Annotated in this window: 53 protein-coding genes and 1 riboswitch (1 of these 54 running past the window's edge); of the genes, 26 read left to right on the forward strand and 27 right to left on the reverse strand. The window is 51.1% G+C overall.

Annotated elements, in window-relative coordinates; genetic code table 11:
* Positions 1-488: 488 nt before the first annotated feature.
* Complete coding sequence (locus C7B82_RS06275; protein ID WP_245939761.1) at positions 489-1,580, reverse strand: hypothetical protein; 1,092 nt, start codon at positions 1,578-1,580, stop codon at positions 489-491.
* A gap of 575 nt (positions 1,581-2,155) precedes the next feature.
* Between C7B82_RS06275 and C7B82_RS06280 the strand changes: the two genes are divergently transcribed.
* Positions 2,156-2,929 (forward strand): helix-turn-helix transcriptional regulator, encoded by a 774-nt coding sequence (locus C7B82_RS06280; protein ID WP_106255454.1) that lies wholly within the window; start codon positions 2,156-2,158, stop codon positions 2,927-2,929.
* Positions 2,930-3,043: 114 nt separating this feature from the next.
* On the forward strand, positions 3,044-4,009 hold the full coding sequence (gene cofG, locus C7B82_RS06285) for a 7,8-didemethyl-8-hydroxy-5-deazariboflavin synthase subunit CofG (RefSeq protein ID WP_106255455.1): 966 nt from the start codon (positions 3,044-3,046) through the stop codon (positions 4,007-4,009).
* A gap of 124 nt (positions 4,010-4,133) precedes the next feature.
* Here cofG and C7B82_RS06290 read toward each other — a convergent pair whose 3' ends face one another.
* On the reverse strand, positions 4,134-6,950 hold the full coding sequence (locus tag C7B82_RS06290; RefSeq protein ID WP_106255456.1) for a sensor histidine kinase: 2,817 nt from the start codon (positions 6,948-6,950) through the stop codon (positions 4,134-4,136).
* Between the two features lie 305 nt (positions 6,951-7,255).
* A complete protein-coding gene (locus tag C7B82_RS31355) occupies positions 7,256-7,453 on the reverse strand; it encodes a hypothetical protein (protein WP_146141069.1) in 198 nt (65 codons plus the stop codon).
* Positions 7,454-7,465: 12 nt separating this feature from the next.
* On the opposite strand from C7B82_RS31355, the gene C7B82_RS06295 reads away from it, so the two are divergent.
* The 4 genes from C7B82_RS06295 to C7B82_RS06320 all read left to right on the forward strand — a co-directional run bounded on the left by C7B82_RS06295 (position 7,466) and on the right by C7B82_RS06320 (position 12,631).
* Positions 7,466-8,608, forward strand: coding sequence for a quinone-dependent dihydroorotate dehydrogenase (locus C7B82_RS06295; protein WP_106255457.1), 1,143 nt, complete (start codon positions 7,466-7,468; stop codon positions 8,606-8,608).
* Positions 8,609-8,765: 157 nt separating this feature from the next.
* Positions 8,766-9,077: a hypothetical protein gene (locus tag C7B82_RS06300; RefSeq protein WP_106255458.1), complete on the forward strand. Its 312-nt coding sequence runs from the start codon at positions 8,766-8,768 to the stop codon at positions 9,075-9,077.
* Positions 9,078-9,209: 132 nt separating this feature from the next.
* Complete coding sequence (locus C7B82_RS06305) at positions 9,210-10,499, forward strand: FGGY-family carbohydrate kinase (protein ID WP_106255459.1); 1,290 nt, start codon at positions 9,210-9,212, stop codon at positions 10,497-10,499.
* Between the two features lie 908 nt (positions 10,500-11,407).
* Positions 11,408-12,631: a PAS domain S-box protein gene (locus C7B82_RS06320; RefSeq protein WP_106255462.1), complete on the forward strand. Its 1,224-nt coding sequence runs from the start codon at positions 11,408-11,410 to the stop codon at positions 12,629-12,631.
* Between the two features lie 279 nt (positions 12,632-12,910).
* Here the strand turns inward: C7B82_RS06320 and C7B82_RS06325 are convergent, their stop codons facing one another.
* The 3 genes from C7B82_RS06325 to aptA form a co-directional block, all read right to left on the reverse strand.
* Positions 12,911-15,685, reverse strand: coding sequence for a GAF domain-containing protein (locus tag C7B82_RS06325; RefSeq protein WP_219904077.1), 2,775 nt, complete (start codon positions 15,683-15,685; stop codon positions 12,911-12,913).
* A 282-nt stretch (positions 15,686-15,967) separates the two neighbouring features.
* Positions 15,968-16,312: a hypothetical protein gene (locus C7B82_RS06330; protein WP_106255464.1), complete on the reverse strand. Its 345-nt coding sequence runs from the start codon at positions 16,310-16,312 to the stop codon at positions 15,968-15,970.
* Between the two features lie 1,156 nt (positions 16,313-17,468).
* Positions 17,469-18,803: an omega-aminotransferase AptA gene (aptA, locus tag C7B82_RS06335; RefSeq protein WP_106255465.1), complete on the reverse strand. Its 1,335-nt coding sequence runs from the start codon at positions 18,801-18,803 to the stop codon at positions 17,469-17,471.
* Between the two features lie 159 nt (positions 18,804-18,962).
* Here aptA and C7B82_RS06340 point away from each other — a divergent pair, with 159 nt between their 5' ends.
* Complete coding sequence (locus C7B82_RS06340) at positions 18,963-19,814, forward strand: DUF6885 family protein (protein ID WP_146141070.1); 852 nt, start codon at positions 18,963-18,965, stop codon at positions 19,812-19,814.
* Positions 19,815-19,919: 105 nt separating this feature from the next.
* Here C7B82_RS06340 and C7B82_RS06345 read toward each other — a convergent pair whose 3' ends face one another.
* The 4 genes from C7B82_RS06345 to C7B82_RS06360 all read right to left on the reverse strand — a co-directional run bounded on the left by C7B82_RS06345 (position 19,920) and on the right by C7B82_RS06360 (position 24,815).
* On the reverse strand, positions 19,920-21,299 hold the full coding sequence (locus C7B82_RS06345; protein WP_106255580.1) for a glutamine synthetase family protein: 1,380 nt from the start codon (positions 21,297-21,299) through the stop codon (positions 19,920-19,922).
* 145 nt (positions 21,300-21,444) lie between these two features.
* Complete coding sequence (locus C7B82_RS06350) at positions 21,445-22,923, reverse strand: APC family permease (RefSeq protein ID WP_106255467.1); 1,479 nt, start codon at positions 22,921-22,923, stop codon at positions 21,445-21,447.
* Positions 22,924-23,209: 286 nt separating this feature from the next.
* The gene (locus C7B82_RS06355) at positions 23,210-24,127 is read right to left on the reverse strand and encodes a histone deacetylase family protein (protein WP_106255468.1); all 918 of its coding nucleotides are present in this window, start codon (positions 24,125-24,127) and stop codon (positions 23,210-23,212) included.
* 187 nt (positions 24,128-24,314) lie between these two features.
* Positions 24,315-24,815, reverse strand: a complete 501-nt coding sequence (locus tag C7B82_RS06360) for an MEKHLA domain-containing protein (protein ID WP_106255469.1) — start codon at positions 24,813-24,815, stop codon at positions 24,315-24,317.
* 80 nt (positions 24,816-24,895) lie between these two features.
* Between C7B82_RS06360 and C7B82_RS06365 the strand changes: the two genes are divergently transcribed.
* Both C7B82_RS06365 and C7B82_RS06370 read left to right on the forward strand, forming a co-directional pair.
* A complete protein-coding gene (locus tag C7B82_RS06365; RefSeq protein ID WP_106255581.1) occupies positions 24,896-25,783 on the forward strand; it encodes an alpha/beta fold hydrolase in 888 nt (295 codons plus the stop codon).
* Positions 25,784-25,786: 3 nt separating this feature from the next.
* A complete protein-coding gene (locus C7B82_RS06370) occupies positions 25,787-26,515 on the forward strand; it encodes a 4'-phosphopantetheinyl transferase family protein (protein ID WP_106255470.1) in 729 nt (242 codons plus the stop codon).
* A gap of 44 nt (positions 26,516-26,559) precedes the next feature.
* Here C7B82_RS06370 and C7B82_RS06375 read toward each other — a convergent pair whose 3' ends face one another.
* Complete coding sequence (locus C7B82_RS06375; protein WP_106255471.1) at positions 26,560-27,855, reverse strand: glycosyltransferase family 4 protein; 1,296 nt, start codon at positions 27,853-27,855, stop codon at positions 26,560-26,562.
* Between the two features lie 1,043 nt (positions 27,856-28,898).
* Between C7B82_RS06375 and C7B82_RS06380 the strand changes: the two genes are divergently transcribed.
* Both C7B82_RS06380 and C7B82_RS06385 read left to right on the forward strand, forming a co-directional pair.
* Entirely contained in the window at positions 28,899-30,410 is a 1,512-nt protein-coding gene (locus C7B82_RS06380) for a UbiD family decarboxylase (protein ID WP_106255582.1), read from the forward strand.
* A gap of 151 nt (positions 30,411-30,561) precedes the next feature.
* Positions 30,562-31,344 (forward strand): pentapeptide repeat-containing protein, encoded by a 783-nt coding sequence (locus tag C7B82_RS06385; RefSeq protein ID WP_106255472.1) that lies wholly within the window; start codon positions 30,562-30,564, stop codon positions 31,342-31,344.
* Positions 31,345-31,425: 81 nt separating this feature from the next.
* On the opposite strand, the gene C7B82_RS06390 is transcribed toward C7B82_RS06385, so the two are convergent.
* Positions 31,426-31,680 carry a Precorrin-3B methylase gene (locus tag C7B82_RS06390; protein ID WP_106255473.1) on the reverse strand — a complete coding sequence of 85 codons (255 nt, stop codon included), beginning with the start codon at positions 31,678-31,680 and terminating at the stop codon, positions 31,426-31,428.
* A gap of 114 nt (positions 31,681-31,794) precedes the next feature.
* On the opposite strand from C7B82_RS06390, the gene arfB reads away from it, so the two are divergent.
* Complete coding sequence (gene arfB, locus C7B82_RS06395; RefSeq protein ID WP_281258934.1) at positions 31,795-32,268, forward strand: alternative ribosome rescue aminoacyl-tRNA hydrolase ArfB; 474 nt, start codon at positions 31,795-31,797, stop codon at positions 32,266-32,268.
* Positions 32,269-32,389: 121 nt separating this feature from the next.
* Here the strand turns inward: arfB and C7B82_RS06400 are convergent, their stop codons facing one another.
* Positions 32,390-32,638: a Ycf34 family protein gene (locus C7B82_RS06400; RefSeq protein WP_106255475.1), complete on the reverse strand. Its 249-nt coding sequence runs from the start codon at positions 32,636-32,638 to the stop codon at positions 32,390-32,392.
* A 277-nt stretch (positions 32,639-32,915) separates the two neighbouring features.
* On the opposite strand from C7B82_RS06400, the gene C7B82_RS06405 reads away from it, so the two are divergent.
* Together C7B82_RS06405 and C7B82_RS06410 are read left to right on the forward strand one after the other, a co-directional pair.
* Complete coding sequence (locus tag C7B82_RS06405; RefSeq protein ID WP_219904079.1) at positions 32,916-34,298, forward strand: tRNA nucleotidyltransferase/poly(A) polymerase-related protein; 1,383 nt, start codon at positions 32,916-32,918, stop codon at positions 34,296-34,298.
* A 224-nt stretch (positions 34,299-34,522) separates the two neighbouring features.
* Positions 34,523-34,708, forward strand: coding sequence for a hypothetical protein (locus tag C7B82_RS06410; protein WP_106255476.1), 186 nt, complete (start codon positions 34,523-34,525; stop codon positions 34,706-34,708).
* 167 nt (positions 34,709-34,875) lie between these two features.
* On the opposite strand, the gene C7B82_RS06415 is transcribed toward C7B82_RS06410, so the two are convergent.
* On the reverse strand, positions 34,876-35,970 hold the full coding sequence (locus C7B82_RS06415; protein ID WP_106255477.1) for an NAD(P)/FAD-dependent oxidoreductase: 1,095 nt from the start codon (positions 35,968-35,970) through the stop codon (positions 34,876-34,878).
* A 142-nt stretch (positions 35,971-36,112) separates the two neighbouring features.
* The gene (locus C7B82_RS06420) at positions 36,113-36,619 is read right to left on the reverse strand and encodes a hypothetical protein (RefSeq protein WP_106255478.1); all 507 of its coding nucleotides are present in this window, start codon (positions 36,617-36,619) and stop codon (positions 36,113-36,115) included.
* A 275-nt stretch (positions 36,620-36,894) separates the two neighbouring features.
* Here C7B82_RS06420 and C7B82_RS06425 point away from each other — a divergent pair, with 275 nt between their 5' ends.
* From C7B82_RS06425 to psaC, 5 genes are all read left to right on the forward strand, one after another.
* A complete protein-coding gene (locus C7B82_RS06425; RefSeq protein ID WP_106255479.1) occupies positions 36,895-37,737 on the forward strand; it encodes a YaaW family protein in 843 nt (280 codons plus the stop codon).
* Positions 37,738-37,912: 175 nt separating this feature from the next.
* Positions 37,913-39,307, forward strand: coding sequence for an O-antigen ligase family protein (locus tag C7B82_RS06430; protein ID WP_106255480.1), 1,395 nt, complete (start codon positions 37,913-37,915; stop codon positions 39,305-39,307).
* A gap of 194 nt (positions 39,308-39,501) precedes the next feature.
* Positions 39,502-40,206 carry a J domain-containing protein gene (locus C7B82_RS06435; RefSeq protein ID WP_106255481.1) on the forward strand — a complete coding sequence of 235 codons (705 nt, stop codon included), beginning with the start codon at positions 39,502-39,504 and terminating at the stop codon, positions 40,204-40,206.
* 58 nt (positions 40,207-40,264) lie between these two features.
* The gene (locus tag C7B82_RS06440; protein ID WP_106255482.1) at positions 40,265-40,537 is read left to right on the forward strand and encodes a DUF3143 domain-containing protein; all 273 of its coding nucleotides are present in this window, start codon (positions 40,265-40,267) and stop codon (positions 40,535-40,537) included.
* Positions 40,538-40,699: 162 nt separating this feature from the next.
* On the forward strand, positions 40,700-40,945 hold the full coding sequence (psaC, locus tag C7B82_RS06445) for a photosystem I iron-sulfur center protein PsaC (protein WP_106255483.1): 246 nt from the start codon (positions 40,700-40,702) through the stop codon (positions 40,943-40,945).
* A 321-nt stretch (positions 40,946-41,266) separates the two neighbouring features.
* Here the strand turns inward: psaC and hemJ are convergent, their stop codons facing one another.
* Together hemJ and C7B82_RS06455 are read right to left on the reverse strand one after the other, a co-directional pair.
* Positions 41,267-41,854, reverse strand: coding sequence for a protoporphyrinogen oxidase HemJ (hemJ, locus tag C7B82_RS06450; RefSeq protein WP_106255484.1), 588 nt, complete (start codon positions 41,852-41,854; stop codon positions 41,267-41,269).
* A 136-nt stretch (positions 41,855-41,990) separates the two neighbouring features.
* Positions 41,991-42,191, reverse strand: a complete 201-nt coding sequence (locus C7B82_RS06455; RefSeq protein WP_106255584.1) for a DUF2811 domain-containing protein — start codon at positions 42,189-42,191, stop codon at positions 41,991-41,993.
* 742 nt (positions 42,192-42,933) lie between these two features.
* Between C7B82_RS06455 and C7B82_RS06460 the strand changes: the two genes are divergently transcribed.
* Entirely contained in the window at positions 42,934-44,070 is a 1,137-nt protein-coding gene (locus C7B82_RS06460) for an ABC transporter permease (RefSeq protein ID WP_106255485.1), read from the forward strand.
* A gap of 35 nt (positions 44,071-44,105) precedes the next feature.
* Here C7B82_RS06460 and tsaB read toward each other — a convergent pair whose 3' ends face one another.
* The 3 genes from tsaB to C7B82_RS06475 form a co-directional block, all read right to left on the reverse strand.
* Entirely contained in the window at positions 44,106-44,750 is a 645-nt protein-coding gene (gene tsaB, locus C7B82_RS06465; protein WP_106255486.1) for a tRNA (adenosine(37)-N6)-threonylcarbamoyltransferase complex dimerization subunit type 1 TsaB, read from the reverse strand.
* Positions 44,751-44,915: 165 nt separating this feature from the next.
* Positions 44,916-45,596 (reverse strand): DUF3593 domain-containing protein, encoded by a 681-nt coding sequence (locus C7B82_RS35005; RefSeq protein WP_339375227.1) that lies wholly within the window; start codon positions 45,594-45,596, stop codon positions 44,916-44,918.
* Complete coding sequence (locus C7B82_RS06475; RefSeq protein ID WP_106255487.1) at positions 45,596-46,045, reverse strand: peroxiredoxin; 450 nt, start codon at positions 46,043-46,045, stop codon at positions 45,596-45,598. The genes C7B82_RS35005 and C7B82_RS06475 overlap by 1 nt, the downstream gene beginning before the upstream one ends.
* Before the next feature lie 259 nt (positions 46,046-46,304).
* Here C7B82_RS06475 and C7B82_RS06480 point away from each other — a divergent pair, with 259 nt between their 5' ends.
* Positions 46,305-46,595, forward strand: a complete 291-nt coding sequence (locus tag C7B82_RS06480) for a hypothetical protein (protein WP_106255488.1) — start codon at positions 46,305-46,307, stop codon at positions 46,593-46,595.
* A gap of 9 nt (positions 46,596-46,604) precedes the next feature.
* Here the strand turns inward: C7B82_RS06480 and C7B82_RS06485 are convergent, their stop codons facing one another.
* The 4 genes from C7B82_RS06485 to C7B82_RS06500 all read right to left on the reverse strand — a co-directional run bounded on the left by C7B82_RS06485 (position 46,605) and on the right by C7B82_RS06500 (position 50,192).
* Positions 46,605-47,048 (reverse strand): bis(5'-nucleosyl)-tetraphosphatase, encoded by a 444-nt coding sequence (locus tag C7B82_RS06485; protein WP_106255489.1) that lies wholly within the window; start codon positions 47,046-47,048, stop codon positions 46,605-46,607.
* A 190-nt stretch (positions 47,049-47,238) separates the two neighbouring features.
* Entirely contained in the window at positions 47,239-48,015 is a 777-nt protein-coding gene (locus C7B82_RS06490; RefSeq protein WP_106255490.1) for an ABC transporter ATP-binding protein, read from the reverse strand.
* Positions 48,016-48,188: 173 nt separating this feature from the next.
* Positions 48,189-49,043 (reverse strand): ABC transporter permease, encoded by an 855-nt coding sequence (locus C7B82_RS06495; protein WP_106255491.1) that lies wholly within the window; start codon positions 49,041-49,043, stop codon positions 48,189-48,191.
* A 99-nt stretch (positions 49,044-49,142) separates the two neighbouring features.
* Positions 49,143-50,192, reverse strand: a complete 1,050-nt coding sequence (locus tag C7B82_RS06500; RefSeq protein ID WP_106255492.1) for an aliphatic sulfonate ABC transporter substrate-binding protein — start codon at positions 50,190-50,192, stop codon at positions 49,143-49,145.
* Between the two features lie 77 nt (positions 50,193-50,269).
* Positions 50,270-50,407, reverse strand: a riboswitch (guanidine-I (ykkC/yxkD leader).
* Between the two features lie 373 nt (positions 50,408-50,780).
* Here C7B82_RS06500 and C7B82_RS06505 point away from each other — a divergent pair.
* The 3 genes from C7B82_RS06505 (at position 50,781) to C7B82_RS06515 (ending at position 53,466) form a co-directional block, all read left to right on the forward strand.
* Complete coding sequence (locus tag C7B82_RS06505) at positions 50,781-51,191, forward strand: Npun_F0494 family protein (protein ID WP_106255493.1); 411 nt, start codon at positions 50,781-50,783, stop codon at positions 51,189-51,191.
* A 165-nt stretch (positions 51,192-51,356) separates the two neighbouring features.
* Complete coding sequence (cobQ, locus tag C7B82_RS06510) at positions 51,357-52,832, forward strand: cobyric acid synthase CobQ (RefSeq protein WP_106255494.1); 1,476 nt, start codon at positions 51,357-51,359, stop codon at positions 52,830-52,832.
* Between the two features lie 394 nt (positions 52,833-53,226).
* Positions 53,227-53,466 carry a 2Fe-2S iron-sulfur cluster-binding protein gene (locus C7B82_RS06515; protein ID WP_106255495.1) on the forward strand — a complete coding sequence of 80 codons (240 nt, stop codon included), beginning with the start codon at positions 53,227-53,229 and terminating at the stop codon, positions 53,464-53,466.
* A 104-nt stretch (positions 53,467-53,570) separates the two neighbouring features.
* Here the strand turns inward: C7B82_RS06515 and C7B82_RS06520 are convergent, their stop codons facing one another.
* Both C7B82_RS06520 and C7B82_RS06525 read right to left on the reverse strand, forming a co-directional pair.
* Positions 53,571-54,302 (reverse strand): response regulator transcription factor, encoded by a 732-nt coding sequence (locus tag C7B82_RS06520; protein WP_106255496.1) that lies wholly within the window; start codon positions 54,300-54,302, stop codon positions 53,571-53,573.
* Between the two features lie 24 nt (positions 54,303-54,326).
* Positions 54,327-55,049 carry a response regulator transcription factor gene (locus C7B82_RS06525; RefSeq protein ID WP_106255497.1) on the reverse strand — a complete coding sequence of 241 codons (723 nt, stop codon included), beginning with the start codon at positions 55,047-55,049 and terminating at the stop codon, positions 54,327-54,329.
* A 444-nt stretch (positions 55,050-55,493) separates the two neighbouring features.
* On the opposite strand from C7B82_RS06525, the gene C7B82_RS06530 reads away from it, so the two are divergent.
* On the forward strand, positions 55,494-56,114 hold the full coding sequence (locus C7B82_RS06530; protein ID WP_106255586.1) for a CPP1-like family protein: 621 nt from the start codon (positions 55,494-55,496) through the stop codon (positions 56,112-56,114).
* Here the strand turns inward: C7B82_RS06530 and hppD are convergent.
* A complete protein-coding gene (hppD, locus tag C7B82_RS06535) occupies positions 56,111-57,265 on the reverse strand; it encodes a 4-hydroxyphenylpyruvate dioxygenase (protein WP_106255498.1) in 1,155 nt (384 codons plus the stop codon). The genes C7B82_RS06530 and hppD overlap by 4 nt on opposite strands.
* 305 nt (positions 57,266-57,570) lie before the next feature.
* Here hppD and C7B82_RS31980 point away from each other — a divergent pair, with 305 nt between their 5' ends.
* Positions 57,571-57,671: the 5' end (the start) of a RodZ domain-containing protein gene (locus C7B82_RS31980; RefSeq protein WP_181357371.1), read on the forward strand. Its footprint extends 820 nt past the window's final position; 101 of the gene's 921 nt are visible here — the first part of the coding sequence; it begins with the start codon at positions 57,571-57,573; its stop codon lies beyond the right edge, outside the window.

Below are 57,671 nucleotides of genomic sequence, written 5' to 3' on the forward strand. Positions count from 1 at the left end.
GGTCACCCAGTTGCAAAACTGGTCCCATACGTTGGCGCTTTCGCGTCTCTGTAAGGTTGTTGTCATGGTAATTATGAGTGCTTGATTTAACGTATTTAGCGGTGTTGCCCGCATGTTTAGTAGTATAAACCGAACATTGCTTTTTGTAAAGCAACCGTAACAAAGACTAGCTTGGTTTTGTCCCTTAATGGCCTGTAGAGTCTACGGGTAAAGAGGTTAGCTTTGTAAACACATTTTAAGGATTTGTTTACTTTTATGAGAATGCATCCCCACTACGCCTTGGGCTCTTTTGCAGAGCATGTCAAAGTCAAAAAAGAGGCTCACAGCATAGCGGCTCATGGTCAGCAGCCAATGAGACCTTCATCGCTGAGTGCTATGGCTTGTTTGCGCTTTGCAGTGGGTTGGTCGCTAAAGACTCGACAACTTTCAGCGATCGCGCTTCCGTTCAAAAAGGGGTGAGATGCTGCCTCAGAGGCTAACAAGCAGTTTTATCGAATGAGACTTTGCTTCATCGCACTCAACGCTTGCTTAATATCTAGCGCTACGAAGCGATCGAGCGCGAGGTAAACCCAGTGATAAGACCGCTGCGTATCCTGGAACGTTTTTTGAAAGCCCAACGCTAGACGCAAATCCTCGTAGAGGGGGTGCAGAATCAGGGAGTAAATATCGCAAAGGTTGGGAAAATCCTCCTGCATCTGTATCAGCGTCTTGCGGCTATCTTCAAGCAGAAGATAGATGTTCTCAGTTTGAAGGTATGGGGTATCAATGACCCAGGAGCGGATATACACAGACGTACAGTCTTGATCGCCGACAACCGCCATTTTAAAGGGATCAACGTCAGCATCCGAGGACAGATAGAAGCTTTTACTCGGCGGTTGAAAGAAGTAAACCTCCGATTCACTGGTGACTGGATAGAGGACTGAAATACCAACCGGGTTGAGATTGTCAGCCCGACGAAGCACCCTCAGACCCTTGGGATACTGTTGTGCCCAACTGCGTAGCGCTTTAGCAATTTTGTGAGAGGCTTTGGCAACATCTTTCATCAGCTCTGCATACGTGCGTGCGATGAGGTTGGCGATCGGGATCGTGTCCGTGCGGGGATTAAACGCATCTGGAATCAGCGTGATGGGTATTTGCGGCTGGAGACGCGTTTCCAGTTCTGGAATAGAGCGAATCTGGAGGCAAAGAGTTTGTCCATCAAACTGCTTTTCGAGTAGACCGAGTGCCACAAAGCGATCGATCATCATGCCTGCAGCGCGATCGCTCCCTCGATCCTGGTTGCCATAGAATACATCTGCCGCTTCTCGATGGGTACAGGCGATCGAGCCGTCCGTCGAATGTAGTTGAGTGAGTGGTTGTGTTAAGCGTCCCCCTGACAACTGCCGTTGCTTGAGCAGAAGGTATGCCCAAAGGCGCACAAAATATTCCGCCCGGCGACGCGTCAAGCCTCCGCGTCCCATTAGCATTGACATGTAGAGGCGTTGTTGTGCCAACGGGAAAAATCGATCAAGCGAATCCGGCTCTAAGCGATCGTTAGATTGAGACACGGGCTTCAGAGAACTCATTAATTTGCTAGGCATGAAGGGAGGGAGGAATAGGACACTAGCGATACTTTTTGAGACCTTGACAGCGACTCACTGCTTAAGAACGGTGAAGAGTACCCAAATGGGTGAGTCCTTTTGTCAACGTTGAACCGACAATGGGGAGCGTTAGCAGAGTAGATGTGCGGAATCTAGAAGCCGTTGGTGAAGCTAGAAGGTTGGCCATTGGAACAGTACCTCCCGTTTCCCAGGCGAAGCAGACAAATTCAGCTTGAGCATCTTGTGCAATCTAGCCGATGCAGGTGTGGAAGCAAAGCTAACCCACTTGGTTTCAGCTACGACGCTTCGCTTTACTCCAAAAAAACATACAGACTTTGGGCTGTGCTTAGATCCTTCGATTTGAATCCATTATTGACTAATTAGACGGTTCTTACAATCCGGAAGTGGAAAAAACTTCACCTTACTTCAGATTCGTTCACCCCTCTTCAGACCCATTCCCTTTTCTTCGTCATCAATGAGCGTCCTTCAACCCTTTGTTGTGGGCTGCAGATTGCTCATTGTGTCTTCATCAGTGAAGCGATCAAAATAGCGGCATCGTTTGTGGAGTCTGATCTATGACAGCCCCCCTACTGTTTGCCTCTTTAGAGCCACCTTCTTCTGGTTCGCCGTTTAGCCCCCGCAGCACTGAAAAAGCTGGCAAAGCCTCGCCCTCACGCCACGCCAGAACCACTTCTAGCCACCTGCAAAAAAGTGCCAACACACCATTAAGCGAAGCAGGCACGCTGAACTTGATTCGGAGTAGCCTGCTGGAATCGCTGAATCAAGGTGTTATTGTCACGTCTCGCAGCATGCAACCGCTTTACTGGAATAGCAAAGCGCGAGTACTTTGCCAACATCTGACAGGCAGTGAATTTCCGCCGCTTGAGTTGCCAGCAGCGGTGTCTGAAGTGTGCCATCGGCTCATGCGAGAAGAGCCCGTGGGCGATCGCCCGTTTGTGATGGAGTGTCAGGCAGCGGCTGGGCAAACCATCCGCATCAGCGCTCGCTGGCTCGATCTCACAGCTCAACGAGACAATGTCATACCCCACGCAGCCGTATCTGGTAGTCTTCAGGCGCCCGAGTTCGGACGACAGCGACAACCCTACATGCTGGTGCTTTTAGAGAACTGTAATGATCTCTTGCAAGAGGAGCTACGGATCGAGCGGAAAAAATATGACCTGACAGAGCGCGAGGCAGAGGTCTGGATGTTGCTCCGGCAGGATTATTCTTACCAGGACATTGCCAAGATGCTGCAAATTAGCCTCAATACGGTCAAAACGCACGTTAAGAATGTTTATGCGAAGAAGCGCAGTTGCCAGGGCCGTGAAAAGTTCTGGTGCTGTGACTAAACACGACCGAATGGTGTGGCAGGATGGTCAAGGATAGTACACAGGTTTGGATGCACCATCCCTTCTCTAGTGGAAAATCCTACGTCCAACGTGACTGGTTGAAAGCCTAATGTGATGGATTTTGCTCAGACTGCGACGTATAGCCCTGCTTATACGTTAGTGCCAACCTATGAGTGCTTTAACCGCTGTAGCTACTGTAATTTTCGGACTGATCCAGGCAAAAGCCCCTGGTTATCCCTGGCTGATGCTGAATCAAAGCTGCGATCCCTCCAACATCAGGGTGTGATCGAAATTTTGATCTTAAGTGGCGAAGTGCATCCCCAAAGCGATCGACGATCGCTTTGGTTCCAACGTCTCTATGAACTTTGCGCTCTGGCTGTGTCGTTGGGCTTTCTGCCCCATACAAATGCTGGCCCGCTGAGCGTGGCTGAGATGTCTCGCCTGAAAACCGTGAATGTTTCTATGGGCTTGATGGTGGAACAGGTGACCCCAAGCCTACTGCAAACTGTACACCGCCACGCGCCCAGTAAACGGCCAGAACGCCGCTTACAGCAACTGGCGCAAGCAGGCGAACTGCAAATTCCCTTTACAACCGGACTGCTGCTGGGCCTTGGCGAAACAGAGGCCGATCGATGCGAGACTTTGGAGGCGATCGCACAAATACACCAGCGCTGGCGACACATTCAAGAAGTCATTTTGCAGCCCTATAGTCCTGGGCTGACTGAAACATGGGCAAGTGCAGCTTTTTCTCCCGCGCAATTGCTCGAAACGATTGTTGTGGCCCGACGCATTTTACCGACTGATATTACGCTCCAAATGCCCCCTAACCTGGTTTCGCGATCGCAATTGCTGACTTGCCTGGAAGCTGGCGCAAGCGACCTGGGCGGGATCGGGCCACGTGATGAAGTGAATCCTGATTACCCTCATCCGATCGAGGCTGAGCTGGCAAACAGCCTTGCTTTAGCTGGTTGGACGCTAGTACCGCGGTTGCCAATCTATCCACAGTACGATCACTGGTTGTCCCCAGAGCTGAGAGGCGCGGTCGATCGTTGGCGAGAGCGACTGGGAAGGGAGAGGTGAGAGGTGAGAGTTTTGAGTTTTGAGTTTTAGGAGAGGGAAAGAAGGGGGAGGAAGAGGGAGAAAGGGGGAAGCAGGGGGTTTAAGCTTGAGTGTTTGTCAGCCAGCGGCGTTTGCTTTTCACGCTTCAAGCTCCAGGTTTCTCATTCTTTTTAGGGATCGTTGATGCCCGATCGTTGGCTGCCAGTGGTAGTACTAAACGACTCAAGATACGATTATCTTCTAGTTTATAGAGATTCAATTCGCCGCCGATGTGCTTCATCAAAGACCGACAGATCTGTAGATGTTGTCCTGGTGGCTGGTCAAGGGTAGACGGTGCCAGGAGATCAGCGGCTCGTCCAGTTTCTAGTTCACTCAGCAAGCGTGGCTCCATTTCACCACTGTCAGTGATAGATAGTTCGAGCCAGTGGCTATCGATCTGGCGGCACCACAGGTCAATGCGTCCACCAATATCAGACCGCTGGCAGGCCGTCAGGAGTAGTTCATGTAGCACCAGTTCAATCTTGGTAATGTCGCCGCTAATGGTGAGGTTTGTCTCATCATGTACCTGAGACCAGAGTTGGCGTTGCTTGATCAGCCCGTCGACTCGCCCCAACGATCGCTTGAGTAAAGTCACCAGCGAGAGCGTACGAGGGTGCGTTCGTAGCTGCCACTGTTCCGCCTGTACAAGGAGAGAGAGCGGTGCCACTGCATCGTTAAGCTGGCGCACAATTTGCTGGTGCCGCGTGCCAAAGAGCGGGTCTTTGGGATTGCCGAGGTCTTGGAGCCGCTTCAGGTTAGGGAGGAGCGATCGGTAGAGTTCTTCCAGCGATCGATGCTTATACCAATTCAGCTGCTCTAGCGCTTCACGTTGAGCAGACAGTTTGTGAGTCAAGGTCAGGTAGCGGCGAGACCAGGCTAGCTGACTGACAAGGGTACCCAAGGCATTGAGATGACGCTCTGACCATTGACGATCAGCAACGTCAGCCACCAGCACAATGCCAGACGGCTCATGGTCTGGGGCGGTTCGTAATGCTATGGCCAGCAGTTGACCAATGCCAGATCCGGTAAGCCATTGGCGTGTTTCAACGGTCAGGTCAGCGATCGTCAGCGATAACACCTCATCACTCGCTAACACCCGCTGAATCAGCGTATCAGTCTGGACGGCGATCTGAGCATCAACGTTGATTGAGAAACGCTCGCTGCTCCAGATCGGGCTGCTCACATGACCACTGTTTTCACCTGGCGACCAGGTAACCAGCGTCGCCAAAGGTACTTGCAACACTTGAGCAATATGTTGCAACGCCGATCGTTCCAGGGGCTCCAATTCGTGCATCTGCTGAATCATGGTCAATCCCCGTTGGATGGTTTGATTGACCTTCTGCTGTTGCTCGTTTTGTTTTTGTAGTTGCCACTGATGCAAGATCAGCCCCAGTTGCTGACTAACAACCCGCACTAGATCAGCCTCAGTACGACTCCAAGTGCGTGGACTTTCGTGACAGATGACGACTAGCCCTTCGAGGGGGTGTCCAAGCGAGACATTACAGAGCAGCAGCGATCGCACACCCAGTTCTAGTAAGCGATCGCGCCATGCCAGCAGTCGCAAATCACCATCCAAATTTTCGATGCCAATGGTGTCACGACTTTTTTCCAAAAATTTCCAGTCAGCATCGCCAAGGTTGCTGAGCGGAGCTGTTAACGGACGACGATTAGCTGGTTGGCTCTGGTAAGAAATGTCAAACGTTCCCTGCTCTGAGTTGTGAAGCAAGACCAGGAAGCGATCGGCACGCAGGCGTTTGCAAACCTGCTCAGCCGACATCGTCAGCGTCGCTTTCCAATCCGACTCGCTGTAGATGGAGTGAGCAATTTCGGCCGTGAGGACGCGATCGCGCTGAATCTGCTCAATGGTGTTTTCCATTGCATCCAGAGGCGCAATCAAAGCAATAATTTGCGCTGCCCCACGGATGTAACGCTTCTCTTCGTCTTCCCAGATCCGGGGATCATTTCCTTCAACCGCTAGAAAGCCCAGCAATTCATTCTGAAATAAGATCGGCGCTGCCAGGAGCGATCGCGCCCGCATTTGCTGCATCAGGCGACTGGTCGTATCGGCTTTGAGCGAACTGTGTGCTTCTCCGATCGCCACCAGTTGGTCTGAGAGCAACGCCTGATAAAAACTGCTGACTTCCTGCGCGGTGATGCCCGAAGCGGGCTGGTTTGCCTCACTGAACCCAGCTGCCTTTTGGCGATTGCTGATGCGCCGCCAGAAATACCGCCGCTCACGCTCGAACCAGTACACGCTGGTGCGCGTTGGCTGCACAAATTTATGCGTTTCTTCGACGACCGCTTCTAGCCGCGCACCCAACCCACTGAGTGATCGCAGCTTGGTCAGCAGAGTCAGCAGCGGTTGATCGGGGTGTTTGGTTTGCTGCCGCAGCCACTCTGCTTCAATTTGATACAGCGCTGTCGCCAGTCCGCCCAAAATCATTGAAAGCCGTGCTTTTTCATCCGATCGCGGTGAAGCACCCCATAAAGTTGAGCCCAGTAATGTTACACCAAAACACCGATCCTTGTAGCGAATCGGGAAAATAACCGTTCCTTGAACATCGTGGGTTTGCGCGGCCTTGCGCCATTCCCCAGCTCGCAGTTCCTGTCGTAAATCAGGCACTGCCAGCGGACGCTGCTGAATCACAACCTGTTCTAATAGATCACCCGGATTCAACAAAAACCGCTGCTTGAGTAGCGGTATCTTGCCAGACGGCGTTGCCCCCCCCTTGCCATGTAAACGATGCTCCAACCGATCGTAGAGCCCAATCCAAATCAGACTATAGTCAAATTCAGCCTCCAAATAGCTGAGGGCGGTATCAATAAGAACATCAGGATTTTCTTCTTCCCGCAAAATTTGCAGGACGCGCCCTAAGGCAACCAACTGTTTATCGTTGGCGTTTGGCTCTTTTGGGTGAACCATTGAGTGCACTGATAGATACGCCAATACAATGAAGGTGAGCGGAGCAGCCTGCGACGTGCAAACTAGTGACAATTAGCCAGGATCAGGTAAAAAAATATACTGAAATCAGGTGGGCAGTGGAACCAGAGTAGACTGCCGAAACCTGTGGGAGCGTTATTACACATCCTAGTGTGTTTTAGAGGGTTCAGTGCAAATGCAGAACGTGCCGGCAGGAGGCAGCGCTTGAGGTATGGTAATGCTTACGATCGCACAGCACAAATAGTTCGCACACCACTTTGCAAAACTGACGTGATCGCTATCAGTTGTCAGCGGTCAGTGACCAGCGGGTTGGGATCGAGTAGAAAGTTCGCAGGTAGGGACGCACGGGTCGTGCCGCCTCTACGGGAAATGTGGCAGTGATCCAATGCTTGTTCCTTAAAATTGCTGACCGCTGACCGCTGACTGCTGACTGCTGACCGCTGGCTCCTGACCACTCCTCTAAAACCACAAATTTCTTTCTTCACCAGCACTAACCTGTGGATATCTATCGGTCTGTAATTCGTCCAGTGCTCTTCTCCGGGGTCAAGGCCGATCCGGAGTGGCTGCATCAGCAAACGCTGGGCGTTCTAGGTTGGCTTGACTACCATCATCAACAGCCTCTCGCTCGCTGGCTTCACCATCAGTTAGCCAAAGCCTATTGCCTGAACGACGATCGTCTAGCTCAGTCGCTCTGGGGCTTGCAGTTTAGTAACCCGATCGGGCTGGCTGCTGGCTTTGATAAAGATGGGGTTGCCTCTGGAGTGTGGTCGAGTTTTGGCTTTGGCTTCGCAGAACTCGGTACCGTGACCTTCACCCCACAGCCTGGCAATCCACCGCCGCGTTTGTTTCGCCTGCCCTTAGACAATGCCGCTTTGAACCGCATGGGCTTCAACAATCAGGGGGCAGCGGCGATGGCACACACGTTGCAGCAGCGATGGGGCAATGCCCTCTCCCCTCTCCCCTCTCCCTTCCCTATCGGCGTCAATTTGGGTAAATCTAAAAGTACGCCCCTGGAGGAGGCCGCGGCAGATTATCTAGGCAGCTTTCAGTGGCTCAAGGATTGGGGCAATTATTTTGTGGTGAATGTCAGCTCGCCAAACACACCCGGCTTGCGATCGCTCCAGGCAACTGAGCAACTCGAGCCCATTCTGGCAGCATTACAGCAAGAAAATGCTGGTCAGAAGCCATTGCTGATCAAGATTGCGCCTGATTTAGAGTGGGAGGCGATCGCGGCTGTCCTAGAACTTGCCCAGACGTATAAGCTGGCTGGCATTATTGCCACCAACACCACCATTCGACGAGATGGGTTGACCACACAGGTCGTGCGATCGACCGGAAAATCAGTCCAAGAAGAAGCCGGTGGCATCAGCGGTGCGCCGTTACGCCAGCGGTCTACTGAGGTCATCCGCTTTATTTGGCAAGAAACGCAAGGCAACCTACCGATTATTGGGGTTGGCGGCGTGTTTACTCCAGAGGACGCATGGGAAAAAATTACGGCAGGAGCCAGTCTCGTACAAGTCTATACAGGATGGGTTTACGAAGGCCCCGCGATGGTGCGCCATCTGCTAGAAGGATTGCTCCAAAAAATGGCTGAACGGGGACTGACATCGCTCTCACAGGCGATCGGGCTTAAAGAGTAGCCTCTTAAACCGTTTGGAGGGCAAAAGCCTTTCGCCTCTACAACACATTGGGAAGCATTGGTATTGCCGAACAGTGTTGCGCCAACTGGAGGACGGCAAGAGTAGGCAGTACAGGTTAGCTTAAAGTGAACAGCAGCTTTTCGGGAGGCACGACCCAATGAAACGTGTAATCTACGTCTTGGCTAACGCGATCGCACTAACATGCATGACCATGAGTGCGTCGCTGGCTCAGTCAGCCCCTCATAGTAATAGCCTCACGCCACTGCAACGTCAGCAATTGTCGCGCGACTTAATTCCTTCCAGTGCGCAGGACTTCTTTAAAGCAGGACAGACGCATTTGGAACAAGAGATCCGACTGTTGACACGTCCGCGATCACCGCTCAATGAGCCGTTGCTGACCGTCCACCAGGACACACAAACCCAGCCACAAACCAAACCAGAGCGCCCCGTTTCCTCGCCACACAGCTGATTGAGTAGAGGAGCATAGTGTTGCCAACGGATAGGCGTTGGTTTTGCTATTGTTTGATGAGTCAGCCGTTCAAGCAATAGCAAACCCTGTCCCGATTCAGAGGCATCATCTTTCTGGAAAAACGCTCAAACCATGAGTTTCTACGCAGGCATTGATTTTGGAACATCGGGAGCACGCCTTGCCGTTATTGATGCAGACGCCCATCTCTGTGCTCAAGCAAGCCGCACCTTTGACACCGTTGCGGAGTCAGATCTGGTCGCTTGCTGGCAAGCAACCTTGTTCTCACTGCTCAAGGAGATTGATCGCGCAGAACGGCAAACGCTAAGGGCGATCGCCATCAATGGCACGTCTTCTACCGTGTTGCTGTGTGATGGAGTGGGGCAGCCTCTCACAGTACCGCTCCTCTACAACGATGCGTCTGGAGCGCCAGAAAGGGAGACCTTGCGCCACCTCTTTGCGCAGGAACGCTATGCCAACGCGCCCTGTCAGCACACCGTGCTGAGTGCAACCTCCAGCCTGGTCAAACTGCTGTGGTGGAGTCGGCAAGCTGTCTTTTCGCAAGCGCGTTACTTGCTGCATCAAGCCGATTGGTTGGGCTTTCTACTGCACGGTCAACCTGGTATTAGCGACTACCACAACAGCTTGAAGCTGGGTTATGATGTGGTACATCTGCGCTATCCAGACTGGTTAACAGAGTTGGCGATCGCGCCCTTACTACCCCACGTCGTTGCACCAGGAACGTCGATCGGTCATGTGCAGCCAGCGGTTGCCAGGCAACTCGAATTACCCTTTGATTGTCAGATCTGCGCAGGCACCACCGACAGCATCGCGGCGTTTTTAGCCAGCAGAGCGACCGTACCAGGAGAAGCCGTGACCTCTTTAGGCTCAACCCTCGTACTGAAATTACTCAGCCAAACGAGGGTCGAAAACAACACCTATGGTATTTACAGTCATCGACTGGGTAAACAGTGGCTCGTTGGTGGCGCTTCCAATACTGGAGGGGCTGTCTTACAGCAGTTTTTTACAGTGGCAGAATTATTGCACTTGAGCGATCGTATCATCACTGACCAAGCAAGCCCACTCGATTACTATCCACTAACGCAAGCAGGAGAGCGTTTTCCAGTCAACGATCCATCCTTGCTGCCACGCCTGGAGCCCCGACCAGCCGATCCAGTCGCCTTCCTGCACGGACTGCTGGAGAGCATGGCACGGATTGAAGCAGAAGGCTATCGACTCCTGCAAGCGCTGGGAGCAACGCCACTCAAACGGGTCTACAGCGCCGGTGGTGGGGCAACGAATGCAGCATGGACTGCCTTGCGCGCACGTCAGCTTGGCGTGCCGGTAGAGCGATCGCAGCAGCTAGAAGCCGCTTATGGTACAGCTTTATTAGCCCTGGGTATGCACAGACAGCACAAGCATTAGGAGGCCTGATGCAGTCCACGAAAAATTAGCGGCAGCTGTCAATACCACAGCCTAGCTTCGCCAACCATCTCAAACCTAAACACATCAGTGTTTCATTACAGATCGACCTTTAGATCCATACTTAGTACTTTAGTAAATAGATACTTGGTACTTTAGATAGATACTTAAGGGGTATTTCGTGAAATAGGATTTTGAGAAAATTTCGGATACGACTCAGCATAATTGCTGAGAAACCCACGGGCACTGTCTTGCCGAACTTCGGTGAATCTACGCATGGGTTTGTCAGTGTATCTTCTGTAAGCTGATTACAACGTACGATACAAACACTGAAAAACACAAAGGGTTTAAATAGTCAATGATGTATTGGCTGAAGTAGTGAATAAGTCTTTTATTCATCACTGATCACTCATTAACCATCAGTGGTTCTTCGGTTATACTCCGTCACGGTAGTCATCATTAGAAATTTATTTATTAGAAATTTATGAGCTTCCAGAAACACCATCGTGTCATTTGAAGCCTTGCTTAAGAGAAAAAAGTTAGCGTTGCTACGTAAAGATGCATTGCCATTGATCAATCTTTCAGAGATCATATTCGTCTTGCCAAAGAGCAGGGGTTAAAGCTTTTTAGTCTCTTTATTGAGAAAGCAATGGGCGAAGACGACTTTATGCTTTATGCACTTAATTTACCAAAGCTTTATGCATTTAATTTACCAAAGTCGAAAAGCTGATGCCGAATCGCGGACAAATAAGAGCCGTCATCCTGTATAAAGGCAAGGCATTTGAGAAATGAGCTCTTCAAAGCTTTTCCAGGCGATCGCTCAAAAGTCTTGCCCTTAAGGAAGACTGAACTTATTTCGTTCTTATTTCTAGGCATCACTAAATAGAGTCAACGTTATTCTTGCGCCACTAATGACCAGCAAATCGATGACATTTCGGTTTCCGATACCGCTGGCTCAGGCAATCGAAGCCCAGGCAAGAGCAACCGGTAGAGATCGTACGTCCGTAGTCGCCGACGCCTTGGTACAGGTTTTTGGATTGTCATTGCCAACAAAGGCACCGATCACGATCGACATGCTGCAACAGCAAATAGAGCAGGTTGAAAGTAGCATCACAGGCCTTGCAGAGCGACTTGCCACGTTGCAGCAAACCACCCCTACAGACAGCCATACACCTTCTCGGCTTGATCTCCTTGAGCAGTTTGGCTATGCACTAGAAGCGAGTCTCTTGACAGCTTTGAGGGATTCTCAAAGCGATCCAGCACCAGCGAAAGGTCGCATGAGATCCTCTAGTCCAGCAGTCAGCAGCCTACAGCACACATCAGAACAACCAGATCGGCTGCAGTTCGCTGGTCTGGAACCTCAAACCTGCCTGCTAGAGAGCATTCTAGCAACGATGACAGACCCCATTTTTGTGTGCGATCGCGCTCAGCGACTGCTCTACATCAATCCTTTAGGTGCACGATCGCTGGGGTTAGAGCAGAACACAGCCCTTCAGCAGACAATCCAGGCATTTGCGCTGCCACCAGAACTGAAGGCACAGCTCACCCTCCAGCTTGAAGCTGTGTTTACCACCGGGCGATCGATCACCAGTGAAATTAGTATCACAACGCCCTTGTATGGGCTGCGGGACTATGAATATAGCCTTAGCCCCATTCAAGGAAGCATTGAGTACATTGAGGCTGTCCTCTTCAGCACACAAGATATTACCAAGCATAAGCAAGTAGAAGCGGTTCTAAAAGCAGCAGAAGCAAACTATCAGAATCTGTTTGAATCGACAAACGACTCGATTTTAATTCTGGATGCACTCACATGGCGCCCTTTAAATGCCAATACCAACGCCTCCAATCGTCTGGGGTATACCCGTCAAGAACTACTTCAACTAGAGATTGACACCATCTTCCCAAGATGGCATGGCGAGATTGTTTTTGATCTCTCTCAACGGTTACAAACGCATGGCAAAAGTGTTTGTGAGCGCTATTTGCGCCATAAAAACGGAACCGATATACCCGTTGAAGTCCATAGCCGACTCATTGAATATGGCGATCGGCTGGCGATTCAAAGCTTTATACGCGAACTGAGCAAATTTAGGAGCCCCGATGTCGATCGCAGCCAGCGAACAACGGCACAACCTTAGTGATTTAGGGACAGAAAATACCCCGGCAGAGGATATTGCCATGCTCTGCCAGCATTCGTGGTTGACTGGTACGTTATTTCTGCGCCTAACCCTTAGCTTCTTGTTAAGGCGTTGCGGCTTCGAGGCATGCCCCTGCTGTAGGGTCGCTATCGCCTTCGGCAGACAAGAAGCGCGAACGGACCCTGCATGTTAGGTGTCATTACACTTACATGTCATTACACCTAACAACTAGCAGCTAACTACTAGCAGCTAACTACTAGCCGTTGGCAGTCCAGCACATTATTGCATGACAACCTCTTCGTCTGGCATCTCAACCTTGAACGTGCTCACCGACAATTGCAACGCCTGAGCAATCCCGACCGTTTCTTGCAACGAATCCGTGATTTGCTGAGAGGAATTGGCAGTGCGCTGCGATACCTGAGCAAGATCTTGCATCAGTTGCATCACTGCTTGAGAAATCTGGGTTTGAGAAATCGTTGCCTCTGAAATGGATTGCACCAGGTGATCAGTCTCTTGAGAGAGCTGGCGCAGTTGCCCCAGATTTTGTTTGGCATCTTCAACCAGTCGGGTGCCTTCCACCATCTGCACTGTACTTTGCTCCATGGCCTCAATCACCTGACGGGTTTCTAGCTGAATGTCTTCAACCAGTTGCTCAATTTCTTGCGTCGCAGACGTTGATTGGGCAGCCAGTTCACCAACCTCCTCTGCAACGACTGCAAAGCCCAAGCCGTTTTCACCAGCCCGTGCTGCCTCAATGCCTGCGTTGAGTGCAAGCATGTTGGTCTTCAGGGCAATTTGGTTGATCAAGGAGATGACTTTTGAGATCGCCTGTGACGATTCGCCGAGCCGTTTCATCTTATGAGCGGTTTCAGACATCGTCTCGCGCAGTTCAAAGATGCTGTGCACAGTGACGTCGATCGCCATCTGGCTTGCCTCTGCTGTCGTCGAAGCCGTGCGGGTCACGAGTGCGGCTTGGTGAGCACTCTCTGCCACCGCTTGAATCGAAGCGGTCATTTGGTCGACGGAACTCAACGTTTGGGTAATATCTGCAGATTGTTTAAACGCTTCCACCGCAAGTTGCTGAACTGTCGTTTCGTTTTCGCCAAGAGCCATGTTCACTTGAGTGGCGGATTGCTTCACCCGTACTACGATCTGCCGCAGACTTTCGACGATCGCATTGAAGAAATCAGCCACCGTACCAATCTCACTGGCAGTCACGTCTGCGCGCACGGTCAAGTTACCAGAGGCTGCCCCTTCGACTTGATCGAGTAAGGTTAGCAACTGCTGCTGCAACGCTTCTTTCTGGTGGCGTTGCTCCTCTGCCTGCTGACGTTGCTCCTCTGCCGACAATTCTGCTTGCTGGCGCGATCGACGTTGCTCCTCTGCTAGCTGCTCCGCTTGCTGGCGGGCATGCTCCAGCTCATGCAACACCCCCACTCGATCGAGAGCCAGCCCAAGTTGAGCCGCAACCTCCCTAAAGAAGGTGATTTCTGACGGTTCCCAAAACCGTGTATGGGAGCACTGGTGAGTGACCAGCAGCCCATGTAACGTACTGCCTGCCAGGATCGGTGCCACCATGTTGGCTTTGACCTTAAAGGGCTCCAATTGCGCTAGATGGCATTCGGTCAAGCCAGCTTTATGGATATCTTCCAAAGCTTGCACTCGACCCTCCAGATACTTTTCGACATACTTTTCGGCAAAGCAAGGGTCTGCGATCGCGGTGCCGAGAGCAGTAGGATAGCTATGCTCTACCGATTCAGCAACAATCATGCCTTTCCAGTCTTTATCAAAAAGGTAGACGACCGCGCGATCGGTTTTCAGAGTTTCCCGCACGCTACGAACAGTCGTGTTATAAATCTCCTGATCACTCAGCAAATTCCGAATGCCTGAGCTAATTTGGTAAAGCTGCTGCACTCGCTCAATTTCAGTATTTTTCTGTGATAGAAATAAGACTCGATCAAGGGGCAGCCCAATCTGGACGGCAAGTTCTTTGAGAAAGTTAATTTCACTGGGTTTCCAGCTATGAGGTGCCTCGCAGTGGTGAGCAATGAGCAACCCGTAAAGCTGACCGTCTTTCAGAATGGGGGTGACTAAATTAGCTCGGATGCGCAGCTTGTGCATGAGCTTCATGTGATCTGGATGAAACCCTGCATTCAAGACATCGTCTGTGGCAACTACCCGCCCTTGCCGATAGGCTTCGATCAAATCGCTACTAATGCAGGCGTCTTCGATTTTGTCTCCAAACGCAATCGGCAAGCCGGGTGAAACAGCTTCAGTAGAAATATAGCCACTCCAATCATGATAGAAGCGGTAAATGACAACGCGATCGACATCCAGCAAGGCCTTCGCATCCTGAAGCGCTTGGTCAAGCACTTTAATCAGTTCTTGCTCTGTACGCGCCCGCGAACCTGCAACTCGACTGATGAGACGTGCCTGCTTGGCCTCCATTTCTCGTTGGTGAGCTTGGTTTGAAAGCAGCGACTCAGTGGCAACAGCATCATCCGCCAACAGATTAAACATCTGGGCAATTTTCCCAACTTCATCAGTTGCATTCACTTCAGCACGCACCTCACGTGCGCCCAATGAGAACATTTGGGTGTCTTGCTGGAGCTGTTTGACTGGTTTAGCGATCGCCCGATAAAGCAGTATCATCACACCTGTATTCGCTGCCAGTACGAGCGCGATCGTCAAAAGTTGCTGCTGCGAAACCAGTTGCTGCAATGCGGCACTACGGTTCTGCTTCTCAGTCAGCGACTGTCCCATAGCAGCTCGATCGATCGGTTGTAGTTGATTAACTGTCGCTGCAAACCAGGTGCTAGCAACCGCAATCCCTGCTACCGACAAGACACCTGACGTTAACCAGCCAAGAACATACTTGCGTCGCACTGACTGGTTACTAAACCATTGCAGTAAAGACGATTGCTGCCGCTGAGACATTGACTCAATCAAGTCAGCATTCAACTGATGCAGCTGCGGTTGCTCAGGCACATCCGCTTGATCATCCTCGTTGCCCGTAAGCATTGGTTGCATTTGATTTGTTAGTTGATTCGTCATAGGAGCGACACCTCGGATCACGTAAATGGTTGTTGCGTGCGTACCAGCACGTTTACAATCGAAAACCATGCCATAGCACAGTGAATACTGACGCTTCACAGCACATTGAGCGGTTAAAGCAGACATGGAGTGCTATTGCCAAACTCCATCGTCAAACGCTTACTGACACAACACCCTAGACACACAACACCCTGGTAGTCTGACCATTTTGAATGGATGCACAGGTGTCGTTTTGGGGTTGCTTTTGAAGCTTTTCAGCCCTCAAAAAAGCTTGACAGCCCATTAGCCGCAGTTGCCGCCAAGCACCTGCTGACAAACGGCACGAGCAGCAGCAGAACCGCCACCCGTTAAAATTTCTAGACTGATCGGTCCTCCCACCGCTTGCGCCGCGATCGCCAGTTCCGCGGTCACCGCCAAAATGCAATGACTTAGATCAGCTTCCGACTCAGCGGTTGCGTCGGGATGGTCATCCTTCCAGGTCTGCGCTAGGAACAATGCCAATTTTTCTAAATGAACATTAAAGTCAAGCGGTTGCACTGCCTCACGAGAGAGGAGGTCAGCATTCGCCACTTTTGACTCACGAAACGAACGTCCATCAACATCTACATTCGCATTAAAAAAACTCATTCAACCAGCACCTTAAATGACACCACTGGAAGATGACCCAAGTTTGAAGCGAAAGATAGATAACCCTGCAAGACGTAACTTAAACAAATGTGGTAGAAAGCGATTGCTACTGGAGCGACAACTCAGAGAATGAGAGCTGCAATGTAAGACATGTCTTACAGACTCCTTTCTAGAGCCTACAGCGATAGGTAAATGATTGGCCAGGTTATTCTGTTGAATTCACAAAATCTTTACAAAGATCGTTTTGACAATAAAATAACTTCAATTTTCATAGAATCATTTTAAATCCCATCTCTCACAAATCCAATTTTCAGGTATTGCTTGAAAACTCATACTTTTATAGTTATGTTGCTAGCAAATCAGCACTCTGGACTGAGTAGAACTTGCTTAAATAGAACCCTGAAAATAACCGATCAAAACGAATGATGTTAGCTTGTTAGAGTGAAATTCTTAAACTTATAAAGGTTCTGCGCTTTCAAACTTGCCAGCTTTAGATTCAATTTCACCACCTATAAAGCCCTCTGGTAGAAGCAAGCGAACGTTGAAGCTAGGGAAGTCGTGATCTTGATTGGCTTCTACAGACACAACGAACCTTGAGAGCGTCAATGTAGTCGGTCTTAATTATTAACATCTATAAGCTGAATAAAAGCTAAGGGAGATAGCACTTTTTTCATAAGCACAAGCAAGAAAAACTTATCGTACTTTATACCTGCAAGATTCCCGAAGTCCTGATAATCCTTGCTCAGAGTAAAGATTCTTCAGCTTAATTGCCTAAAGAGCAATTAAGTTAAGGTTATGCACACTGTTAACGCTTAAACAACACCCAAAAACACCACCCACTACATGCAATTTCAATGGCAGCTTTACTACTAAGTTGCAAGAAAGTTCTTTACAAAGAAGGACCCCATACTACAACTCTCTATAAGATGCTTAGTCCATCAATGTACACTGCGTCGTTCAGGAAATTCAACACTCTTCGACATAAGGCTGAATTTTATCCGACATTATGCTGAATTTGGCTGCGTTCTTTGCGTTCCAGAGCGTGAACCGTAGCGAGCCATGTGCCGATGTTGGAGCAGCCCTTTATGACCCACTGATTGTCAAGCTTGATAAACCTGAGTCACAGTGAAGTGGGATTTTACAGCATCTCGATGTTTTACGGCAGCGCTTTTAGCACACTCGTCAGTTGCTCAATGAGTTGGTCAATGTGATGGGTTTCGAAGATGAGCGGTGGCGACAGGGCAATAATATCGCCCGTTGTGCGCACTAAAAGCCCCTGTTCAAAGCAGGTAACAAGGCATTCATAGCCACGGGCACCGGGTTGTTCAGAGGCGGCAAGCTCAACACCAGCCACCAGCCCCAGATTGCGAATGTCAATGACGTGGGGCAAGCCTTGCAGAGAATGGACAGCCTTTTCCCAGTAGCTTGAGAGGCTGCGTGCCCGATCGAACAGCCCTTCTTCCTCATAGATATCCAGCGTGGCTTCGGCAGCGGCACAGGCCACTGGGTGCCCCGAATAGGTGTAGCCGTGGAAGAGTTCGATCCCGTTTTCGGGGCCGTGCATGAAGGCATCGTGGATACCTTGCCGTGCGAACACAGCACCCATTGGGATCGTGCCATTGGTGATGCCTTTCGCCACTGCCACCAGATCGGGCAAGACACCAAAATGTTCCGTTGCAAAACTCGACCCCAAGCGACCAAAGCCCGTAATCACCTCATCAAAAATCAGCAGAATGCCATGCTTGTCACAGATGGCGCGTAAGCGTTCCAAATAGCCCTTGGGCGGTATGAGCACTCCTGTCGAGCCAGCCATTGGTTCTACAATCACAGCGGCGATCGTCGAAGCGTCGTGCAGCGTGACAATGCGCTCCAGTTCATCGGCTAAATGCGCGCCCCATTCAGGCTGACCGCGCGTGAAGGCATTGTGTTCAAGGTTGTGGGTATGCGGTAAGTGATCGACACCCGGAATCATGCTGCCAAAGAACTTACGGTTGGGCGCAATGCCACCGACCGAAATGCCACCAAAGCCAACACCGTGATAGCCTCGTTCCCGCCCAATAAGCCTTGTACGCGATCCTTCTCCCCTGACGCGGTGGTATGCCAACGCAATTTTGAGAGCCGTATCGACCGACTCGGAGCCAGAGTTAGTGAAAAAGACGTGATTGAGGTCGCCAGGCAGCATTTTGGCAAGGCGATCGGCCAGCGAGAACGGCCCTGGATGCCCCATCTGAAAGGTTGGTGCAAAGTCGAGCTGGGAAACTTGTGCGTGAACAGCAGCGGCAATCTTCTCGCGGCCATGACCCGCATTGACACACCATAACCCTGCGGTACCATCGAGCACTTCGCGACCATCAACAGTGGTGTAATGTACGCCTTTAGCTGCTGCCATCAACCGGGGCTTGGCCTTAAACTGCCGATTGGCGGTAAAGGGCATCCAGAAGGCATCGAGATCGGTAGGGAGCGGGGAGTGGGGAGTGGGGAGTAAGGTCATCGGCTTATCGGTTTGTCTAGCGGTTACTGATGTAAGGCTATCAGCTACCAGCAGTCAACTTCGGCAATATGGCTGATCGCTGACTATTGGCGACTGATGGTTCACTCAGGAGTGAGTTTTGTACAGCTGTTCCTTTTATCCTGACACGAACCGCTTGCGTTGAGCAGTCGCTTTTTTGTAAGGCTTTTTGTTGAACAGGTGGAATCGATCGTGCAGCAGTTTAATTTCTCAGTACAGCTACTTCCAGGGATGATCCAGCTGGCTAAAGCCCATCAGTTAGCGGGGCAGCAGCATGATAATCTGTGTGGCCCCTATTGGGTTGCCATGCTGTTGCGATCGCGCGGCTTCCATCAGCTTACGCCAGAACAGGTCGCCCAGCTTGCAGGCTCTGTCCTACCAACAGGCGATCCTAAAACCTGGCTACCAGAACGTGCTCGCTCTCGACAAGATTATGGCTTAGCGCTACCTGTTGCCGCTGGGTTGGGCGATGCAGGCACATCAGCACAGGGGTTAATTACGGCTGTCACGCAGCTATCGAACGGTGCGTATACTTTACTTCCGATCCAAACTGAGTGGTCAGCAGCACGAGTAGAAACTATCCTTGAGCGATGCCACCATCCCGAGTGGAATGCTGTGCCGCTTTGTAATATCAGAACCAAACCCCTCTGGGGTTCAAGCTTGCCAGTGAGTGATGCGATCGCCTACCTTAACGGCGCCACCATCACGCCACCGCCGCCTGATTGGAATGTCGGACATTTTTTCGCGCTGGCAGGAACGGTAGAAGGTTCAGCGCGATCGCTCATCCTCACCTGTGACACCTATCCGAGCTTTGGTTGGCAGGGCTATCATCTCCAACCTTCAGACGCGATCGCCCAGGCACTCAACCGAGGCGATGGCAATGGCGGCGGCATCCTGCTGTTGATCGCCACTCAAGACAAAGAGGACGTTGAACAAGTCATCAGGGGAGAAGGGTTTGCGATCGGGGCTTGGGACAACGGCAGTCCCAGCTAACGAAGAGCAGTCAGGGGAGACTGAAGGCAAGAGAGAGGTGAGAGGTGAGACGGGTCAGAATCAACTCAAAACTCAAAACTTTCCCGACTTCCGACTCCCGACTCCCTAATAAATCTCCATATACTCCTGGCGTTCCCATTCCGTAATGTGATCGTGAAAGCGAGCAAGCTCAAAGCGCTTGACTGTAGTTAACAGGCGCACAAAGTCTTCGCCCAGGAGCGATAGCATTTCTGTATCCGCTGCCAAACCATCCAATGCGGCTTCCAGCGTCTGCGGAAACTTCAGCAAATCAGGATTATCTTCACTAGGGCCGTCAACCGGAGGCTGCAATTCATACTGATGCTGTATTCCCAACAAGCCTGCTGCTAGCGTTGCCGCGGCGGTGAGATAGGGATTGCTCAGCCCCGATGCTGCCCGCATTTCGAGATGGGTGTCTTCATCACGAGTCGCTTTGACGCGCACCATTGCCGATCGGTCTTCGATACCCCAGCTAATGTTAGATGGCGCAAAGGTATGGGGTTTGAGGCGACGGTAGCAGTTAGGCGTAGGTCCAATCATCGGGAACATGGCCGGAGCATGGGTGAGAATGCCCTGAATAAAGGAGCGGAACGTTGGGGATAAACCATCAGGATCATCCTGATCAACGCAGATATTCTTGCCTGTGCTGCGATCGAGCAAGCTGATGTGGAAATGGCAGCAACAACCCGCACGATCGGCAAACGGCTTCGACATAAACGTTGCCAGATAGCCCATCCGATGGGCTATCTCCTTCACCGCATTCTTAAACGTAAAGGCTTTATCGGCGCCACGAAGACCCACACCAGGACCAAAGTTGATTTCAAACTGTGATGGCGCATATTCACAGTTGCTGGTGATAACATCTACGCCAGAACCGCGCAGATAGTCTAAGAGTTGATCGAGCTCAGGGACATACTGATTGCGGATGTTGTTGAAGATATGCAGGCCACCAAACAGGGGCTCCCGCGTTTCGCCATGTAGGAGGTAAAACTCAAACTCATGCCCCATCATGACGTCAAAGCCCATCTCAGCCGCTTTATCTAACAGGGACTTCAAGACATAACGCGGTGCCACCGTGAGCGGATCATCAGGGCTCCATTGCGGGTCACAAATTACTTTAGCGGTGCGATCGAGCCAGGGCACCGGAGTCACTGTATCTAAATCGGGAATGATCATGTGGTCACGATACTTGCGCTCTTCGTGCAGTCCCGCCCCTGACACCACCATTGAGGCAGTATCCAGCGCCAAGGTCCCACCATAGAAATTCAAGCCCTTGCGAGTGTAGCCTTCCACTTTATCGATCGGCACCACTTTCGATCGCGAGACACCATGCAGATCAGGCATTTCAAACCGCACATAGGCAATACCCTGATCTTTTAGTGTTTCGACAAATTGAGTAATGCGATCGGGAGCAACTGACCCTGGAGCTGTACCAGCCGTGTCAGGCGCAACAAATTTCGTGACCATCGCCATACCTATGCAAAACGGTTACCAACAAAAGAAATAGCATTGAGGCAAAAAGCGGCACAGAAACTACAGAGAATGCTGGTGCACGCTCGAAGCTTCTGTGCCGATCATCACTACACGACTTGCACTGTCTCACCTAAGTGACTCAAACCTTCTTCATATCTCTAAAGCGAGTATGAGAGGCTTCGATGTCTGCCTCCATTTCTTGAATGATCTGTGGCGATCGTGCCCGCAGCACCAGAAACCACGCAGCGCCAATCACGATGTAAAGCAGGAACCACTTAGGGAAACTGTTATACGGTGCGGCAGGCACGGGAAACAAGTCGCTCCCAGGAAGCCCAATACTACCCAGCACTGGAATCGCCATAAAACCGATGCCCAAAACAGCGAAGATGATATCAGTGATACGCAGTTGATGCTCACGGTGAAGATAAACCGGAGCAGCGATCGAAATCAGAATGTAGGCAACCAGAAAGCCATATGTGGCAACTGTACCAAAGTAGCCGTAAGCATCCAGCACCTTGGCACCGCTAGCAATCGTTAGCGTGGGTGCGATGAAGGCAACAATGGCCGCGATCGTCACTGCAATATGAGGAGTTTCGTTGCGACCATGCGTCTGACCCACAAAGTTGTGGAAAATGCCATGACGACCCATGGAAAAGAAAATCCGTGCGCCGGCATTGAGACTGGCAAGAGTGCAGGCGAAGAAGCTAATCATCGCGCCGATCGAAATCAGCACACCGAAAAATTCAACGCCTGAAAACTTAGCCAGGTCATTCAACGGTGCATCGCTCTTGTTAAAGGCGATCGATGACCCCTGAAAGCCAAGCACTTCTACGTAAGACAGCACAATGAAAAACAGCCCCGAAATGACCGTACTAATAATCACGGCACGGGGGATTGTGCGTAACGGGTTTTTCGCCTCATCGCCCAATGTAGTGGCACTCTCAAAGCCGACATAGCTAAAGACTGCCAGCACCAGCCCACTCACAATGCCGCCAGAGTTTGCACCTTGAAGCGTTAGCTGTGCCGAGTCAATGGGAGTGCCTTTCTTCGCCAGTACAATCAGCCCCAGAATAATGATTAACCCAACAGAAGCCGCTTCTGTTGCCAGCATCACCACAGTTGATAGTTCAATATCTTTGTAAGCAACATACCAGGCAGACCCAATACAGACTGCGATCAAAAAGATTGCGAGTCCGGTAGAAGGATTAACGCCCACTGCGCCCAGCAAGACTTCGCCATAGTTGGCAAAGCCACACATCACTGCCATGGCGGTGAAAATGTAGGCCAGAATCAACGCCCAGCCTGTAATCACGCCTGCCATCGGCCCTAAGCCTCTGGCAATGTATGCATAGAGCGAACCAGGTGAAGCTGAACGACGTGCAAACTGGTTGATGTTAATGCCAACAAAAACCAGCCCCGTCGTAGCAAAGACAAAGGTTAACCATGTGCCCACACCCGCACTGGCAAAAACCAATGCCGCATTGACAGTCGGCGTCAGCGTCGGCGCAATATTGGCGATCGACTGAGCGATCACTTCAGAAAAAGAAAGACATTCGGGGCGTAACCCTGACTGGCTCGGTCGAACCTCTAAGTTATTAGCCTTTAGGTTAATAGACATGCTCAAACCTTCAGAATTGGTAGTATTGAAGCTATAGCGGTTCTCATTCAAACAAGGAATAGGCTGCTCTTCGGGACATTATTTCTTTAAAGAGCGACCGCTGACCCTGACAATTGCTTTATGTTTATGCACACATTACTGAACAACAATTGTAAATTCGCTTCACACTACGGCACTTGTTAGAACCGATTCGTAGCAAACATTACTAATGTTGAGCAGAAGAGTTTATCGCTTTCCGCAGAAAAACCAAAAACCAAAAGCAGATTACACATTACGGTCGACCGCACTATAAGCGATATTGCCGATCAATGTCACTAGCTGCCCGATGCAAAAGCGAGTGACGATAAACGAGCGCCTGCATGTCATCGGCATAACCACCACCGATGAGACACGCGATCGGATATCCCTGAGCCACGCAGGTACCTAGAACCTGCATCTCACGACGAAAAAGACCTGTATCGCTAAGGCACAGTTTGCCCAGGCGATCGCCCATATGTGGATCAACGCCAGCATCATACAGCACCAAATCTGGCTTTACTTTGTCCAGAACCATCGGTAGATAGTCCGCTAGCGTTTGCAGATACACATCATCCTCAAGTCCTTCTGGTAGAGGCACGTCCAGATCGCTGCGCTGCTTGGTGCCCGGAAAGTTAACGTCACAGTGCATCGAAAACGTGAACACGCTAGGGTCATCCTGAAAAATGAGGGCAGTGCCGTCCCCTTGATGCACATCCAAGTCAACAATGAGAACAGTTTGCACAAGCTCCAGTTGCTGCAAGACGCGGGCAGCGATCGCCAGATCATTAAAAATGCAAAACCCCGAACCGTAACTAGGAAACGCATGATGCGTGCCGCCAGCCGTGTTACACGCCAACCCATGCTGCAACGCCAAGCGGGCAGTCAACACACTACCACCCACCGCCACACAGGTTCGATTCACCAATGCTGCACTCCACGGCAATCCAATCCGTCGCTGCGCTTTAGCATCCAGCGTGCCATCACAATACGCCTGCACATACTCTGGCGTATGCACTAATTCAAGCCACTCCTGCGGCGATCGTTCAGGGCGATGAAACTGCGAAACATCCGCCACACCATCGGCCAGTAGCCGCTCATACAGCAACTGGAACTTCGCCATTGGAAACCGATGTCCTTCTGGCAATGGTGCAACGTAATCAGGGTGGTAGACGATCGGTAAAGACACGGGAGGGGAAAGGATGAAGGATGAAGGATGAAGGCTAAGTTTTGAGTTTTGAGTTGGAAGCAAGGAATCAGAAATTTTGAGTTTTGAGTTTTGAGTTGGAGTTAAAAGCTAGGAGTCAGGAGTTTTAAGTTTTGAGTTGCGCCCTCTGCCTCCCTTGCTCCCCAACTTTTAATAACTAAAAATTCCTTTAGCCTTCATCCTTCATCCTTTCTTCCCCCACCCCCTCCCACCGATCGAACGTTGCCGCTTGTCCACAGCGCTGGTTTTGCTCATCCAGCACGTCCCAGATGATGACATCTTGAATCCAAAAGCGTCGCCCGGTGCTAGAAATACGGATACCTTTGTAGTCACTGATGTAGCCGTGCGCTTTGGCTTGAGCGAGAAGCCGATCGCGCTCCTCGCGTTCCATATGTTCTGCTGTCAAACGCGATGGCGTCTGGGTAAACTGCGCCCACTCCATTTCCCACAGTGCTAAGGCTTGGCGATTGCCGTAATTGAGGATGGGATCTGCCTGCATATCATGCGAAACAACAACAAAGGAAGCGTGAAACAATGCCTCAGCGATGTCTGTTGGCGATCCGTTGACTGTCAACAGAGGGCGATCGAGCCAATGTTGAAAGCTGTATAAGAGGCGCTGAGTGTGCTGAATGGCGTTGGGATGCTGCCAGGAAGGTACCGTTCTTGCCACGATCGGTGCTAATGCTGCTGAATGGTTGGATGAGCTTACAGAATACTATGATGGATATGTTAAAGATTCTTCATAAAGCTGTGGTAACTCAACAACTGACTCTACCGCCTCTTGAGACGCTGACCTGGGAGTGGCGAGGTTACCCCATCCAATATACGGTCATGGGGACAGGACGCCCACTGTTGCTAGTGCATGGCTTTGGCGCGTCGTTAGGCCACTGGCGGCAGAATCTTCCCGTGTTGGCGGCAGGTGGCTATCGGGTGTTTGCGATCGACCTGTTAGGGTTTGGCGGCTCGGCGAAGCCAGCGCTGGACTACAGCCTGGAACTTTGGCAGGAGTTATTAAAGGATTTCTGGAGCGCCCACATTCAGACGCCGACTGTGTTCGTCGGAAACTCGATCGGTGGTTTGCTGTGCTTGATGATGTTGGCAAATCATCCCGAAACCGCGTCTGGAGGCATTCTGCTGAATTGTGCGGGTGGCATGAATCATCGTCCTGGTGAATTGAATCCACCACTGCGGCTAATGATGGCAGCCTTCAATACGCTGGTGCGATCGCCCCGTTTTGGTGCTTTCGTGTTCAACCAGATTCGTCAAAAACATCGTATTCGTCGCACGCTCACACAGGTCTATCGCAACCGCGAAGCCATTACGGATGAGTTGGTGGATATGCTATATGCACCGTCCTGCGACGAGGGGGCTCAAAAAGTGTTCGCATCCGTACTAACAGCGCCTCCCGGTCCCAGTCCCGCCGAGTTGTTGCCCAGAGTCACTCAACCGCTGCTGGTGCTTTGGGGTGCCGCTGATCCCTGGACGCCGATCGCGGGAGCGTCGATTTATCAAGAATTTGCTAAAACGCATCCACTCACGTTTGTCTCGATTCCCGACACGGGGCACTGCCCTCACGACGATCGCCCCGAGCTGGTCAACCCGCTCATCCTTGAATGGCTGCAAGAATCCGGAGTGTAGAGCGTGAAGTATGACGGGGAGCCAGCGTACCCAGCGCTGCCAGACACAGAGATTCATATCTGGCAAGCCAGTCTCGCTGTTTCGTCTAGGGCACTACGGCAATTTGCGCTCACGTTGTCGCTGGATGAACAAAAACGAGCCGATCGCTTCCGCTTCCCACGCGATTCTCATCGCTTTATAGCCAGTCGCGGCATCCTGCGTTCTCTCCTGGGACGCTACGTGCAGACCCCACCCGAACAGCTTCAGTTTTGCTACGGCGCGAACGGCAAACCAGCGTTAGCAAACGAGTTAGCCAATGGGTTAGCGTTCAACATTTCCCACTCAGAGGATTTGATGCTCTGTGCGATCGCCCGTTGCGGTGGCGTTGGCATTGATTTGGAGCATCTTCGTCCAATCAGCCATTTAGACGCGTTAACAGAGCGTTTTTTCTCATCCGAAGAGCATGCCGCTATTCATGCCCTGCCGGATGAAGCACGGTTACGATCGTTCTTTCAACACTGGACGTGTAAAGAAGCGCTAATCAAAGCAACTGGCGAAGGATTGATGAGCTTGAGTGCCATCACACTCCAAATTAACGATGACGTTGCCAAACTGGTGAGTTGGAATCACGCCGAACATGCAGCTGGCTCATGGTTTTTAGAACTATTCACACCGACGCCAGCCTACATTGCAGCGATCGCTGCCGATGCACGAGGGCGATCGCTTGTTTTTTTGCAGTGGGACGCTGGGTAGGTTTTCGTCGGGACATTTGTAACGTCCCCAACGAACGGCCTCTCTTAGGCACTGGCTTGGGCCAGTTTTTTGGACGACTGCTCCTGAGAGGCCTCTTGAGATGCTTCTTCCAGCAGTACTTCATAGAGCTTTCCAAGCTGAGTGGCAACGCCGTCCCAGCTAAACGTAGTTTCAACGCGCTTTCTGGCCGCCTGTCCCAACGTATGGCGCCAGGTAGGATTCAGTAACAGGCGATCGATCGATGCCGCAAACGCCGCGACATCTTTAGGTGGCGCCAATAGCCCTGTGCGCTCTGGTACAACTGTAAACTGCAGTCCACCAACATCGCTGCCAACAACAGGCGTACCACAGGCCATTGCCTCGATCGTCACCAGCCCAAACGGTTCATAGTGACTGGGAACAACACAAACATCGGCGGCTGCATAATAAGACGGCAGGTCATCTTGACTGAGTCGACCAGCGAATTGAGTCACGCCTTCAAGACCCAATTCCGACACAATACTCTCGATTCGCTCACGCTCATCGCCATCACTGTGCCCCGGACGACTGCCACCACCAATAATCAGTCGCACATTCTCAGTCTTTCTCGCCTGACAGGCATCAACAGCTCGCAAGAGCGTTTCAATCCCTTTACGAGGATCAAAGCGCCCGACATACAGAACGACTTTCTCATCTGGCGCAATCCCCAATGCTTGACGGGCATCGGCCTGCGTCACTGTACCGAAGTGATCAATGCGCGTACCACAAGGAATGATGTCAATACTGCCCCGAGATGAAACGAGCGATCGCATGTGATCACGTTCTTGAGGACTGGTCGCCACCACACGATTTACAGTTTCTAGACATGTTTTTTCGACGGCCAGACGCGTTTTCGCAATGAGCGGAATCGTTGAAACAGACTTGTATTTCACGGCTCCCAGCGAATGGTAGGTATGTGCCTGCGGGATTGACAGCTTTTTGCTGAGATCCATACCAACCCAAGAAGAAAGCCAGTAATTGCTATGAATCAACCGATAAGGAGCATCCAACTGCTTCTGGAAATCTAGGAACCCCTGTACAAACTCTGGCAAAAACTCAAAAATTTCATCTCGAGGAATAAACTCTTGCGGGCCAGCAGTCAAGCGAATCGTGCGGCAGTGTGCGTTGTGCTCGACGATCGCTGCTTGATCAGCACTTACACGACGAGTAAACATATCGACGTGCCAACCCTGATGAGAGAGAGCCTCACCAACATTACGAACGTAGACGTTTTGTCCTCCGGCTTCTTCTTTCCCTACTTCGATGGCTGGATCACCATGAACAGAGATCAGAGCGAGACGTTTTCGATTTAAAAAAACCATAGTCTTTTGAGCTTTGTTCCTAACTAGAGTTGACAAATACCGAGCGTGACGAGTGCCAGGCTAGTTATCTTGAAAAGCAAAACCTGCCTTATCTTTAACGATTTCAAATGAACACTAATTCTAAAAGCTGCCGTTGCAATCACATCACTCCAAAGAGAGAACATATAGTACTCAATATGGTGAACTAATTAGCTGAACTGAGCGGCTCAAGTCTCTCAAAAGCAGGCTCATAGCACTCATAAAATTACAGGCATGCACATCAGGAGTGTGAGACAAAGTCTTATCAGCTACACAAGAGCGTTCTAACGATTGATCAATATTGTTCACTATGCCAGCATCTTACGAGCCTCATCAGATCTTTCTAGAGAAAACCAAACATTCTTTTGAAAAAAATCTGCCGGACACACACATTACCGACTAACAAAGCCGGAAACAGTTCAAAGGGCTACAAAAAGAGGTTACGCTAATGAGCATAAATCTTTAACTAGCTGACAAGAACTTTACCATAAGTCAGCGATTAAGGCACCTTAAAAATAAGCAAGAGTGACATCTAGAAGAGCGTGAGATTGTGCTGCTTGTATTCTCTACGACCTGAGCCTAAGCCGCATAATCAAAGAACACATTGGCAGTACAAAAGCGACCGTTTAAGAGTTGCAGAGCTTTGACAAGAGAAAATTCGTGACTAGCGGCTAATGTCTCAGTTACGTACTTGTAACAAATGTGACTTTAGCTCGTTCGTTCAATCTATAACCAAAATCTATTGCCAAAGAAATAAAAATAAACTTTTCTGATATGTCCGTCTATACGTCACCCTAGAGCTTAGAGCACTGGGATCAAAGGTGGGGATGGGGGCAACGCCCCCAACTAGAGTCTTCGCCCTTTAGCTAAGGCTTATGGCCGTTTCCAAATGGCGGTAAGTACCTCATTTGGCTTAATGAACGGTTAAATCACTGTTTACCAGTTGTGGCCTAAGTCCTAGAGGTCAGCCCTAACTTACAGAGTCTCGTCTCATAATGGGAGGAGATGCTTTACATGGCTTCATCATGACGAGAGACTTACGAGGGTTCATCAAACAGTTAGAGCAACGCGGGCAACTGCGACGGATTACAGCTCTAGTCGATCCAGATTTAGAGATTGCCGAAATTGCCCAGCGCATGTTGCAAAAAGGTGGCCCAGCGCTGTTGTTTGAGAATGTCAAAGGCTCTCCCTATCCTGTGGCAGTGAATGTGATGGGTACAGTAGAGCGCGTCTGCTGGGCAATGAATCTAGACCAACCTGCCGAACTAGAAGCATTGGGCAAAAAGTTAGCACTGTTGTATCAACCCAGGCCGCCAAAAACAGTGCCGCAGGCGATCGCACTCGGACAGGCACTCTTCGATGTCCTCAAAGCCAAACCTAGCCGCGATTTACTGCCGCCCTGTCATCAAGTGGTGCTGAAAGGCGATGAGGTTGATCTCACCCAACTGCCGCTGTTGAAGGTTTATCCAGACGATGCCAATAAAGTAGTGACGCTGGGCTTGATGATTACAAAGGACTGTGAAAACAAAACAATCAATGTTGGCGTGTATCGCTTGCAGTTGCAGTCTAAAAATACGATGACGGTGCAGTGGCTTTCGGTACGGGGAGCAACACGCCATCTCCGCAAAGCTGCAGAACGGGGACAAAAGCTAGAAGTCGCGATCGCACTGGGCGTTGATCCACTCTTGATCATGGCAGCCGCAACCCCTCTGCCGATCGATCTGTCAGAGTGGTTGTTTGCAGGACTGTACGCCGGAGAAGGGGTGCATCTCGCTAAGTGCAAAACAGTGGATTTACAGGTGCCCGCCGATGCAGAAATTGTACTGGAGGGCACGATTACTCCTGGTGAAACGGGCGTGGACGGTCCCGCTGGTGACCACATGGGCTTCTATGGCGGCGTCAACGAAGCGGCCCCGCTGATTCGGTTTCACTGCATGACCCATCGCAAAAACCCGATCTATCTCACCACCTTCAGCGGTCGTCCACCCAAGGAAGACGCGATGATGGCGTTGGCGCTGAACCGCATTTATACGCCGATCTTGCGGCAACAGGTGCCCGAAATTGTCGATTTCTTCCTGCCCATGGAAACGTTGAGCTATAAGACCGCGATCCTGGCGATCGACAAAGCTTACCCGGGTCACGCTCGTCGCGCCGCACTTGCGTTCTGGAGCGCGTTACCGCAGTTTACCTACACCAAGTTTGTCATTGTCGTGGATAAAGACATCAACATCCGTGATCCGCGTGCAGTGGTCTGGGCGATCGCGTCCAAAGTTGACCCAGCCCGCGATGTCTTCATCCTGCCTGAAACCCCGTTTGACTCACTCGATTTTGCCACCGAGAAAGCAGGCTTGGGCGGACGGATGGGCATTGATGCCACAACCAAGATTCCACCCGAAACCGATCGCGTCTGGAATACGCCGTTGGAATCTGATCCGGATACAGCGGCAATGGTCGATCGGCGCTGGGCACAGTACGGCTTGGCAGACCTGAACTTAGGAGAAGTCAACCCGAATCTGTTTGGCTACGATATGCGCTAGCGAAAGCTGAACTTAATGCCCTGAAATGTTTGCTTTGACGGTTTGGCTGTTGCGGGTCTCTTCGGCAACGGGGCGATCGTCTATGGGCGTAGGGACAAACTGGGGCATACTTTAGCGGTGCCAGAGCCAAGCCGAACAGGATGTAAACCGAATGAAACTCATGTTTTGGCTGGCGACTGCTCTGCTAATCGCTTGTACCACAGGCTGTACCTGTACAACAGACCATCGGTATAATGAGGAACAGTTACAGCGCTTGCTCACTACCAAGAAATGTCAAGGCTGCGATCTTTGGCGAGCAAACCTTTTTGAGGCAAATTTAGCCAAAGCCAACCTGCGGGGCGCAGATTTAGTTGGTGCCCAGTTAGAGGCTGCTGATCTACGCGAAGCCGATCTCACTGGCGCAAAATTTGCGTTTTATCAGAGTGGTACTAGTATCTACAACTCTTGTACTGGTTTAGACATCACAGGTTCCTTGCTTAGAGCAAACTTGAGCGATGCAAAGTTAGAAGGGGCAAAGTTGACAGGAGTAAATATGGGTGGTGCCGTCCTCGACCATGCTGTCTTAAGAGGAGCTTCCATGAGTGGCGCACAATTGGTTTCTACACAGCTCAACTTAGCCGATCTAAGGCGTGTATATCTCGATCGCGCAATCTTATTTGGGGCAAATTTACAAGGAGCTGATCTTAGAGATGCACATTTAGATGCTGCCGAGTTTAATCAAGCCAATTTGAGTGGAGCAAATTTGAGCGGTGCTGACTTAAACAGGGCAGACTTCAGCGGCGCTAACTTAAGCGGAGCCAATTTGAGTGGCGCTAACTTAAAGTCCGTTAAGTTCCAAAAGGCAAATTTAATAGGCGTTAAGTTAGATGGCGCACAACTCGACGGAGCTAATTTCACACAAACAATCATGCCGGATGGCAAGCGTCATCGGTAGAGGAGATTTTTCTAGTTGCTTTTCAACATCGTCAGTGTTGGCCTCCTAGGCATCAGTTTTTGAGGAACTAGCTTAGAAGACTTAGCTGCCGGGTGGTGTGCGGTGTACCCCAAAATATTTTTCGCTACGATAGCGCAACCAAACGCGCAACGCTTGCGGAATCTGGTCTTTCTGTTCTTTTGTCAGAGTGTTGTAGAGTGCCAGTGCTTTCTCACGCTCACCCCGACACGCCGCGTTGTTGTGAGCCTCCCAGTAGCTACGAGCCACACGAATCCGCCGACAGACTTCTTTGACTAACGCGGCTCCTGTGAGCGGTGGTTCTGGTTTCTGTGCCATTTGTTTGCATTAAGGCTAACTGCTGCGATCGTACCGTGTCTGTTTGTTGAAGCGATCGCCTTCAAACACACTAAAACCTCTGCTTAGTAGAGCCAGCAATGGATCGACTGCTTTATGCTTGAGTCATATCTACTGCAAAAGCGATCGCGCATCGCCCCATTCCCCGCAAGCACCATGCTACAGATCTCCAACACCGTCAGCATTCCAGAACAAGAGATTGAGCTAAGCGCCATTCGCTCTCAAGGTGCGGGCGGGCAAAACGTTAACAAAGTGGCAACGGCGATCCATCTTCGCTTTGATGTGGTCAATTCCTCGCTGCCCGATCGCTACAAAGAACGAGTGTTAAAGCTTACCGATCAACGACTGACTAAAGATGGCGTCATTGTAATCAAAGCTCAGGAGCACCGTAGCCAGGAGCAAAACCGCGAAGATGCCTTGAAGCGTTTACAAGCATTGATTAAGAGCGCGATCGTGCTACCCAAACCCCGCAAGCCCAGTAAGCCATCCCGGAGTTCTCAACGCAAACGACTCGACAACAAAACCAAGCGCGGACAAATCAAACTCTTGCGTGGCAAGGTGACAGATTAAAGATTCCTTTGACAATTAGCGCCCTTCACAGGGTCGAATGCCAAATCTGTAGATAGCCTTCTGTAGGGACGTTACATGTAACGTCCCTACAAACCCCTGACCGCTGACCGCTGACCGCTACCTACGTCGGCACTAACTCACCCGGACGCAGTTTTGACCACTTGCCCTTTTCTTCGGCAAAGCTCAGGCAGCCAACCACGTCCCATTCCATCTCAATAATTTCGCCATCCTGACGAATGTTGACGTTGATGGTGGGTTCTGTCGCTTCAAAATCTGGCGTTTCAGTCAGGTGCGGCTGTTGATGCTGGTGTTCGACTGCATTGTAGGTAGTGCAGCGATCGACGTAATGACAGTTGATGCAAATACACATGGCTTAAACTTCTCGCATCGAAGCGTGAACATTCAGAATGTCAGATGCTTTTCTGTTACTCTAGCTCAGACGCACTCATCATGCAGCGCTCGCTAGGTTGATTTTCGTTGCCCTGATTTTGGTCGCAACGTGCAGAGAACCGCTAGCAAGGTTAGGCTGTGATGAGTGGGTTAGGGCGTTCAGTGGTTTTAACGCCAGATTGTACTATCAGCGATGATTGGATTGAACGGGCTTGAATCAGCGTTTGGATTTAAAGTATCAACTGAGTGTTCCAGCAGTGTCTTCTGCACTCTCTCCCAAAACATGGCCGTTTAGTCTTGAGTGGCTACCGCACTCAGCCTGTTTAGTGGGTGGTACCGTACGCGATGCGTTACTAGAACGAGAGAGCGAGTATCTGGATCTTGATTTTGTGATGCCTGTCGGTGCGGTCGAAACAGCGCAAGCGATCGCCCGACACTACAAGGCGGGTTTTGTGCTGCTGGATGCCGAACGTCAAATTGCACGTGTCGTGTTTGAGCAGGGTACAGCAGACTTCGCTCAGCAAGTAGGATCATCGCTGGAAGCTGATTTGGAACGCCGGGACTTCACGGTGAACGCGATCGCCTACAACCCCCATACCGATCAACTCCTCGATCCGCTGCATGGATACGCTGATTTGCAGAAGCACCAGCTTCGGATGGTGTCTCCCGAAAATTTGCGGGAAGACCCTTTACGTTTATTGCGAGCGTATCGGCAAGCAGCACAACTTGGTTTTACGGTTGAAGCCGAGACGCGGTTAGTCATCCGTGAACTGGCAGCACTGCTACAACGCATTGCCGCAGAACGGGTGCAATCTGAGCTTAATTACCTGCTGAGTTCAACTAGAGGCACCACCTGGCTCGCCATGGCATGGCAAGATGCCCTTTTGGGCGACTGGTTTCCCGCTGCGACGGCCCAAAGTTTGGCACTTGTAGCGGCGATCGACCAGGCCTCTGTCATGCTCCAAGACACCGTTCCTGCCTTCGCTTGGGAATTATTCAGCCGCATTCGCAATCTACCCAAAAATCAACGTTATCAAGCCTGGAAGGGGGCGAGTGGGGATCAATCACCCTCACAGAAACTGCCAGAACCGACCGTTTCAGGGTCTACTCGTACCTGGCTAACCACCGCAAAGCTGACAAGTTTACTGCCCTCCAGGGTGCCTCTGGCAGAACTGCAGCTACGACGGCTGAAATATAGTCGCACGGAGGTACAGGCAGTTAGCACGATTCTGAGATGTTTACCACATCTGTGTCCTGCTGCAAAACCTGACGATGCCAATGATGCGACATGGTGTTTTCACCCCGCTCAGCTTAATTTGTCGCTGCGGCAGCAGTACGAATTCTTTCAAGGTGCCGGGGCAACGTTTCCAGCGATCGCCCTCTTGGCACTGGCTCTTGGCACACCGCTAGAGGCGATCGCTCCGTTAATTCACCGCTTTCTCACGCCCGATGATCCCGTTGCTCATGCCACGCCCTTACTCACAGGGCAGGATCTCATGACGGCTTTGCGACTGCCTCCTGGCCCTCGCATTGGGCGCCTACTATCCGCTATCCAGCTAGCCAGAGCCGAAGCAAAAATTGGTACAGCGGCTGAAGCACTGCAATTAGCAGCAGAACTCATCGATCGGTGCGAATGCTAAACGGTAGCCGTTGACCTGGATCGACTGCCTCAAAACCCAAAAGATGCAGGCGCTGTCTCGACCTCACCCATTTTGGTAGCCAGCATGCTCGACAGATTATGTTAAAGTGATCTTCTCGCTTCTAGAATTTTTGAATCGTTGCTCAGCCAGCTTGGATTCAAGCTGGGTTTTTGAGCGTTAAGTGATTCGCTGCTCACTCATCGGTTGTTTTATAAGGGGTACACATGGCTAAACGCCGCAACCAAAAGAAAGAAAAAGCTCTCCGTAATCAGGCTTACGCCCGGAAGTTTCGCAAGAAAACGAACACAGGTCGCTTTGGTAGACGACGCACTGATGGCGGAGGCCGTGACGATGCTGAGGGCGATCAAGAGGGCGCAGCTCGGACTGGTGAAGGCGCTGCTGACGCTTAAGCACACTCTTTTTGAGCTAAGAAAAGCACTGCATAGCGCTTCGGTTGTTTGGACTCTCACGGCTCGATCGCATGCCATCACGCTAACAGCAGAGAGAATGTAACAGTAATTAGACAAGCCCTCGAAGCTGAGACAGCTTTGGGGGCTTGCTTGCTTGGACGTTTCGGTCAATTTTGAAGCTGGTGGTTCAGGTGCTCTGAAACGGCTAACCCTGATAAAAAGGCTTGTTCCGCTTTCATGCCGCCACACCAATCACCCGCGCAAAACAGTGGTGCTCTCGTTTTGGCTGCTAGATACAGTTCCGTTCGGGGTAACATTGGGACGGCATAGCGCCAACGATGCACTTGGAGCCAGTCTGGTTTTGCCAACCAGGGTACTAACCGTTCTGACGCTTGCTTAAGGAGTTGGTAGCCTGCTGGCTGAAGGTCGATCGCGTCCAGATATTGCTCCGCAAAGGCGGCTGTACTCTGTACGACAAAAACAGGCTGGGGTAAACCACTCTGAGACGGCAGAGATCGTTTGCTGCTATCTAACCCAAGCCAGGCAAGGTTTCCATCCTTCACGAAGGACAGCGATCGCACATCGGGATACTGTGAGAGCCAATCCTGCTGGCGCTCGGACTCATACCCAGCTATAACGCTTAAGCACGGCAGGAAGGCAACCCCTTGCACTTGCTCTAAAAACGCTTCAGGCAAAACTGCTGCGGACAAGGTTTGCAGTAGCACCGTCGCTTGAGGAGCCGGAATCGTGAGGACGATCGCGCCGACGGTTAACGTCTCAGTTGTTTTAGTACGGTCTGGTTCCGTTCTCTGGATTGTCAGTTGCCAATGGTCGTTGACCAACGCTAATGACTGCACCAGATGGTTGAGCCGAATATCCAGAGCGGTAGCCAGCCATTTGGCGATCGCGGTCATCCCATGCGGAGCAACGTAGCGCGGGTAGCGGTCTGTGGCAGACGACTCGCTGAGCGTACCAGCAAGACTCAGTTCATGCACCGTATCCGTCCAGGACTGTACCCCCCCTGCCGTTACCAATTGTTCAAGCAACCCTCGAAAAGCCTCTCCTTTTGGCGTAAGGTAGCAGGTGCCATGATCCGCCAGCGTCTCATGTAAGCGCCGAGTCGCAAGGCGCCCACCGACACCCCGCGATTTCTCCAGGATGACCACGCGATAGCCTGCCTGCTGAAGTTGCTGTGCACAGGTTAACCCTGCTATACCCGCACCAACCACAGCAATATCAAAATCAAGAGAAGGGTTGGTCATGAAGAGTCTGTTGTCTAAAGCTCCATCGATTATATCGAGGGAAGCAAAAGGCTAAAGGCTGAATCGCTTATAAAACCTGCAGAAAGCTGGATTTTTAGGAGCGCAAGCTGACCCAAACTGACCGGAGAGTTCACTTTATGCATTACAAGGCAACGGTGCAGTAGCCATCGTCTGTCATCTCAAGCAAGATTTGCATACTTTGTAGCCCTGCTAGATGTCTGACGGTGTCTTGAGCATCAGTAGGCAGCAGCTTATCGTTGATGGTTTGAATCTGATCACGATTCAGTCCTGCTGCTAAAGCGTTGCAAAGGCTCAGTTCTAAAGCTGCTAAGCCGTTGGGATTTTGATTAGCTTTCTGGGTCAACAGTTTTGCTACAGCTAGATTCTCTAGCAGGGCTACGCGCTTTTTGTAAGCTTGGAGAAAGGATGACTCGCTACCACTGCCTTCTGTCGTTGGAGCCTCTGATGCTTCTGATGGAGAAGGATTGATACTTACCGGACAAAGCCGAGCCGTCAAATCAACCACTCTTCCCGTATTCATCTGCATATAGCACGGGTAGTCAGGCTCTTTTGGCATTGCAGAGGCACTCACAGATGGCAGCATGGAAGCAAGCAAAGTAAGGGCAATCGTGCGGCTGAGGAATTTCATGGCAACTGGAGAAAAGGGCTTTCCTCAAAGATTTCCTTCCTTTTAGAAGGCATCCAGACAGGTTTTGTAAAATTCTGAGCGGAGATTGTAAAGTTTGAGTCAACGATTGGTCAGTGGCGATAGACGATCCGAGGTTTTCAAGCAACCATGCAAGTAAGGTGCAAAGTTTGATCAGTCCCTACTCTTACCTTCTCGCCTTAGTCTCCACCCGCTTCCCCTTCCCATTGAGTAGAATAATTGCAGCGAATCAATGTATAGAGCTGGAGGAATGAGGGGTGGATGAACTGAGAGCCGCGTTGGAGTTGGCAACAGAGGACGAGTTGCAAGATTTGACGGAGATTCTATTTCGCCCCAAGTTTAATCCGATCGATTACATGAATGCGTCTGACCCACTTGCGGTACAAAGTCAGGAGCGTACGATCTGGCTCAATGCGCTGGAAGAGCGGTTTCGGTTTTTGGCAGCCGATGGGGTGACCGTGTTAAGTCGCAAAACCCAGCGATTGACGTATCGCCAAATTTTGATTCAAGTCTGTCGGCATCTCAAACTGCCCTATCAAGGATCAATGTCTACAGTGGATCTAGAGGCAGAGGTCTTTCTTTCGCTGCTATCGCGTGCCTGGAAGCAAATGCCTGTTGCCGAACGGAGCACGTTAACCATTCGGTTGCAGCGATCGCTTACCAACTCCCAAATTCTTCCCCAGTTGCCGTTAGCGCTTCAGCGCGATCCTCTGAGCCTGTTGGTCAAAGGTAGCAGCGCGATTGCGATTAGCTCTGTTCTGCGTCCGCTGCTCATTCAGCAGATTGCGCGTCAATTTGCGCTTCACTTTGCGACGTATCAGGTCGCGCAGCAAGCGGTAACAGTGGGTGGTGCCGTTGCAGCGACTCAAGTGCAAAATTACCTGGCCTTACAAACTGCTCGTCGCGGTATGGCATTAAGTGCGGCACGGTTGACTGCTGTTCGCAGCATCTTTGCGGTTGTGGGGCCAGCCATGTGGGCCTGGTTTCTGGCAGACTTGGGTTGGCGGACGATCGCAACAAATTACGGCCGCATTATCCCTACCATTTATGCTCTCGCCCAGATTCGTCTTACTCGTGCTGAATGCTTTGAACTCGCTTAACCATCTTTGTCTGGCCAAGCTCGGTCTGGTGCGGTACAGCTCGACGGGTAATACGGGAGTTCTGACCTGCTGTGATGCATTTCATTTGAATGGGAAGAGCTCTACCAACTCGCAACAACACTACAATGTCCATCGGGCTTGAATCATGACATTCAAGCCTTGGATAGCCTCCTTAATGCCGAGCCAGCCTCATCCTAACGCTCAACTGCAAACCCACTGGAATGTTGCCCAACTGTCAGTACTACTACTGCCATTTAGTTCACTTTTAGGTAGTGCGGGTCTTTTGCTGGTCGCGATCGGCGTTTGGCAAAAGCGGTTTCAGCACGTCGTAAGACGTCCTCTGAACTGGGGCCTTGCCGTACTGAGCCTGCTGCTACTGCTCAGTACGGCTTTAGCGTTCAAGCAGATTGATGCGCTTTTGGGCCTTTTTAACTTTCTGCCCTTCTTTTTCGTGTTTGCAGGGTTGAGTGAGCTCATCCAGACTCCCGCCCAGCTCCGGCGACTGGCGTGGCTGTTAGTGATTAGCTCGGTGCCTGTGGTGGCGATCGGGTTAGGGCAACAGTTTTTTGGGCTAGCAGGGCATGTACAAATTCTATGGATTCTTGTTGATTGGTCGATCGATCCAACGGGCACACCTCCCGGTCGTATGGCATCCATCTTCTTCTACGCCAATGTACTAGCAAGCTATCTAGCAATCACGCTGACGCTAAGCCTGGGGTTATGGATAGAAGCGTTTTTTGGCGGTCAGCGGTCAGTGGTCAGCGGTCAGTGGTCAGCGGTCAGCGGTCAGCTTCAACTTAAAACTCAAAACTCAAAAGTTAAAACTTCTCCACCCTCCACTCCCCACTCCCTTCTCACCCGCCTTTTTATCACCATCGCGATGTTTGGTAATGCGATCGCGCTCATTCTCACCAACTCTCGCAATGCCTGGGCGATAGCGGTCTTTGCGTGCCTTGCCTATGCGCTTTACCTGGGCTGGCGTTGGCTCTTGCTTGGCGTTGGCGTTGTAGTCAGTAGCGCTCTCGGCGCAGCTTTTGCTCCACCACCGGGACGGGATTGGCTACGGGCGATCGTACCTGCATTTTTCTGGGCACGCTTGACTGATCAGCTCTATACCGATCGCCCAGTGGCTCAGCTACGCAGCACGCAGTGGCATTTTGCCTGGTCGCTTGCCCAGCAGCGTCCTTTGACAGGCTGGGGGTTGCGCAACTTCAGCCCCCTTTATCAAGCCCAAATGCAGTACTTTATCGGGCATCCTCACAACCTGTTGCTCATGCTGTCGGCTGAAACTGGGTTCCCATCTGCCCTGCTGTTCTTTGGTTTAGTGGGCTGGGTTGTCGTCCAGGGTAGCCTCCTGCTGTACGACCAAATGCCGTTAAGCATTTCTACAACAAGCCATCATGATGGTAACGATCGCCTGGTCTACTTCAGCTACCTCGTTGCCTTCACAGGTTGCGCTCTTTTCAGCTTCTTAGACATTACGCTGTTCGATGTGCGCATCAATCTACTCGGCTGGCTTTTGCTGGCAGCGATCGCAGGAGTGGTGTACCAGGGTAAGGGCAAGGGTTGAGGGTTAAGGGTTGAAGTTTAGAATTAACCACTAACCACTAACCACTAACCACTAACCACTAACCGCCGACCACTAAACACTAGCCACTGACTTTCACCCTGGTTCCGAACCTGTAACCTCGCTACAATAAGCAAAAGCCAGTCAAACTTGTTCAACGCTAAATTGTTCAACGCTAAAGAAAGCAGGATTCTCGCGTGACTCAGGATCGGGCGACTCCACAAAACGAGAAAGAGGCAAAGGCATCACAGCAACAGGTGTTGGCTGCAAGCTACTACGGTTTGTTGGGCTTACACCCCTCGGCGTCCGTGCGCGAAATTCGCCAAGCCTACCGTGATCTGAGCAAGCTCTATCATCCTGATACGACTGCGCTCGCAGCCGCGATCGCTATCACAAAATTCCAACAGATCAACGAGGCGTATGCCACGCTCAGTAGTCCAGAGCGACGAACAGCGTATGATCAAAAAATTGGCTACTCGTCTGTTCCAGTGGTGCAGCGTTCACTGCGAGTTGAGCAAGCGAATGCATCAACCCGTACGGTTCAGTCGTCCTCTGCCTACCTCGACTCGACCGATCGACCGCTGTCGCCTGGAGAAATTTTTGCCCTGTTTATTCTTGGGATTACGTTCGTGGGCTGTTTGGTGCTGGCGATCGCGATCGGTATCACTAGAGGTGAAGCTGTCTTTCAGCCACTCACTGCCCATCTGAGTGCCCCCCAGCAGGAGATCACTAGCGCACCTAACGCGCCTCAGTTGAGTGCCCCTCAGCAGGAAGCCACTGTCGCACCTAGCACGCCTCGGCAAGACGTCACTATGCCCACAAACGCTCACGAGCAGCCTCTAACGAATCAAGCAGATGTTCCGGCTGCGTCACCGCCAGCTAGCCCAGAGTCGGAAACCTAGCTCTGGGCGATGCCAATCAACGTGCGATTCAATGTTCTCTATTCCTCCTAACTCCTCAATGCCACTTCCCGCTGCTGATACGCCTCTTTATAACCACCCCCTCCCTGACATTGAGCAGTGGCTCTTGACTAAAGGGTGCGAACAAAATCGCTCTGAACGGCATTGTTGGCACATCCAGCAGCCTGATTGGAAGGCAGAGCTATGTCTAGACATTGATCAACTAACAGTGCGTTATAAGCAGCCTCACGAGAGTGACTACAGCATTCAGCGATCGTTCAAATACTCGCTGAGCCGACGAGACATTGAAGATGCTGTTTTTGCTGGACCGTGAAACTATTACAATCTTTGAAGTTTTGCAGCCTTTTCCCAGAGAGGGTTCCAGCGGTGATGTAAACTTGGCGTTGACTCTGAAGCTTTCAGCGGCTAAATCTGCCGCTAGGTTAGCTGATCGATGCTGCGAAGTATCAAGCATTCATTTGGAGCCCTGCATAATATGTCTCATACGGTCAAAATCTATGACACCTGCATTGGGTGCACCCAATGCGTACGTGCCTGCCCTACTGACGTTCTGGAAATGGTTCCCTGGAATGGCTGCAAAGCAGGTCAAATTGCCTCATCGCCAAGAACGGAAGACTGCGTTGGTTGCAAGCGGTGCGAAACTGCTTGCCCCACTGATTTCCTAAGCATCCGGGTTTACCTGGGAGCCGAAACAACCCGCAGTATGGGTCTGGCTTATTAGAAGCGCTGTTGTCACGTCCGTTTTATCCATGTGGGTTCAAAACTAAAAAGGGGGAGCGATCGCTCCCCCTTTTTTTGAACTCTTTTGAGTGATCATTTCTGCCGTGACAAGAGTGCTTTCGGTCACCGACTCTTAGATGGATTAGCCACAGTGCGTAAAGCCTTGCGGCATACAAGAAACACGGAGCGAGTGCTTTGTACTTACATCTTGCGCGCGCGTGAGCGAGACGCTCACACTCAATTGCTGTGGCTTATTCAAACGAAAATTGCTGTAATAGCTGACCACTGACTGCTGACCGCTCATTATAATGTCGATCGCCCATTAAGAACTAGCATTGCCCACTAAACCGTCTGACTCAGCTGCTTCACGCTCCCTCGCTAAGCGGCGCTTTCTGGCGTAAAGCTGAATGGCGATCGCGAACACGATCACCATTGCCACAATGCCCCAGACGGTCAAATCAGTCGGCAAATTGTTCTTGAACACCGCTAGCAGCACCACCACCACAAAAAAGACGGTTGGCACTTCGTTGAACCAGCGAAAATGCTGTGCGTTCAGCTTGCACTCATCTGCCGCTAGTTGTTTCATGAGACGCTTGCAGTAGTGGTGATAGCCCAGCAGAAGCGCGACGCAGGCAAGCTTGACATGCATCCACGGCTCCTTGAGAACGTCGGGTTCTGTCGTTACCAGCCCGATCGCCATGGCTACGGTCAACAGCATGGCAGGAGTCATGATGATGCTGTAAAGGCGCTTCTCCATGATCTGATACTGGCTTTTCAGGATGCTGCGAGCGGGCTCTGGTTGTTCACTCGCTTCAGCATGGTAGACAAACAGTCGCGGCAGATAAAACATGCCTGCAAACCAGCACACGATGCCAACAATGTGAAACGCTTTGAACCAGTAATAAGCCATACATAACTCCTAAAAGGCCTAGATCCTGTGAGAATTCAGAGCTTCGATCGCAGCTAGAGCCCTAAAGCTAAGCTCTTCAATCCAATGGTTCTGGAAGCTAACGACAATCTAAAAACCCACAATCAAGCGACAACGCCTAAACTGCCTGTTTGAACAGTGCATCCAGGTAAACACGTGCAGCACGGCGATCGCAATCTCCATTTTGCAACAAAAAGAGGGACACTGCTGCTGCAAAAACGCGATCTTGGTCCCAGTCGGGATGCGATTCGAGATAGAGGGTAATTGCCGTGTGAAGTTCTTCAGGAATTTCTGCCAGAATGCTAACGGTCGTGGTCATGAGAACCTCAGTTGATGCTAAAAGCACGTTGATAATGAAGCGGGGAGAAGCAGTTCGACTTTGCACCCTGTAGAGAAAAAGCCGATGAGAATTTGGTGCTGCAGCGCTAACACTGAGGCACATGCACCACAATCGCTTGATTCTCCAGAAGCAAACAGTCCTGTTGGCGTGGGTTTCAGAACGGTCGTGTGGGGATAAGCCAATCATTGTGCCTAGAGGTCGGTTTGCTTGTCAATGCTGCCCATCCCCGTTGGCGCGTTCATGCTAAAACGGCCTAACGAAAGAATCGGTATTTACACGTGATCCCCGAAATATTGCTTAACATTTCGCGGCGTTTTCTCAGAATAGAGGCGCGATCGCCTGGATGGAACTCAACCCACAGAAGACCGATTCTACCGTTCAGTACTGTGGAAAACAGCCGCTAATCTGTGGAAAACCGTGATATATCTGTGGAAAACCTGTGGAAAGTCTGTGGAATCAATGGGGAAAACTCTGGTGAAGGATAAGAATTGCAAAAACTCAAAAAAGTCAGGATTTGTGGTCTTTTGGGCTCACCGTCCGCTTCCACTTGGAACACATGTTCTCCTCTCGTCTTTTGTCTCATGCCGATGTTACGTTCGACCAGGTTAAGTGAAGCGGATTCAGAGTACGATTCTACAAAGCTGATTACCACTTAACGCTCTCTTGTTTACCGCTTTCTTGTAACGCTCTCTATCCAACTCCTTAGCCCCCGCGCTGCGATATGAACTGGTGGCAACGACTCAAAAACAATCCCCTGGCTCGGTTTGGCGCGATTCTGTTGCTGCTATTTTATGTGGCCGCGATCGCTGCTGAGTTTGTTGCTCCTTATGATCCTTATGGGTCACAGCCCGACGGTGCACTGTTGCCACCCACTCAAATTGCCTGGCAGAATCAATCTGGAGCATTCGTTGGCCCGCATGTCTATCCCACCACACAGGGGCCAGTCGATCTGAATACTGGCGATCGTCAACTAGTGGTCGATCGCAGCAAACCATCTCCTCTACGTCTGTTTGTTACGGGGGATGAGTATCGCCTGTTTCAACTGAAGTTGCCGCTTCCCACCCAGTTCTCTTTAACAGACCCCAAGTTTGATGAAGTGGAACTCTTTGGGGGCATTCCGGGCAACTGGCATTTATTTGGCACCGTTGGGGCGGGTAAGTTTAACCTGCTGGGCACCGACGAGCAAGCACGCGATCAGTTCAGTCGCTTGCTGTATGGCGCGCGCATTAGCTTGAGCATTGGTCTCGTTGGCATCATTATTTCGTTTCCGCTGGGGATGCTGGTCGGCGGGATCTCCGGCTACTTCGGTGGCTGGATCGATAGCGTTCTGATGCGCCTAGTTGAGGTGCTGATGACCATTCCCAGTATTTATTTACTGGTCGCGTTAGCTGCCGTACTGCCGCCGGGTCTTAGTAGCGCCCAACGATTCTTACTCATTATTCTGATTACGTCCTTTATCCGCTGGGCCGGTTTGGCGCGCGTCATTCGTGGGCAAGTGTTGTCAATTAAAGAGCGCGAGTTTGTCCAGGCAGCACGGGCTATGGGTGGGCGATCGCTCTACATCATCATCCGCCATGTGTTGCCTCAAACCGCCAGCTATATTGTGATTTCGGCAACGCTTTCGATCCCAGATTTTATTGTGGCAGAATCAATCCTCAGTCTGATTGGGTTAGGCATTCAGCAGCCCGACCCATCCTGGGGAAACATGCTTTCCTTGGCGACGAATGCGTCCATTTTGGTGCTGCAACCGTGGTTGATCTGGCCGCCAGCATTACTCATTATTCTCACGGTACTGGCATTTAACCTACTTGGTGATGGACTGCGGGATGCGCTCGATCCACGTAGTGTGTCACGGTGACATGTTTACTAACAACATGGTGAGGCTTGGCACACTCACATCGTCACAGGATGCTGTCCGTAAAACGGCAGTGCCTCTGACCAATGGGGTCTTAGTCCCTGTTGCCAGTGCTCATGAGCAAGGGCCAAAACGCTAAAAACCGTGCTTCCCAGACCGCCGTCTGCCTGTATTAGCTGGTAAGGGGCTGTCCAATCGGTGAGGGTTTGCTGCCAGGTTGCTAAGCTCAGCACAGAGTCTGGGAGAAGCGTGTGTAGCCCGGCAGGGGAGAGTTGATAAATTGCACCAAAGACTTCGCCTCGTTGGGCAGGCATTTGAACCGCAATGTGAGATTGACCGTCTGGAGCAGCACCATTCGCCAAGGATGCGTGTGCCAATGCTGCCAATGTCGAAACGGCAAAGAGCGGCATGTTTAACTGCTGCGCCAGGGTGCGTGCAGTGACTACTCCAAGACGGGTACCAGTGAAACCACCAGGGCCTTTGGCTACAGCAATAAACGCCAGATCGGTCCAGGTTTGGGGCTGTAGAAAGTCGGCAAGATGAACGTGTAGATGTGTCGAGAGATCACGTCCTAAAGGCCACACCTGAGCACGATCGTCCCCTGCAAAATTGTCGATCGCCAGGCCCAGATCAGGACTGGCTGTGTGGATGGCTAAACCGTACTGAGTGGAATCCAATTTCAACCGAGGAACCTAGTGCGCGTGTTTTGGAGCGATCAGCTTTCAGCGATCAGTCATGGGCATTTGGAGCTTTTAGCTTTCAGCGATCAGCGATCAGTCATTGGCGATCGCACTGACTGACCACTAACCACTGATCACCAACCACTGAACCGTCTTGTTTGACAACCCCTAAATTTGACTTGCTGGCAGCGATCGACGATCGATAAGCCCCTGCCGAAAACCCAACACCACCAGAATGTTTGACAGCGTGAGCAAGGATTCTGCGCCACCATGCAGCCAGTCTACATCGGCCAAATTTGCACCATAAGCGGTTTTGGCATAAATCCCTGCTGGGATGGTCACTGCGACAAACACAAGGAGGGCGTAAAACCCAATCAACGCCAGGCGTGGTGTTTGTTTAGAGCGTGTGAGAAACCAGAGGAAGCCAAGGTAGGGAAAGAGCGAAGCTGCAAACAGCGTTTCTTTGGCGATCGGGAAAACCGATGGTAGCAGCAGGAGCAGCACTGGCAGTGGCAAAAGTACATTCAGCGACAGTGGTTTAGGCTCAGTCGTTGTTGCACTCGTCGATCGCCAGATCCACCAGGCTGCTGCCATTTGGGTACAGTTTCCAACGACCGTCATCGAGGCTTGCAGGGTCACGAGCCACTCTAACGAAGCAGCATTATCGAAGAAGTGCCAGGTGCAAGCACACATCGCGCTGACCAGAGCCGGCAGCATGGCGATCGACAATCCCCACCAGGCATGATTGCGGCTGACGTCGCCGTACGTCCAGATGAGCCAGATGGCAGCCACCCACTCAACGACGCTGGAGATATGAATCACCCAGGTGGGAATTGAAAGGGCGTGCATCAGGCACCCATCTCCGCCAGAATATCGCTCGCGTGAGTGTCTGTCTGGATTGTGGTGTAGACTTTAGCAATTTTGCCATCGCTGCCAATGACATAGGTTACTCGCTGGGCATATGGTGTACCATTGCGTTCGGTCAAAACATCGTATGCTTTGGCGATCGCGCCATCCACATCGGCAAGCAGCGGAAAGGGCAGATTGAACTTTTCGGTAAACTGCTGGTGAGAGGCTTCATCATCCAGGCTTACACCAAACACCGTGATACCCTGGCTCAGATATTGCTCGTAGTTGTCCCGAAAGCTGCAGGCTTCTTTGGTGCAGCCAGGCGTATCGTCTTTGGGGTAGAAATACAGTACAACTGGCTTGCCTGCGTACTCAGACAGCGAGACGGTTTTGCCAATCGTATCTTTGACGGTGAAGTTTGGAGCAGTATCACCCACAGATAAGGGCATAAGTTAAGTTCCTTGCTGATGCGAGATTATTACGGATTGTAATACCGATTGAAAGCCTTTGGTGCGTCTTAAAGCGCACATAACGTTCTAAAACGAAAAGATACATAAACGCCATAATTTTTTGTAGCATAGAATACGAAATCAATTTTTGCGTCTTGATTTCCATCGTGAAGCTGTCTGTAATTGCCGTCGTGGATGTGTCGATCGCGGCTCATTTGCAGCATTACTCAGCGCACACGGCCTGGCGCAGTTGCAAGCCATGAGACTCGAAACAGAATTCCGGTTTTGCCTTCAGCGGCAATCGTTAGAGTGGGCATTCCAGCAGGCTTCCACTGCTCCTGCTCACATTGATATCGCTGCTCCCACCCTGGCGGACTTGAAACAGGCGATCGCGCCATCAATGTGGGTTAAGCTCGTACAATCGCCCAGCGCCTATAGCTCTGATGAAGCTCTCCTGCTTTGCCAAGGTGGCGATCGGCAGTGGCTGGTTTGGGTTCCTGACTATGGCGAGATTATGCTGGAGCGCGAGCAATTCGACCCGTTTTCCTGAGGCAGAGGTTTAAGCGTGCTCACGCGTCTGTAGATAGCGCTGTACGTCCCTTAAAACCTGCTTCGCACCGTCAAAGCTCAGTCGGGCGATCGCTTGCTCATAATCCGCCCAAACGTATGCCTGAATTTCTTTCTCCTGGCAATGCACCGTTGCTGAATGCACCCAGGCTGGGAAGTAAATCACCGTTTTCTCAAACTTCCGTCCGCTCCGTGTGAAGGGATACTGCTCTGAAAACGAGACGCCCTCGATCAAGACATAGTCTGAGATGCCCGTCTCTTCAACAAACTCGCGGCAGGCTGCTTGCAAAGCGGACTCACCTGGATCAGCGTGCCCTTTAGGAAATCCCCAGTGCCCAGCATGGTGCTGAATCAAAAGGAACTGATACACATCATTGGTGGGCAAAATTGGCACGATGCCGAAGGCTTCATCCCTGGCAATAGTTGACTTAGCCATGCGATTCCGATTGAACGTAGTGAGGCAGTTATAGCAATTTGTGACGTTATGTGCATTACAAAGGGATGACCGGTCGCTAGTAACCCGATCGCAACACAACGCATCCACCTCAACTGTTAGCTAAGAGGTGATCAAGCAAACCTTGATTGAGAAAATTTAAGCTTGAGAAGATTTACTTATAATAATCCGGTTAAGCGGCTACAGCTACGGCTTCTTGTCCATGTCTCCGCAACAGTTCCATTAGTTCGTCTCGGTAGTCTTGAAAAACAGGGTGCCGTTTGACCGCATGACCACGTTCGGGTAGTCTGACCACAATTTCTTTTCTGACGGTACCTGGACGTGCACCAAGGGCATAGATCCGATTAGAGAGAAAGACCGCTTCTTCAACATCATGGGTGATCATAAACACCGTGATGTTGGTGCGTTGCCAGAGGTCAAGCATAAACCCATGCATCGCTTCCTTCGTGTGTACATCCAGTGCGCCAAAGGGTTCGTCCATCAGCAAGACTTTTGGCTCAGAGGCGAGAGCCCGCGCGATCGCCACTCGTTGTTTCATCCCACCCGACAGTTCCTTCGGTAACGCTTTGGCAAAGCGCGACAAACCGACAACACTCAAATAATGGCTCGCTTTCTCGCGCCGCTCCTTTTTGGCTAGCCCTTGCAGCTTTAAGCCAAACTCGGCATTTTCCTGCACATTCATCCAGGGATACAGAGTGTAATGCTGGAAAACCATGCCGCGATCGGGGCCTGGTCCTGTCACCAATTGATTATCAATTTTGACTTCTCCAGTCGTGGGGCTGTCTAGTCCTGCAATCTGCCGCAAGAGCGTCGACTTTCCTGACCCCGATGCCCCCACCGCACAAATAAACTCACCTCGCTCAATCAGCATATTGATATCTTGAAGCACCACTAACGTACCCTGCTGAGTCTTAAAATTCTTGTGCAGCTTGTTGACTTGTAAATACATAGTTGAACCTGTTATAGGGCTTGGAGCTGACGGTTGAGGGAGCTTGCTGAGTGTTGAGTTTGAGGCGTGGGGATGGTTCCTTAACTCTCAACTCCCTCCTTCCAGCTGACTACTGACCACTGACTACTGACCACTGACTACTGAGCCTTGAATCGCTGCTGGCTTCTACACCTTTACCGCTTCTGGCTTGCCCAACGGCAGGAAATCCGTAAGGCGTATTGGAACAGGAGGTCAAACGCTAAGCCGATGACACCAATCACAATCAATCCGACAAAAATTTCGTCGGTTCTGAGAAAGCGACCAGCGACACTGATCCGACGACCTAAGCCTTCAGTGGCAGCAATCAGTTCCGAGACAATCACCAATTGCCATGCGGCTGCCAGGTTGATCCGGCAGGCATCAATAATACCAGGCAAGACATAGGGAGAGATGACCTGCAGCAGAGCCTGCAAGCGGTTCCCACCCAACATGTACGTTGCCTCAATGAGCTCCTTGGGGACAAATTTAACGGTGTCCATGACCATCAGGGAGTTGAAGAAGAAAACGCCAATGAAAATGAGCATAATCTTGGGTTCTTCGCCAATGCCCAAATACAGAATGAGCAGCGGAATGAAAGCAGGCGCAGGCATATAGCGCACGAGACCGAACAGTGGTTCCAGCAAGGCGCGAATGCTGGCAAAGCTGCCCATCAACACCCCAACGGGAATGGAAACCAGTGCGGCCAAGAAAAAGCCGACGCCCACCCGCCAGAGACTTGCTACGGTGTCTTTCTGTAAGTCGCCCGTACTCCACAACCGCTGAAAGGCAGCAATCACGTTAGCGGGAGACGGTAAGAACTTGGGGTCGATCGAGCCAACCGTTGTGATCAGCCACCACAGCATCAGCGGCACCAAAATCGAAGCTCCCATCAGAGCCCAGTTCATAGAGGATGGGATGTCCTCAGCGAGTCGCCAAAACACGGTTGCTCGCAATGTTTTCGCTGATCTGCTAGAGCGGTCAGTGTCAAGGGTGCCGCTGGGTTGAGTCATGATGTGATGGTGTATGAAGGATGGTAAGCGATCGCGTAACCGTACTTAGCGTTCGTCCGTAGGGATGTTACAGGTAACGTCCCTACGGACGGTTAACGCTCAGACTTTCTTCGCTTTAGCGGCATGGGCTTTGACAAAGCGATCGTCAAAAATTTTGCTCAAATTCGGCTTGGTTTTCGTCAGCCCTACCTCGGTCAAAAACGTTGACATCTCCTGTGCCGCAAAGCTTAGCGAGCTCATGTCTTTACCAGGCTGAAAGGCTTTCAAATTCTCTTCGACCGTAAAAATTTTGGTGCCGTTTGCGTAGTCTTTGTATTCAGCAACCGAAACACCCCCCCGCTTCGCCATAATTTCGATGGTTTTCTCTGCATTTGCCTTGATGTAGTCTTGAGTTTCAAACCAGGTGTCTACCATTGCTTGTACTTGATCGGGGTGAGCCTCCACAAACTTACGCGTGAACACCAGGTGATCAGGAATGGCTCCCGGAAATTCTTTCGAGCTGAACAACTCTTTACTCTTCGGTCGCTTAAGCGCTTGAGTCGTGAAGGGGGCAAAAACGCCTACCGCATCAACTTGGCCGGCAACAAACGCCGCGGCTGCTTTGCCCGTCTCCAGCGGTTGAAAATTGATGTCTTTGGGTGTTAAGCCAGCCTTCTTCAACCCCAGAAGCAGTAAAAAGTGATCGACCGTCCCTTCTTCTGCCGCAACCTTTTTGCCCTTTAAGTCGGCGATCGAGTTAATGCCATCGCGCACAATAATCTTGTCGTTGCCCGTAGAATTGTCATTCACTAGCACGATGACCTGGTCAGCACCACCGGCTACCGCACTAATCGTGTCATTCAGAGTTTGCGAATTTGCATCGATTTGTCCAGCCGTCAGAGTACTAATGGATTCTAAATAGCCATCAAACCATTTCAGGTCTACAGAAAGGTTATTCTTTTCAAAGAGCTTTGCGTCTTGAGACACTTGCCAGGGAAACCAACCAGGCCACGCACTAAAGCCTAACCGCACAGTGATCGCCGTACCGGATGGTGACGGCGCACTACTGGATTGAGTAGACATTTGGCTGGCTGGGTTGGCACAGCTCACAACCAACATCATGCTGACCAGGAAAAGCCCTGCACTAGCAAGTAACGATCGAACTTTCATTGTGCGTCCTCGCAAGGGAATCGATAATTGATGAAAAAAACCCGGAAGTACAGTCACTACTAATCATAGTGGACTGTTCCTCCCGGGCTTTTATCCCGCCGTGTAGCTGGCAGATTGCTTAGATATGACGGAGTCACTCAATCCAGAGCAGCTTGCTCCTCTCGGACCGAGCACCCACACTCAAAGCATAGGCTGGAACCCTAGAAGCGTTTAAGTTGTTTAACAATGTGACTGTTACTTAACGGTTTAGAGGCAGTGCTTAAGGTCTTACATAAGCTTGACAAAAAAGGCAAGCCTTAGAATCTGACATAGACCACTCAAGATCATCACCTTCCGGCATCGGCAGAAACCATCAGCAGGAACATCAATGTTGCTAGTTTTAGCGTTGCAAATGCAGAAAAGATGTATCAAAAGCAACGAAATCTCTTGCGATCGCGTAGATTATGCGCCAAATTTACGGAGCTGAGCCGGTACACTCATGCGTAACCAAAATAAAACGCATAATATGTAAGCTAGGCTCGGTTACAAATGCTTAATTTGCGTCCGCTTTTGGTTGCGCCCACTGCCGAATCTAAATTTTTAAACGTAATGACTGCCCATTCCAGCACTCGCCAAACCATTGATTACCCTGCTAGAACTGTACAGCGGGCAGAGCAGGCAATGCGATGTGCGCCATTTCGGCTTGCCTTGTTCACTACAATGGTGCAGCAGAGTGTTTCCCTCGCTGCGATCGCGGGGAATGCTGGAGTCGAGCACCAGTACACCCCAAAGCCCCTCTCAGAATTAATTGCAGAAGCCGAGCTACTTTGGTTGATTCAGGTGGGTCTCTTGCGGCGGGAAGTGGATGGACAAGGGCTAACCGATAGTTTTCGGGTCACGCCACTGGGCCGACAACTGGCACAGAAATGGCAAGAACAGGGTCACGCACTACGTACGGCACCTACGCTCGGCGATCGCCTACAGCACGCCTGGAGTCGTTGGTTCCGGTTGCCCATCTAGGTAAAAGATGAACGATGAAACAAAGGATGAAGGATCAAGGATGAAGGATCAAGGATTAGGTGAAACCGATGGAGCCTTTAGCCTACTCCTAGCCTTTTTAGGGCGACTGTGCCAACGGAGGCACGAGCTACAGCCTTTAGCCAGCCTGTTGAGTGAGGGTTTTGCATGAAAGCCATTATGGTTGTGGGAACCACCTCCCACGCAGGAAAATCGCTGCTGACGGCTGCTATCTGCCGCATTCTCAGCCGTCGTGGCTGGCGCGTAGCGCCCTTTAAAGGGCAGAACATGGCGCTCAACGCGTATGTCACTGCTAGCGGTGGTGAAATTGGTCATGCTCAGGCAGTGCAGGCATGGGCGGCTGGTATCGCACCCTGGGTAGAAATGAACCCGATTCTGCTCAAGCCGCAAGGGGATATGACCTCTCAGGTCATCATCAAAGGTAAAGCAGTTGGAAAGGTCGGTGCTGCCGAGTATTACGAACAGTATTTTGATGTCGGTTGGCAGGCGATCGAAGAGTCTCTCCGCCGTTTAAGTGAAGAATTTGACCTTCTGGTGTGCGAAGGTGCTGGCAGCCCAGCCGAGATTAATCTTAAGCACCGCGATCTGACCAATATGCGGATCGCCAAACACTTAAATGCCCCCACGATCTTAGTCGTAGACATCGATCGCGGGGGTGCTTTTGCTCACGTAGTGGGCACACTTGAGCTCCTCGATCCAGATGAACGCGCCCTCATCAAAGGGGTCGTCATTAATAAGTTTCGTGGACAGCGATCGCTGCTGCAGTCCGGCATTGATTGGCTGCAAGAGCGCACCGGGATTCCTGTCATTGGTGTTATCCCCTGGCTAGACCAAAGTTTTCCAGCAGAGGATTCCTTGAGTCTGATCGATGGTCGCTCCAGCAACCCAACTGGTGACCTCAACATTGCTGTCATCCGTTTGCCTCGCATTTCTAACTTCACCGACTTTGACCCACTCGAATCCGAAGCGACTGTCTCGGTCAAGTACATCAGCCCCAAACAATCGTTAGGGCATCCCGATGCAGTTATTATTCCGGGCTCCAAGACGACGATCGCGGATCTCATCGTGCTACACAAAACAGGCATGGCAGAAGAGATCCAGAACTACGTGGCAGCCGGAGGGACAGTGCTGGGCATTTGCGGTGGCTATCAGATGTTGGGTAAGATTCTGGCAGACCCAGAAGGCATTGAGGGTCATGAAGGCCGCTACAAAGGGTTGGGGCTACTGCCGCTCAAAACTGTCATCGCTGGACAAAAAGTCGCCCGCCAACGCCTCGTCACGTCTAACTTCCCGCAAGAAGGGCTACCTGTCGCTGGGTACGAAATCCACCAGGGCAGAACGCGCTTGATTGAGGGCGAAAACATTCAGCAACTGTTCGATGATCCTCATTTGGGCGTTGTGGATGACACACAATCGGTTTGGGGTGCCTACCTGCACGGGCTCTTTGACAACGGGCCGTGGCGACGTGCGTGGCTCAATCGGCTCCGCCAGCAACGTGGCTTAAAATCTCTGCCGACTGGCGTTCCCAACTACCGGGAACAGCGCGAACTGATGCTCAATGCCCTTGCCGATGCGGTTGAGCCACACCTCAATCTCACGACTGTCTTACCACCCAGCAGTTAAGCGATGCAGCGGTCAGCGGTCAGCTATCAGTAGCGTTAGATTTTGTAGGGTACGCGGTTGCCGCCTAACGCATCACACTTTACAGCGCCGCTTTTTAACGTTAGACAGGGCTCAACGATCGCCCACTTATGTGACTTTAGCTAGCCTATAAAATAAGCGCGTCCTTATGCTGGCGCGCTTATAATCCCTAACCCTTTCGGTGCAACGTACCCGTTTATCCTTAGATTAAAGAGTACAGGGCAATTTCCTCTGGAGCCCCAGACGTTTAGATATTCTTTAGAATCGGCATTAAAGACGGGGTGAGCCAGGCAGGAGCTAGAATCCAGAAGGGGTATAATTCTTCGAGCAATGGAATTATCGTCCAACGCCTACGGTTGTCAGGAGATCTCTACTTATGAGCGTTCGTATTCACTTTTTGCCTGACGATGTGAGCATTGAGGCAGAACCTGGAGAGTCGTTACTGAGAGCAGCTAATCGTGCTGGAGTCTCGATTCCTACGGGCTGTCTGATGGGTTCTTGCCATGCCTGTGAAGTCGAACTGGATGGCGAAGAGTCCGTTTGTAGCTGCATCAGCGCTGTGCCGGAGGGTCGATCGCAACTCACTGTCAATCTGTATGCCGATCCAAGCTGGTAGAGAAAACTTTGCTGGCAGCATGCCCACGTAGGGACATTGCAGTGCAATGCCCCTACAAAAGAGTGGCTACCCTTTAGTCTTCAAGTGAGGCGATGGGCTACGCACTACTCATCTTGCGCGATGGTGTCAGGCGCTTCAAATTTGTAGCCAACACCTCGCACCGTATGGATCAGCGTTGGTTGACTGGTATCGGCTTCAATGTGGCTGCGAATCTGGCCAATGTGGACATCGACCACACGGGGATCGCCAACAAACTCGTGTCCCCAAACCTCGCGAATGAGTTCAATCCGAGTCCATACGCGACCGGGATGGCTTGCTAGAAAATGTAGCAGGTTAAATTCTAAAGCTGTGAGCCGCACATTTTCGCCGTTGAGCTTCACTTCACGTCGGGGCGGGTCGATCGCCAGCGTCCCAAAGATCAGCGACTTTTCCTGAAGCGACGTGCGTTCCCGCATGCGTCGCAGTACCACTTCAACTCGCACTGCCAGTTCTTCCAAATCGAACGGCTTTGTCATGTAGTCATCTGCGCCCTCAGCCAGCACCTTAAGTTTGCTCGCCTGATCGGTAGAGCTCGTCAACATCAGGACACAAACATTGGTCGCAGCTTGCATATCACGACAGAGCTGATAGCCGTTACTATCTGGCAGGTTAATATCTAAAATCACCAGGTCTGGATCAAACTCCTTGAAGCTAGCGATCGCGCTCTTACCATCGCCGACAGACTTTACCTGATAGGTTTGTTTGCTGCTGAGAAACCGTTGAATTAAATTACGAATGGCAGCATCATCCTCGACCACCAAAATTTTTTTGGCATCCGTTACAGCCACGTTAGTCATAGCCACATTACCTGAAACTCGTTACTAGGCGCTGGCTTCTGGCTTTCCACTGCCAGGTGCCTCAAACTTATAACCGACACCCCGAACTGTCTGAATGAGAGCTGGTTGACTGGTATCAATCTCAATCTTTTTCCGAATCTGGCCGATGTGCACATCAACGACCCGCTGGTCGCCAACATACTCATAGTCCCAGACTTCTTGAATCAGCTCTGCTCGCCGCCACACGCGACCAGGATGACTTGCTAGAAAATGAAGCAAGTCAAACTCCAGCGCTGTCAACGGAATAATGTCATCGTTAAACTTCACCTCACGACGAACCGGGTCAATCATCAGCTGGTCGAACATGAGGCATTGCTGCTCAGCTGAGGTAACTGGGCGTTGGCGCTTCAAGATTGCCCCCACTCGTACACCCAGCTCTCCCAGGCTAAAGGGCTTGGTGATATAATCGTCAGCGCCCTGCGAGAAGCCTTTAATTTTATCGGCCTCATCCGTACGGCTGGTCAGCATGAGAATGAAGACGTTCGTTCGACTTTGCATCTCCTGGCAAAGGTTGTAGCCATTGGCATCGGGTAGATTCACGTCCAGAATGACTAAATCCGGATTGAATTGCTCAAACGTTGCCAAAGCACTCTTGCCATCTTCGGCTGACTCCATCTGATAGTTCTGCTTAGTTAAAAAGCGATGAATGAGATTCCGGATTGCAGGATCGTCATCAACTACGAGAATCTTGGCTGGAGCTATAGCCATAACCTTGCGTTTGGAGGAGAAATGGGACTGGACGAGTAGAGTAACCGTGAAGCAGCACGAGAAAGATAGCGACACAACGCTAACAAGCAATTATGCTAAGTCAAGTGATGCATCCAACATTCTAGACAATTGTTGATGCAATGCTTGATCTTGATGATTAAGTATGCCCTGCGAGGTGCGTTCCGCAACAACGCGGCTTTGTTGTCTACCTAATTTGCTATTACAGAGCATACATCCTCTAATCAGTACTCTTATCAGCAATAGTATGGCTCAGCTTTCATGGGACTGTCTTGGACAATCGTTACGTTCGCTAAAGAACTGGGCAGTTTATGAAGCGATCACTAGCCAAGCTCGACATGAATAAGATTGTGCGATCGATGCTAAAAATGCTTGTGGACATGTATCAGACTACGTTAGCTTGGAATAGAGGTGGAGACGCAAACCATGAGTAGCCAAAGTCCATACGAACAGCTTGGGGTAACAGAGGCTTCCAGCTTTGAGGAAATTCAAGATGCTCGTAATCAGTTGTTTGCGCAACATCAGGACGATCGCAAACAGCTAGAAAGCATTGAGGCCGCTTACGACGCCGTTTTAATGGATCGCTTGCGTCTACGGCAAGAAGGCAAAATCAAAGTGCCCGATCGCATTCGGTTTCCGGAAAAAGTGGTGCCGTTGCCATCCAGCCTCCCGCCCGCGCCCACTAAACAGGGCACGGCGTGGCTACAGCGCTTGATTGACACTCCCAGCCGTACAGATATCCTGATGCCAGCTGGAGTGCTTACAGCGCTTGGTGCCCTCGTGGTGCTTGCGCCCGCCGCTAACGTGGTGCAAATGGCGTTGATTCTGGGGATGGGTGCGAGCTTTTACTTCCTTTACCGGAAGGAACGCAAGCTCGGCAGAACAGTCCTACTGGGTCTCTTGGGGTTGGTCAGCGGCTTTTTAGTCGGTGGCTTGTTAGCTCAGTACTTACCCATTCAAATCACTAGCGTGATTCCAAATCCAAACGTCCTCGTTAGTGTGGTGACGTTCTTCATCCTCTGGTTGGTGAGCAGCTTTTTGCGCTAAAGATGGTTCTGTAAGCTGCCTCGTCTCATCTGCTCGCGTTCGATCGCTTCAAACAAGGCACGAAAATTGCCTTCACCAAACCCTTGAGCGGGTTCTGAGCGCTCGTCGTCATGGCTTGGCTGTCGTTGAATGAGCTCGAAGAAGAAAGTGGGCTGAGGAAAAATCGGTTGGGTAAAGGTTTGCAGCAAAACCGCTTGAGGCGTGTCCGGTTGCCAATCGGCTAAAATTTGCTGCTGCTCCAGTTGTTGGACAATATTGTCTGGTATGGCTAACCCAGAGCGCGCCCGTAACGCTGCATAGTAGGTTGCAGGGACATGGATGAGCGGCAAGTGACGCTGCCTTAGCTGTGCGATCGCCTGCACCAGATTGGTAGTTTTGAGTGCAATATGCTGGATACCCGGACCGTGATTGACATTCAAAAACTCTTGAATCTGCGAGTTTGGCGAAGCGGGTTCGTTAATCGGCAACTGTACCCCGCCGGGCGAAGGATGCCGCATCACGCGACTGCATAGGGCTGAATATGTCGTCTGAATGGCAAAGCCCTGCTGAGGCTGAAGCCCTAAGATTCTTTCATACCAGGCAACCGATCGCTCCAAATCACCCGCTGCCACATTCAAGACAACGTGATCGATGGTTGTAAACAGATCAAGATGACTCGCCTCGCCCCGCCCAACAGGTCTGGTAGAACCACCGCCAGAAACAGGTTGAGCGATCAACACGTCGTCCAACATGGCAGTGGACTGGGGTAGCAGGGAGGTAGCACCAGAGCGTTCCATAAGGGTATGCACGAGATCACCCTCTGCGGCTAGCGTTGCCCACTTGAGGGTTCCGTGCACCTGCACTTCGGTTTGTAGGGGCCGCAGCAAGGTAGCTCCGTGCTGCACCGCATGGGCGATCGTTGCTTCAAGGTTCTCAACACAAAAGGCAACATCGGCAACACCAGGAGGGTGTCGCTGCAAAAAAGTAGCGATCGGGCTACTGTCTACAAGCGCAGCACAAAGCACAAAGTAAATTGCACCCATGTTAACCACTTCAATGGCGCGATCGGCACTGACATCACTGCCTACGGAGCGAAACCCTAATTGCTGGATGAACCAGTCACGAGAGGCGATCGTGTCGTCAACATAGAAACAAACGTGGTCAACCTTCATAAAACTTGAACTTAAGCAAATAACACGTCCGGTGTCAATTTTCTCTGGTTATCCGCGCGTTCAAGTCTTTCTTTAGTATGGAAAGTATGGAAGTTGGGGGCAGGCAGCCACAGAGTTTAAAGTTAATGGCTAATCAACAACCTTCTTATTCCATTCGCTTTACATTTCTTCACCAACATCTCTATCATACTGGCCATGACAGACTTTACAGCAACCCTTTGATAGCTGCGGGTTTACGCATCGCCACCAGCCTGCTTTACTAACATCAGAGCCAACATGAGTTTTAAGGACTGTAAGGAAGATCAATGAAGGAGCTCGATGCCACTCAGGTGGAGCAACTCAAAACGATTGGGGCTTATCTCGGTCGAGAGCGTCAGGAACGAGGCGTTTCTTTGGACACAATCGC

This window comes from Stenomitos frigidus ULC18, assembly GCF_003003795.1.
GTDB classification, from domain to species: Bacteria; Cyanobacteriota; Cyanobacteriia; order Leptolyngbyales; family Leptolyngbyaceae; genus Stenomitos; species Stenomitos frigidus_A.

Coding starts and splice junctions, on each gene's coding strand:
- C7B82_RS06275 (WP_245939761.1), bottom strand. CDS start 1,580: ATGCCTAGCAAATTAATGAGTTCTCTGAAGCCCGTGTCTCAATCTAAC.
- C7B82_RS06280 (WP_106255454.1), top strand. CDS start 2,156: ATGACAGCCCCCCTACTGTTTGCCTCTTTAGAGCCACCTTCTTCTGGT.
- cofG (WP_106255455.1), top strand. CDS start 3,044: ATGGATTTTGCTCAGACTGCGACGTATAGCCCTGCTTATACGTTAGTG.
- C7B82_RS06290 (WP_106255456.1), bottom strand. CDS start 6,950: ATGGTTCACCCAAAAGAGCCAAACGCCAACGATAAACAGTTGGTTGCC.
- C7B82_RS06300 (WP_106255458.1), top strand. CDS start 8,766: ATGAAACGTGTAATCTACGTCTTGGCTAACGCGATCGCACTAACATGC.
- C7B82_RS06305 (WP_106255459.1), top strand. CDS start 9,210: ATGAGTTTCTACGCAGGCATTGATTTTGGAACATCGGGAGCACGCCTT.
- C7B82_RS06320 (WP_106255462.1), top strand. CDS start 11,408: ATGACCAGCAAATCGATGACATTTCGGTTTCCGATACCGCTGGCTCAG.
- C7B82_RS06325 (WP_219904077.1), bottom strand. CDS start 15,685: ATGACGAATCAACTAACAAATCAAATGCAACCAATGCTTACGGGCAAC.
- C7B82_RS06330 (WP_106255464.1), bottom strand. CDS start 16,312: ATGAGTTTTTTTAATGCGAATGTAGATGTTGATGGACGTTCGTTTCGT.
- aptA (WP_106255465.1), bottom strand. CDS start 18,803: ATGACCTTACTCCCCACTCCCCACTCCCCGCTCCCTACCGATCTCGAT.
- C7B82_RS06345 (WP_106255580.1), bottom strand. CDS start 21,299: ATGGTCACGAAATTTGTTGCGCCTGACACGGCTGGTACAGCTCCAGGG.
- C7B82_RS06350 (WP_106255467.1), bottom strand. CDS start 22,923: ATGTCTATTAACCTAAAGGCTAATAACTTAGAGGTTCGACCGAGCCAG.
- C7B82_RS06375 (WP_106255471.1), bottom strand. CDS start 27,855: ATGGTTTTTTTAAATCGAAAACGTCTCGCTCTGATCTCTGTTCATGGT.
- C7B82_RS06380 (WP_106255582.1), top strand. CDS start 28,899: ATGACGAGAGACTTACGAGGGTTCATCAAACAGTTAGAGCAACGCGGG.
- C7B82_RS06385 (WP_106255472.1), top strand. CDS start 30,562: ATGAAACTCATGTTTTGGCTGGCGACTGCTCTGCTAATCGCTTGTACC.
- C7B82_RS06390 (WP_106255473.1), bottom strand. CDS start 31,680: ATGGCACAGAAACCAGAACCACCGCTCACAGGAGCCGCGTTAGTCAAA.
- arfB (WP_281258934.1), top strand. CDS start 31,795: ATGCTTGAGTCATATCTACTGCAAAAGCGATCGCGCATCGCCCCATTC.
- C7B82_RS06400 (WP_106255475.1), bottom strand. CDS start 32,638: ATGTGTATTTGCATCAACTGTCATTACGTCGATCGCTGCACTACCTAC.
- C7B82_RS06410 (WP_106255476.1), top strand. CDS start 34,523: ATGGCTAAACGCCGCAACCAAAAGAAAGAAAAAGCTCTCCGTAATCAG.
- C7B82_RS06415 (WP_106255477.1), bottom strand. CDS start 35,970: ATGACCAACCCTTCTCTTGATTTTGATATTGCTGTGGTTGGTGCGGGT.
- C7B82_RS06420 (WP_106255478.1), bottom strand. CDS start 36,619: ATGAAATTCCTCAGCCGCACGATTGCCCTTACTTTGCTTGCTTCCATG.
- C7B82_RS06430 (WP_106255480.1), top strand. CDS start 37,913: ATGCCGAGCCAGCCTCATCCTAACGCTCAACTGCAAACCCACTGGAAT.
- C7B82_RS06440 (WP_106255482.1), top strand. CDS start 40,265: ATGCCACTTCCCGCTGCTGATACGCCTCTTTATAACCACCCCCTCCCT.
- psaC (WP_106255483.1), top strand. CDS start 40,700: ATGTCTCATACGGTCAAAATCTATGACACCTGCATTGGGTGCACCCAA.
- hemJ (WP_106255484.1), bottom strand. CDS start 41,854: ATGGCTTATTACTGGTTCAAAGCGTTTCACATTGTTGGCATCGTGTGC.
- C7B82_RS06455 (WP_106255584.1), bottom strand. CDS start 42,191: ATGACCACGACCGTTAGCATTCTGGCAGAAATTCCTGAAGAACTTCAC.
- C7B82_RS06460 (WP_106255485.1), top strand. CDS start 42,934: ATGAACTGGTGGCAACGACTCAAAAACAATCCCCTGGCTCGGTTTGGC.
- C7B82_RS35005 (WP_339375227.1), bottom strand. CDS start 45,596: ATGCACGCCCTTTCAATTCCCACCTGGGTGATTCATATCTCCAGCGTC.
- C7B82_RS06475 (WP_106255487.1), bottom strand. CDS start 46,045: ATGCCCTTATCTGTGGGTGATACTGCTCCAAACTTCACCGTCAAAGAT.
- C7B82_RS06480 (WP_106255488.1), top strand. CDS start 46,305: ATGAGACTCGAAACAGAATTCCGGTTTTGCCTTCAGCGGCAATCGTTA.
- C7B82_RS06485 (WP_106255489.1), bottom strand. CDS start 47,048: ATGGCTAAGTCAACTATTGCCAGGGATGAAGCCTTCGGCATCGTGCCA.
- C7B82_RS06490 (WP_106255490.1), bottom strand. CDS start 48,015: ATGTATTTACAAGTCAACAAGCTGCACAAGAATTTTAAGACTCAGCAG.
- C7B82_RS06495 (WP_106255491.1), bottom strand. CDS start 49,043: ATGACTCAACCCAGCGGCACCCTTGACACTGACCGCTCTAGCAGATCA.
- C7B82_RS06500 (WP_106255492.1), bottom strand. CDS start 50,192: ATGAAAGTTCGATCGTTACTTGCTAGTGCAGGGCTTTTCCTGGTCAGC.
- C7B82_RS06505 (WP_106255493.1), top strand. CDS start 50,781: ATGACTGCCCATTCCAGCACTCGCCAAACCATTGATTACCCTGCTAGA.
- cobQ (WP_106255494.1), top strand. CDS start 51,357: ATGAAAGCCATTATGGTTGTGGGAACCACCTCCCACGCAGGAAAATCG.
- C7B82_RS06515 (WP_106255495.1), top strand. CDS start 53,227: ATGAGCGTTCGTATTCACTTTTTGCCTGACGATGTGAGCATTGAGGCA.
- C7B82_RS06520 (WP_106255496.1), bottom strand. CDS start 54,302: ATGACTAACGTGGCTGTAACGGATGCCAAAAAAATTTTGGTGGTCGAG.
- C7B82_RS06525 (WP_106255497.1), bottom strand. CDS start 55,049: ATGGCTATAGCTCCAGCCAAGATTCTCGTAGTTGATGACGATCCTGCA.
- C7B82_RS06530 (WP_106255586.1), top strand. CDS start 55,494: ATGAGTAGCCAAAGTCCATACGAACAGCTTGGGGTAACAGAGGCTTCC.
- hppD (WP_106255498.1), bottom strand. CDS start 57,265: ATGAAGGTTGACCACGTTTGTTTCTATGTTGACGACACGATCGCCTCT.